Annotated in this window: 63 protein-coding genes (2 of these 63 cut by a window edge); 36 read left to right on the top strand and 27 right to left on the bottom strand. The window is 76.2% G+C overall.

Going from position 1 to position 55,145, the window contains the following annotated elements; genetic code table 11:
• Nucleotides 1–1,922: the end of an ATP-dependent RNA helicase HrpA gene (gene hrpA, locus ACI8AD_RS04690; protein WP_456869367.1), read on the top strand. 2,050 nt of this gene lie to the left of the window's left edge; 1,922 of the gene's 3,972 nt are visible here — the last part of the coding sequence; the start codon falls outside the window, past its left edge; the stop codon is at nt 1,920–1,922.
• A gap of 12 nt (nt 1,923–1,934) precedes the next feature.
• Here the strand turns inward: hrpA and ACI8AD_RS04685 are convergent, their stop codons facing one another.
• Nucleotides 1,935–2,315, bottom strand: a complete 381-nt coding sequence (locus tag ACI8AD_RS04685; protein ID WP_456869366.1) for a hypothetical protein — start codon at nt 2,313–2,315, stop codon at nt 1,935–1,937.
• A 216-nt stretch (nt 2,316–2,531) separates the two neighbouring features.
• Between ACI8AD_RS04685 and ACI8AD_RS04680 the strand changes: the two genes are divergently transcribed.
• From ACI8AD_RS04680 to ACI8AD_RS04670, 3 genes are all read left to right on the top strand, one after another.
• Entirely contained in the window at nt 2,532–2,921 is a 390-nt protein-coding gene (locus ACI8AD_RS04680; RefSeq protein WP_456869365.1) for an ATP-binding protein, read from the top strand.
• Nucleotides 2,922–2,997: 76 nt separating this feature from the next.
• A complete protein-coding gene (locus tag ACI8AD_RS04675; protein WP_456869364.1) occupies nt 2,998–3,177 on the top strand; it encodes a hypothetical protein in 180 nt (59 codons plus the stop codon).
• A gap of 248 nt (nt 3,178–3,425) precedes the next feature.
• Nucleotides 3,426–4,238, top strand: a complete 813-nt coding sequence (locus tag ACI8AD_RS04670) for an NAD-dependent epimerase/dehydratase family protein (RefSeq protein WP_456869429.1) — start codon at nt 3,426–3,428, stop codon at nt 4,236–4,238.
• 68 nt (nt 4,239–4,306) lie between these two features.
• Here ACI8AD_RS04670 and ACI8AD_RS04665 read toward each other — a convergent pair whose 3' ends face one another.
• Entirely contained in the window at nt 4,307–5,617 is a 1,311-nt protein-coding gene (locus ACI8AD_RS04665; RefSeq protein ID WP_456869363.1) for a sulfate adenylyltransferase subunit 1, read from the bottom strand.
• 101 nt (nt 5,618–5,718) lie between these two features.
• Here ACI8AD_RS04665 and ACI8AD_RS04660 point away from each other — a divergent pair, with 101 nt between their 5' ends.
• Entirely contained in the window at nt 5,719–5,949 is a 231-nt protein-coding gene (locus tag ACI8AD_RS04660; protein ID WP_089401987.1) for a hypothetical protein, read from the top strand.
• Here ACI8AD_RS04660 and cysD read toward each other — a convergent pair.
• The 6 genes from cysD to ACI8AD_RS04630 all read right to left on the bottom strand — a co-directional run bounded on the left by cysD (nt 5,903) and on the right by ACI8AD_RS04630 (nt 11,473).
• Nucleotides 5,903–6,814 (bottom strand): sulfate adenylyltransferase subunit CysD, encoded by a 912-nt coding sequence (cysD, locus tag ACI8AD_RS04655; RefSeq protein ID WP_456869362.1) that lies wholly within the window; start codon nt 6,812–6,814, stop codon nt 5,903–5,905. The genes ACI8AD_RS04660 and cysD overlap by 47 nt on opposite strands.
• 23 nt (nt 6,815–6,837) lie before the next feature.
• Complete coding sequence (locus ACI8AD_RS04650) at nt 6,838–7,563, bottom strand: inositol monophosphatase family protein (protein WP_456869361.1); 726 nt, start codon at nt 7,561–7,563, stop codon at nt 6,838–6,840.
• The gene (locus ACI8AD_RS04645; RefSeq protein ID WP_456869360.1) at nt 7,560–8,279 is read right to left on the bottom strand and encodes a PaaI family thioesterase; all 720 of its coding nucleotides are present in this window, start codon (nt 8,277–8,279) and stop codon (nt 7,560–7,562) included. The genes ACI8AD_RS04650 and ACI8AD_RS04645 overlap by 4 nt, the downstream gene beginning before the upstream one ends.
• Nucleotides 8,269–9,858, bottom strand: a complete 1,590-nt coding sequence (locus ACI8AD_RS04640; RefSeq protein WP_456869359.1) for a sensor histidine kinase — start codon at nt 9,856–9,858, stop codon at nt 8,269–8,271. The genes ACI8AD_RS04645 and ACI8AD_RS04640 overlap by 11 nt, the downstream gene beginning before the upstream one ends.
• Nucleotides 9,855–10,583, bottom strand: coding sequence for a response regulator transcription factor (locus tag ACI8AD_RS04635; protein ID WP_089401992.1), 729 nt, complete (start codon nt 10,581–10,583; stop codon nt 9,855–9,857). The genes ACI8AD_RS04640 and ACI8AD_RS04635 overlap by 4 nt, the downstream gene beginning before the upstream one ends.
• Nucleotides 10,584–10,696: 113 nt before the next feature.
• Nucleotides 10,697–11,473 (bottom strand): siderophore-interacting protein, encoded by a 777-nt coding sequence (locus tag ACI8AD_RS04630; RefSeq protein ID WP_456869358.1) that lies wholly within the window; start codon nt 11,471–11,473, stop codon nt 10,697–10,699.
• Nucleotides 11,474–11,805: 332 nt separating this feature from the next.
• Here ACI8AD_RS04630 and ACI8AD_RS04625 point away from each other — a divergent pair, with 332 nt between their 5' ends.
• Together ACI8AD_RS04625 and ACI8AD_RS04620 are read left to right on the top strand one after the other, a co-directional pair.
• Nucleotides 11,806–12,015: a DUF2945 domain-containing protein gene (locus tag ACI8AD_RS04625; protein WP_456869357.1), complete on the top strand. Its 210-nt coding sequence runs from the start codon at nt 11,806–11,808 to the stop codon at nt 12,013–12,015.
• Nucleotides 12,016–12,040: 25 nt separating this feature from the next.
• On the top strand, nt 12,041–12,472 hold the full coding sequence (locus tag ACI8AD_RS04620; RefSeq protein WP_456869356.1) for a DUF2795 domain-containing protein: 432 nt from the start codon (nt 12,041–12,043) through the stop codon (nt 12,470–12,472).
• 25 nt (nt 12,473–12,497) lie between these two features.
• Here the strand turns inward: ACI8AD_RS04620 and ACI8AD_RS04615 are convergent, their stop codons facing one another.
• The gene (locus ACI8AD_RS04615) at nt 12,498–13,565 is read right to left on the bottom strand and encodes a hypothetical protein (protein WP_456869355.1); all 1,068 of its coding nucleotides are present in this window, start codon (nt 13,563–13,565) and stop codon (nt 12,498–12,500) included.
• 484 nt (nt 13,566–14,049) lie between these two features.
• Between ACI8AD_RS04615 and ACI8AD_RS04610 the strand changes: the two genes are divergently transcribed.
• On the top strand, nt 14,050–15,855 hold the full coding sequence (locus ACI8AD_RS04610) for a LytR C-terminal domain-containing protein (protein WP_456869354.1): 1,806 nt from the start codon (nt 14,050–14,052) through the stop codon (nt 15,853–15,855).
• Nucleotides 15,856–15,974: 119 nt separating this feature from the next.
• Here the strand turns inward: ACI8AD_RS04610 and pstB are convergent, their stop codons facing one another.
• The 6 genes from pstB to ACI8AD_RS04580 form a co-directional block, all read right to left on the bottom strand.
• Nucleotides 15,975–16,754, bottom strand: coding sequence for a phosphate ABC transporter ATP-binding protein PstB (gene pstB, locus ACI8AD_RS04605; protein ID WP_456869353.1), 780 nt, complete (start codon nt 16,752–16,754; stop codon nt 15,975–15,977).
• Between the two features lie 26 nt (nt 16,755–16,780).
• Nucleotides 16,781–17,860: a phosphate ABC transporter permease PstA gene (gene pstA / locus ACI8AD_RS04600; protein ID WP_456869352.1), complete on the bottom strand. Its 1,080-nt coding sequence runs from the start codon at nt 17,858–17,860 to the stop codon at nt 16,781–16,783.
• The gene (gene pstC, locus ACI8AD_RS04595; RefSeq protein ID WP_456869351.1) at nt 17,860–18,813 is read right to left on the bottom strand and encodes a phosphate ABC transporter permease subunit PstC; all 954 of its coding nucleotides are present in this window, start codon (nt 18,811–18,813) and stop codon (nt 17,860–17,862) included. Before pstC ends, pstA begins: the two co-directional genes overlap by 1 nt.
• A gap of 101 nt (nt 18,814–18,914) precedes the next feature.
• A complete protein-coding gene (gene pstS / locus ACI8AD_RS04590; protein ID WP_456869350.1) occupies nt 18,915–20,039 on the bottom strand; it encodes a phosphate ABC transporter substrate-binding protein PstS in 1,125 nt (374 codons plus the stop codon).
• Between the two features lie 245 nt (nt 20,040–20,284).
• Nucleotides 20,285–21,229 carry a mycothiol synthase gene (gene mshD, locus ACI8AD_RS04585; RefSeq protein ID WP_456869428.1) on the bottom strand — a complete coding sequence of 315 codons (945 nt, stop codon included), beginning with the start codon at nt 21,227–21,229 and terminating at the stop codon, nt 20,285–20,287.
• Entirely contained in the window at nt 21,226–22,017 is a 792-nt protein-coding gene (locus tag ACI8AD_RS04580) for a winged helix-turn-helix domain-containing protein (protein ID WP_456869349.1), read from the bottom strand. Before ACI8AD_RS04580 ends, mshD begins: the two co-directional genes overlap by 4 nt.
• Nucleotides 22,018–22,242: 225 nt before the next feature.
• On the opposite strand from ACI8AD_RS04580, the gene ACI8AD_RS04575 reads away from it, so the two are divergent.
• From ACI8AD_RS04575 to ACI8AD_RS04550, 6 genes are all read left to right on the top strand, one after another.
• Nucleotides 22,243–23,058, top strand: a complete 816-nt coding sequence (locus tag ACI8AD_RS04575; protein WP_456869348.1) for a hypothetical protein — start codon at nt 22,243–22,245, stop codon at nt 23,056–23,058.
• 5 nt (nt 23,059–23,063) lie between these two features.
• Nucleotides 23,064–23,765 carry an LmeA family phospholipid-binding protein gene (locus tag ACI8AD_RS04570; RefSeq protein WP_456869347.1) on the top strand — a complete coding sequence of 234 codons (702 nt, stop codon included), beginning with the start codon at nt 23,064–23,066 and terminating at the stop codon, nt 23,763–23,765.
• Between the two features lie 36 nt (nt 23,766–23,801).
• Nucleotides 23,802–24,125 carry a thioredoxin family protein gene (locus ACI8AD_RS04565; RefSeq protein ID WP_456869346.1) on the top strand — a complete coding sequence of 108 codons (324 nt, stop codon included), beginning with the start codon at nt 23,802–23,804 and terminating at the stop codon, nt 24,123–24,125.
• 275 nt (nt 24,126–24,400) lie between these two features.
• Nucleotides 24,401–25,234, top strand: a complete 834-nt coding sequence (locus ACI8AD_RS04560; RefSeq protein ID WP_456869345.1) for a sulfurtransferase — start codon at nt 24,401–24,403, stop codon at nt 25,232–25,234.
• A 2-nt stretch (nt 25,235–25,236) separates the two neighbouring features.
• A complete protein-coding gene (locus ACI8AD_RS04555; RefSeq protein ID WP_089402006.1) occupies nt 25,237–25,530 on the top strand; it encodes a DUF1416 domain-containing protein in 294 nt (97 codons plus the stop codon).
• A 198-nt stretch (nt 25,531–25,728) separates the two neighbouring features.
• On the top strand, nt 25,729–26,340 hold the full coding sequence (locus ACI8AD_RS04550) for an NADPH-dependent F420 reductase (protein WP_456869344.1): 612 nt from the start codon (nt 25,729–25,731) through the stop codon (nt 26,338–26,340).
• A 34-nt stretch (nt 26,341–26,374) separates the two neighbouring features.
• Here ACI8AD_RS04550 and ACI8AD_RS04545 read toward each other — a convergent pair whose 3' ends face one another.
• A complete protein-coding gene (locus tag ACI8AD_RS04545; RefSeq protein ID WP_456869343.1) occupies nt 26,375–27,697 on the bottom strand; it encodes a PP2C family protein-serine/threonine phosphatase in 1,323 nt (440 codons plus the stop codon).
• A gap of 32 nt (nt 27,698–27,729) precedes the next feature.
• Nucleotides 27,730–28,470: a DUF4184 family protein gene (locus tag ACI8AD_RS04540; protein ID WP_456869342.1), complete on the bottom strand. Its 741-nt coding sequence runs from the start codon at nt 28,468–28,470 to the stop codon at nt 27,730–27,732.
• A 68-nt stretch (nt 28,471–28,538) separates the two neighbouring features.
• Between ACI8AD_RS04540 and ACI8AD_RS04535 the strand changes: the two genes are divergently transcribed.
• Genes ACI8AD_RS04535 through ACI8AD_RS04520 form a run of 4 tightly spaced genes read left to right on the top strand, consistent with a single transcriptional unit; the run spans nt 28,539 to nt 31,439 of the window.
• Nucleotides 28,539–28,679 carry a hypothetical protein gene (locus ACI8AD_RS04535; RefSeq protein ID WP_456869341.1) on the top strand — a complete coding sequence of 47 codons (141 nt, stop codon included), beginning with the start codon at nt 28,539–28,541 and terminating at the stop codon, nt 28,677–28,679.
• Nucleotides 28,680–28,728: 49 nt separating this feature from the next.
• A complete protein-coding gene (locus tag ACI8AD_RS04530) occupies nt 28,729–29,265 on the top strand; it encodes an FABP family protein (protein WP_456869340.1) in 537 nt (178 codons plus the stop codon).
• Nucleotides 29,262–30,974, top strand: coding sequence for a DUF885 domain-containing protein (locus tag ACI8AD_RS04525; RefSeq protein ID WP_456869339.1), 1,713 nt, complete (start codon nt 29,262–29,264; stop codon nt 30,972–30,974). The genes ACI8AD_RS04530 and ACI8AD_RS04525 overlap by 4 nt, the downstream gene beginning before the upstream one ends.
• A 9-nt stretch (nt 30,975–30,983) precedes the next feature.
• Nucleotides 30,984–31,439 carry a TspO/MBR family protein gene (locus tag ACI8AD_RS04520; RefSeq protein ID WP_456869338.1) on the top strand — a complete coding sequence of 152 codons (456 nt, stop codon included), beginning with the start codon at nt 30,984–30,986 and terminating at the stop codon, nt 31,437–31,439.
• On the opposite strand, the gene ACI8AD_RS04515 is transcribed toward ACI8AD_RS04520, so the two are convergent.
• The gene (locus tag ACI8AD_RS04515) at nt 31,426–32,124 is read right to left on the bottom strand and encodes a TetR/AcrR family transcriptional regulator (RefSeq protein ID WP_456869337.1); all 699 of its coding nucleotides are present in this window, start codon (nt 32,122–32,124) and stop codon (nt 31,426–31,428) included. The genes ACI8AD_RS04520 and ACI8AD_RS04515 overlap by 14 nt on opposite strands.
• A 129-nt stretch (nt 32,125–32,253) precedes the next feature.
• On the opposite strand from ACI8AD_RS04515, the gene ACI8AD_RS04510 reads away from it, so the two are divergent.
• On the top strand, nt 32,254–33,186 hold the full coding sequence (locus tag ACI8AD_RS04510; RefSeq protein ID WP_456869336.1) for an NAD-dependent epimerase/dehydratase family protein: 933 nt from the start codon (nt 32,254–32,256) through the stop codon (nt 33,184–33,186).
• Between the two features lie 9 nt (nt 33,187–33,195).
• Here ACI8AD_RS04510 and ACI8AD_RS04505 read toward each other — a convergent pair whose 3' ends face one another.
• Nucleotides 33,196–33,894 carry a hypothetical protein gene (locus ACI8AD_RS04505; protein WP_456869335.1) on the bottom strand — a complete coding sequence of 233 codons (699 nt, stop codon included), beginning with the start codon at nt 33,892–33,894 and terminating at the stop codon, nt 33,196–33,198.
• Nucleotides 33,895–34,215: 321 nt separating this feature from the next.
• On the bottom strand, nt 34,216–35,574 hold the full coding sequence (gene nhaA, locus ACI8AD_RS04500; RefSeq protein WP_456869334.1) for a Na+/H+ antiporter NhaA: 1,359 nt from the start codon (nt 35,572–35,574) through the stop codon (nt 34,216–34,218).
• A 130-nt stretch (nt 35,575–35,704) separates the two neighbouring features.
• Here nhaA and murD point away from each other — a divergent pair, with 130 nt between their 5' ends.
• The 9 genes from murD (at nt 35,705) to ACI8AD_RS04455 (ending at nt 43,318) form a co-directional block, all read left to right on the top strand.
• Nucleotides 35,705–37,063: a UDP-N-acetylmuramoyl-L-alanine--D-glutamate ligase gene (gene murD / locus ACI8AD_RS04495; RefSeq protein ID WP_456869333.1), complete on the top strand. Its 1,359-nt coding sequence runs from the start codon at nt 35,705–35,707 to the stop codon at nt 37,061–37,063.
• A complete protein-coding gene (locus ACI8AD_RS04490; RefSeq protein WP_456869332.1) occupies nt 37,023–38,387 on the top strand; it encodes a hypothetical protein in 1,365 nt (454 codons plus the stop codon). Before murD ends, ACI8AD_RS04490 begins: the two co-directional genes overlap by 41 nt.
• A 25-nt stretch (nt 38,388–38,412) precedes the next feature.
• Complete coding sequence (locus ACI8AD_RS04485) at nt 38,413–38,868, top strand: Fur family transcriptional regulator (RefSeq protein WP_456869331.1); 456 nt, start codon at nt 38,413–38,415, stop codon at nt 38,866–38,868.
• Complete coding sequence (gene ygfZ, locus ACI8AD_RS04480; RefSeq protein ID WP_456869330.1) at nt 38,865–39,986, top strand: CAF17-like 4Fe-4S cluster assembly/insertion protein YgfZ; 1,122 nt, start codon at nt 38,865–38,867, stop codon at nt 39,984–39,986. The genes ACI8AD_RS04485 and ygfZ overlap by 4 nt, the downstream gene beginning before the upstream one ends.
• Entirely contained in the window at nt 39,983–40,549 is a 567-nt protein-coding gene (locus tag ACI8AD_RS04475; RefSeq protein WP_456869329.1) for an RsiG family protein, read from the top strand. Before ygfZ ends, ACI8AD_RS04475 begins: the two co-directional genes overlap by 4 nt.
• Nucleotides 40,546–41,514 (top strand): asparaginase, encoded by a 969-nt coding sequence (locus ACI8AD_RS04470; protein ID WP_456869328.1) that lies wholly within the window; start codon nt 40,546–40,548, stop codon nt 41,512–41,514. The genes ACI8AD_RS04475 and ACI8AD_RS04470 overlap by 4 nt, the downstream gene beginning before the upstream one ends.
• 88 nt (nt 41,515–41,602) lie before the next feature.
• A complete protein-coding gene (locus ACI8AD_RS04465) occupies nt 41,603–42,127 on the top strand; it encodes a helix-turn-helix domain-containing protein (protein WP_456869327.1) in 525 nt (174 codons plus the stop codon).
• A complete protein-coding gene (locus tag ACI8AD_RS04460) occupies nt 42,124–42,849 on the top strand; it encodes a hypothetical protein (RefSeq protein ID WP_456869326.1) in 726 nt (241 codons plus the stop codon). The genes ACI8AD_RS04465 and ACI8AD_RS04460 overlap by 4 nt, the downstream gene beginning before the upstream one ends.
• A 184-nt stretch (nt 42,850–43,033) precedes the next feature.
• Complete coding sequence (locus ACI8AD_RS04455; RefSeq protein ID WP_456869325.1) at nt 43,034–43,318, top strand: DUF2516 family protein; 285 nt, start codon at nt 43,034–43,036, stop codon at nt 43,316–43,318.
• A 13-nt stretch (nt 43,319–43,331) separates the two neighbouring features.
• Here the strand turns inward: ACI8AD_RS04455 and ACI8AD_RS04450 are convergent, their stop codons facing one another.
• The 3 genes from ACI8AD_RS04450 to ACI8AD_RS04440 are packed head-to-tail and all read right to left on the bottom strand — an operon-like array spanning nt 43,332 to nt 45,307.
• Entirely contained in the window at nt 43,332–43,541 is a 210-nt protein-coding gene (locus tag ACI8AD_RS04450; protein ID WP_456869324.1) for a PspC domain-containing protein, read from the bottom strand.
• Between the two features lie 51 nt (nt 43,542–43,592).
• A complete protein-coding gene (locus tag ACI8AD_RS04445) occupies nt 43,593–44,453 on the bottom strand; it encodes a spermidine synthase (protein WP_456869323.1) in 861 nt (286 codons plus the stop codon).
• Nucleotides 44,450–45,307, bottom strand: a complete 858-nt coding sequence (locus tag ACI8AD_RS04440; protein WP_456869322.1) for a class I SAM-dependent methyltransferase — start codon at nt 45,305–45,307, stop codon at nt 44,450–44,452. Before ACI8AD_RS04440 ends, ACI8AD_RS04445 begins: the two co-directional genes overlap by 4 nt.
• Nucleotides 45,308–45,366: 59 nt before the next feature.
• Here ACI8AD_RS04440 and ACI8AD_RS04435 point away from each other — a divergent pair, with 59 nt between their 5' ends.
• Nucleotides 45,367–46,368: a UDP-N-acetylmuramate dehydrogenase gene (locus ACI8AD_RS04435; RefSeq protein WP_456869321.1), complete on the top strand. Its 1,002-nt coding sequence runs from the start codon at nt 45,367–45,369 to the stop codon at nt 46,366–46,368.
• Nucleotides 46,369–46,443: 75 nt separating this feature from the next.
• Here the strand turns inward: ACI8AD_RS04435 and ACI8AD_RS04430 are convergent, their stop codons facing one another.
• Complete coding sequence (locus ACI8AD_RS04430) at nt 46,444–47,232, bottom strand: SDR family oxidoreductase (protein ID WP_456869320.1); 789 nt, start codon at nt 47,230–47,232, stop codon at nt 46,444–46,446.
• Nucleotides 47,233–47,361: 129 nt separating this feature from the next.
• Here ACI8AD_RS04430 and mshA point away from each other — a divergent pair, with 129 nt between their 5' ends.
• From mshA to ACI8AD_RS04405, 5 genes are read left to right on the top strand one after another with little or no spacing between them, the layout of a single operon-like run.
• Nucleotides 47,362–48,645, top strand: coding sequence for a D-inositol-3-phosphate glycosyltransferase (mshA, locus tag ACI8AD_RS04425; RefSeq protein ID WP_456869319.1), 1,284 nt, complete (start codon nt 47,362–47,364; stop codon nt 48,643–48,645).
• Nucleotides 48,642–49,229, top strand: a complete 588-nt coding sequence (locus ACI8AD_RS04420; protein WP_456869318.1) for a YbjN domain-containing protein — start codon at nt 48,642–48,644, stop codon at nt 49,227–49,229. Before mshA ends, ACI8AD_RS04420 begins: the two co-directional genes overlap by 4 nt.
• Nucleotides 49,226–50,824, top strand: coding sequence for an MFS transporter (locus tag ACI8AD_RS04415; protein WP_456869317.1), 1,599 nt, complete (start codon nt 49,226–49,228; stop codon nt 50,822–50,824). Before ACI8AD_RS04420 ends, ACI8AD_RS04415 begins: the two co-directional genes overlap by 4 nt.
• Before the next feature lie 10 nt (nt 50,825–50,834).
• Nucleotides 50,835–51,137, top strand: coding sequence for a hypothetical protein (locus ACI8AD_RS04410; RefSeq protein ID WP_456869316.1), 303 nt, complete (start codon nt 50,835–50,837; stop codon nt 51,135–51,137).
• A 25-nt stretch (nt 51,138–51,162) separates the two neighbouring features.
• Entirely contained in the window at nt 51,163–51,933 is a 771-nt protein-coding gene (locus ACI8AD_RS04405) for a phosphoglyceromutase (protein WP_456869315.1), read from the top strand.
• Nucleotides 51,934–51,990: 57 nt separating this feature from the next.
• On the opposite strand, the gene phoU is transcribed toward ACI8AD_RS04405, so the two are convergent.
• Nucleotides 51,991–52,650 (bottom strand): phosphate signaling complex protein PhoU, encoded by a 660-nt coding sequence (phoU, locus tag ACI8AD_RS04400; protein WP_456869314.1) that lies wholly within the window; start codon nt 52,648–52,650, stop codon nt 51,991–51,993.
• Nucleotides 52,651–52,877: 227 nt separating this feature from the next.
• Here phoU and ACI8AD_RS04395 point away from each other — a divergent pair, with 227 nt between their 5' ends.
• Nucleotides 52,878–54,089, top strand: a complete 1,212-nt coding sequence (locus ACI8AD_RS04395; protein WP_456869427.1) for a sensor histidine kinase — start codon at nt 52,878–52,880, stop codon at nt 54,087–54,089.
• Nucleotides 54,086–54,766: a winged helix-turn-helix domain-containing protein gene (locus ACI8AD_RS04390; protein ID WP_456869313.1), complete on the top strand. Its 681-nt coding sequence runs from the start codon at nt 54,086–54,088 to the stop codon at nt 54,764–54,766. Before ACI8AD_RS04395 ends, ACI8AD_RS04390 begins: the two co-directional genes overlap by 4 nt.
• An 85-nt stretch (nt 54,767–54,851) precedes the next feature.
• Here the strand turns inward: ACI8AD_RS04390 and ACI8AD_RS04385 are convergent, their stop codons facing one another.
• Nucleotides 54,852–55,073 carry a DUF3072 domain-containing protein gene (locus ACI8AD_RS04385; RefSeq protein WP_089402033.1) on the bottom strand — a complete coding sequence of 74 codons (222 nt, stop codon included), beginning with the start codon at nt 55,071–55,073 and terminating at the stop codon, nt 54,852–54,854.
• 10 nt (nt 55,074–55,083) lie between these two features.
• Nucleotides 55,084–55,145, bottom strand: partial view of a hypothetical protein gene (locus tag ACI8AD_RS04380; protein WP_456869312.1) — the end only. 145 nt of this gene lie beyond the right edge of the window; 62 of the gene's 207 nt are visible here — the last part of the coding sequence; its start codon lies beyond the right edge, outside the window; the stop codon is at nt 55,084–55,086.

The raw sequence follows: 55,145 nt of genomic DNA, 5'->3' as shown, positions 1-55,145 counted from the left end.
GGTGGGTGGTCGCCGCCGAGCTGGTGGAGACCAGCCGGCTGTTCGCCCGCACCGTGGCCCGCGTCGACCCCGACGACGTCGAGCGGCTGGCCGGCCACCTGGTGACGCGCGAGTACTCCGAGCCGCGGTGGGACGCCAAGCGGGGCTCGGTCGTGGCCAGCGAGCGGGTCACGCTCTACGGCATCCCGCTCGTCGTCGGCCGGCGGGTGCAGTACGGCTCCATCGACCCGGTCGTGTCCCGCGAGCTGTTCATCCGGCACGCGCTGGTGCAGGGCGAGTGGACGACGCACCACCGCTTCTGGGCCGAGAACCAGCGCGCGCTGGAGCGGGTGGCCGAGCTGGAGGAGCGGGCCCGCCGCCGGGACATCCGCGTCGACGACGAGACGCTGTTCGAGCTCTACGACGCGCGGGTCCCGGCCGACGTCGTCTCCACCCGGCACTTCGACCGCTGGTGGAAGCGGGCGCGGCACGAGACGCCGGACCTGCTCACCCTCACGCCGGAGGTGCTCACCAACGCGGCCGCGGCCGGGCAGCTGCGGGTCGAGGACTTCCCCGACGAGGTGCCCCTGACCCAGGGCCTCACCCTGCCCCTGTCCTACGCCTTCGCCCCCGGGACGCCGCAGGACGGCGTGACCGTCGACGTCCCCCTGGCCGTGCTCGACACCGTCACGGAGCAGACGTCGGGGGAGTCGCTGGCCTTCACCGTGCCCGGCCTGCGCGAGGAGCTGGTGACGGCGCTGCTGCGGACGCTGCCCAAGCAACTGCGCCGCGCGCTGGTGCCCATCCCCGACCGGGTCCGCGAGGTGCTGCCGCGCATCGCGCCGACCGAGCCGCTGCTGCCGGCGCTCGAGCGGGAGCTGCGGCGGTCGGCGGGCGTCGTCGTCCCGCCGGACGCCTGGCAGCCGGCCCAGGTGCCCGACCACCTGCGGGCGACCTTCCGGGTGCTGGACGACGCCGGCCGCGCGTTGGCGACGGGCAAGGAGCTGCCGCGGCTGCGCGCCCAGGTGGCGCCGCAGGCCCGGGCCAGCCTGGCCCGCGCGGCCTCCGACCTGGAGCGCACCGGGCTGACCGCCTGGACGATCGGGGAGCTGCCCCGCACCGTCGAGGTCCGGCGCGGCGGGCACGTGGTCACCGCCTTCCCGGCGCTGGTCGACGAGGGCGCCACCGCCGGCGTCCGGGTGGTGGCCACCGAGGCCGAGGCCACCCGGCTGACCTGGCGGGGCGCACGCCGGCTGCTGGTGCTGGTGGCCGGCTCGCCGACCCGGCAGGTGGTCAAGGGCATGTCGCCGAGCACCCGGCTCTCGCTGCAGTTCAACCCCGACGGCGAGATCCCCGCGCTGGTCGGCGACTGCGTCGACGCCGCGGCCGACGAGCTGGTCGCCGCCGCCGGCGGGCCGCCGCGCGACGAGGCCACCTTCACCGCGCTGGTCGCCACGGCCCGCCAGCAGCTGCTGCCGCTCACGCAGGACGCCGTCCGGCGCGTGGAGGCGGTGCTGACCCAGGCCCGCGAGGTCGCCGTCGCGATCGGCGCCGCGCCGGGACGCCGGGTGCCCGACGCGGCGATCGCCGACCTGCGCCGCCAGATGGGCGGCCTGCTGCACCGCGGCTTCGTGGCCGACGCCGGCCGCCGCCGGCTGCCCGACCTGGTGCGCTACCTGCGGGCGATGGCCCACCGGCTGGAGAAGCTGCCGGCCAACGCCGCGCGCGACGCGCTGTGGATGGACCAGGTCGCCGCGGTCACGGCCGAGTACGAGCAGCTGCGCCGGCAGGTGCCGCCCACCGGGGCTCCCGACGACCCGGTCGCGCGGATCCGCTGGATGCTCGAGGAGCTGCGGGTGGGGCTGTTCGCGCAGCAGATCGGCACGCCGCGCCCGGTGTCCGAGCAGCGGCTCTACAAGGCCATCGACGCCCTGATCGCCTGAGGCCCCGGCGGGTCACTCGCGCAGCAGGGCGGAGATGCGCTGGCGGGTCACGCCGTAGAGGGCGGCGATCCGGTTGATGCTCACCCGCTCGTCCTGCAGCGCGCGGGCCTGCGCCCGACGCCACGCCGAGCCGGCGCCGGCCAGCCCGGACAGCACCGTGCTGACCCGCTCGACGACGAGCGGGCGGGTCTCGGCCGTGACGATGTCGAGCCACGACCGGCCCGCCCGCCGCTCGGAGAGCAGCAGCTCGGCGCGCGTGCGCGCCTCCTGCAGCTCGGCGGCGCAGCGGTCGATCGCGCGCACGAGGTCCTCGAGGGCCCGCAGGGCGGTGTCCTCCGCGGCCCCGGGATCACCGACCGGCTCGTCCGGTGCCGGCTGCGGTCCTGCCGTCACGGGTCGTCCTCCCCGTCTCCGCCGGCGGTCGGCTCCCGCCGGGTCGGTTGCACGCTATCTTGTTGAACCCCTCGTTGCACGCAGTGCCCGTGGCACGCAACGTCCCCTTCCGGCGCAAGCGGTCGTTGCGACCCGTCCGCCGACCTGTCAGGCTCGGGCCGCTTCAGTCGTGCACAACGCATCAGGGCCCCCGGTGCCCGGCCCAGGGAGACCTCGATGTCGACACTCACCGCGCGGGTGGACCTCCCACCCTCGGCGCGCAGCGTCCCGGTGGCCCGGCACCTCGCCCGCGAGGTGCTGCTCGCCTGGGACGCACCCCAGGACAGCGCGGACGTGGAGCTGCTCGTCACCGAGCTGGTGGCCAACGTCGTCGACCACGTGGGCGGGGAGAGCGTGCTGTCCCTGGAGCTCGAGTACTCCGACGGCTGGCTGCGCATCGCCGTCGCCGACGGCAGCGCCGTGCGCCCGGTCGTCGGCGAGCTGCGCGGCGACCAGCCCCGCGGCCGGGGCATGCAGATCGTCGACGCCATCGCCGACGACTGGGGCGTCGAGGACGTCGACGGCGGCAAGCGGGTGTGGTTCTCCCTGCAGCCCGGGCAGGGCTGAGACCGGCGCCGCGTTTCGCGCGCGGGCGCACCGGGGAGGGCCCGGGGGACCGATGCCGCCCGACGGAGGAGACGCGATGAGCGAGCCCAGCAGCCACACCGAGGCCGCCGGCGAGGGCCTGTCCGACGAGGAGATGGCGCAGACCGTCGCCGACCAGACCGACAGCGCCTCGGGGCACGCCTACCAGGCCGGCAAGGACTGGGACGGCGACGCGAGCCAGGCCCCGGCGCCGCCGGACGCCGACAGCCAGCAGTAGAACGGGCGGCCCCGGCCCTCCGGCCGGGGTCCCCACCGCCGCCCGGCGCGCGCCGGGCACCCGACGGCCGGAGCCGGCGGTCGGGACCGACGCTCGGATCGGAACGCCATCAACCCCCACAGCAGCACCTCCTCCGCCGGGGAGCCTCCCCGGTGACCGGGACCCCCGACCCGCGGGCCGGCCGTCCCCGGCACGTCCTGGTGACCGGCGGCAGCGGCAAGCTCGGCCGCGCGGTCGTCGAGCTGCTCGTGCAGCGCGGTCACCGGGTGTCGGTCGTGGACCTCGTGCACCCCGGCCGCTCCGACGTCGCCTGGACCCGGGCCGACCTCACCGACTACGGCCAGGCCGTCGGCGTGCTGACCGGGGTCGACGACCGGTGGCCGGCCCCGGACGCGGTCGTCCACCTGGCGGCGCTCCCCGCCCCGGGCCTGCGACCCGACGCGACGCTGTTCGCCGCGAACGTGACGACGACGTACAACGTCTTCGCCGCCGCCCGCGTCGCCGGCATCGACACCGTGGTGTGGGCCTCCAGCGAGACGGTGCTGGGACTGCCGTTCGACACCCCGCCGCCCTACCTGCCCCTCGACGAGGGCTGCGGGCCGACCCCCAACTCGTCCTACTCGCTGTCGAAGACGCTGGAGGAGGAGATGGCGCGGCAGTTCGCCCGGTGGCGGCCGGAGCTGTCGATCATCGGGTTGCGCTTCTCCAACGTCATGGACCCCGCCGACTACGCGGAGTTCCCCTCCTTCGACGCCGACCCGGCGCTGCGGCGGTGGAACGCGTGGTCCTACATCGACGCGCGGGACGGCGCCGGTGCGGTGCTGGCCGCGCTGGACCACCCCGGCCGCGGCGCGGAGGTCTTCGTCATCGCCAACGCCGACACCGTCATGAGCCGGCCCAGCGCCGAGCTCGCCGCCGAGCAGTTCCCCGGCGTCCCGGTGCGCGGCCCGGTGGAGGGCACCCAGGCCCTGATGAGCAGCGAGCGCGCCCGGCGGGTGCTCGGCTGGACGCCGGTGCACAGCTGGCGCGACGAGGTGGACGGCCCCCCAGCCGGCACGTGAGGTGCTGGATCGGCCCCCGTGCAGGGCCCCGCCGCGAGCGTGCGAGCGGCGGGGGCGCGGGGGTCCCTCTAGTGGGGGACGAGCATCCCGGCGCCGACGGTGGCGTTGGTGGCCTCGTCGACCAGGATGAACCGGCCGGTGGCCCGGTTGTGCGTGTAGTCGTCGACGAACAGCGGCTGGGTGGTGCGCAGCCGCACCCGGCCGATGTCGTTGAGGCCGAGCTCGCCGGCCTCCTCCTCGTGCTCGAGGGTGTTGACGTCGAGCCGGTGGACGACCTCCTTGACCACCGCTCGCACGCCGCGGGTGGTGTGCTTGACCGCCAGCCGCTGCCGCGGCCGCAGCGGCGCGTCGGCCATCCAGCAGACCAGTGCGTCGAGGTCCTGGGTCACCTCGGGTGCGCCCTGCGGCGCGCAGAGCAGGTCGCCGCGGGAGACGTCGAGGTCGTCGGCCAGCCGCACGGTGACCGCCATGGGCGGGAAGGCGGCGTCCACCGGGCCGCGGGGGCCGTCGATGGCCGCGACCGTCGTCGTCCGGCCGCCGGGCAGCACCTGCACCTCGTCGCCGGGGCGCAGCACGCCGCTGGCCACCGTGCCGGCGTAGCCGCGGTAGTCGTGGAAGGCGTCCGACTGCGGCCGGATCACGTACTGGACGGGGAAGCGGACGTCGGTGAGGTTGCGGTCGCCGGCCACCTCCACCGACTCCAGGTGCTCCAGCAGCGCCGGGCCGCCGTACCAGGGCGCGGCGTCGGAGCGGGTGACGACGTTGTCCCCGCGCAGCGCCGAGATCGGGACGACGGTCAGGTCGGGGACGTCGAGCCGAGCGGCGAAGGCGCGGAACTCGTCGCGGATCGCCTCGAAGGCCTCCTGCGACCACCCGACCAGGTCCATCTTGTTGACGGCGACCACCAGGTGCGGCACCCGCAGCAGCGCCGCGAGGTAGGCGTGCCGCCGGCTCTGCTCCTGGATGCCCTTGCGGGCGTCGACCAGCACGATCGCCAGGTCCGCCGTCGAGGCGCCGGTGACCGTGTTGCGGGTGTACTGCACGTGCCCGGGGGTGTCGGCGAGGATGAACGTGCGCCGCGGGGTGCTGAAGTAGCGGTAGGCGACGTCGATGGTGATGCCCTGCTCCCGCTCGGCGCGCAGGCCGTCGGTGAGCAGCGCGAGGTCGACGTAGTCGCCGCGGCTGGCCCGCTCGATCGCCGCGTACTGGTCCTCGAAGACGGCCTTGCTGTCGTAGAGCAGCCGGCCGATCAGGGTGCTCTTGCCGTCGTCGACCGAGCCGGCGGTGGCGATGCGGAGGATGTCCCGGCGCGCCGTCGCGATCTCGGCCGCCTGCTCGGCGGCGGCGGAGTGGACGTCGACGACGGACTGCTCGGACATGGACTCCATCTTCCCCAGCGGTCCGCGGTCGGCGGCGCGCGGGGCCGTCGTCGGGGACGCTGGTGGCGGCGGGGTCACCGACCCCCCGGGGAGGAGCGGCGGTGGGCGGGCTCGTGTTCCTCGTGCCGGTGCTGCTGGTCGTGGTGGCCGGGTACTCGGTCGGTTACGTCGTGGCCGAGGCGCTCGGCGTCGGTGCGCCGGAGGCGGTGGGCTGGCCGGCGGGGCTGCTGCTGCTCGCGGTCACCGTCGTCGTCCTGCTGCGCTACCGGCGCCGGCGCCGGCGGCTCAGAAGTAGCCCTCCTTCTTCCGGTCCTCCATCGCCGCGTCGCTGACTCGGTCGTCGCCGCGGGTGGCGCCGCGCTCGGTCATGCGGGTCACGGCGATCTCGGCGATGACCTCCTCGACCGTCGTGGCCTCCGAGCGCACCGCGGCGGTGAGGTTGGCGTCGCCCACGGTCCGGTAGCGGACGGTGGCCCGGGAGACCGGCTCGCCCTCGCGGGGGCGGACGAACTCGTTGACGGCGTAGAGCATCCCCTGCCGCTCGACGACCTCCCGCTCCCGCGCGAGGTACAGCGGCGGGATGGCGATGGACTCGCGCGCGATGTACTGCCAGACGTCGAGCTCGGTCCAGTTCGACAGCGGGAAGACGCGGATCGACTCGCCGAGGTGGATCCGTCCGTTGTAGAGGTCCCACAGCTCCGGCCGCTGGTTCTTCGGGTCCCACTGGCCGAACTCGTCGCGGAAGGAGAACACCCGCTCCTTGGCGCGGGCCTTGTCCTCGTCGCGGCGGGCCCCGCCGAACAGCGCGGTGAAGCCGTGCTCCTCGACCGCCTCGAGCAGCACCGGCGTCTGGATCCGGTTGCGCGAGCCGTTGGGCTCCTCGCGCACCAGGCCGCGGGTCATCGCGTCGGGCACCGAGGCGACGACGAGCTCGACACCCAGCTCGGCCACCCGCCGGTCGCGGAACTCGAGGACCTCGGGGAAGTTCAGGCCGGTGTCGACGTGCATCACCGGGAACGGGATGCGGGCCGGCGCGAACGCCTTGCGGGCCAGCTCGAGCATGACGATCGAGTCCTTGCCGCCGGAGAACAGCAGCACCGGGCGCTCGAGCTCGGCGGCCACCTCGCGGATGACGTGGATGGACTCGGCCTCGAGCGTCTCCAGCTGGGTCAGCCGGTGGTCGGTCGTCAGCGTCACCCCGCCAGTGTCCGCCACGCGGGTCAGCCCACCGCGGCCAGGAGGTCGGCGGCCAGCTCCGGCCGGCAGACCAGCAGGTCGGGCAGGGAGGGGTCGGGCTCGTTGTAGCGCAGCGGCGACCCGTCGAGCCGGACGGCGGTCAACCCCGCGGCCTGCGCGACGGCGACCGGGGCGGCGGAGTCCCACTGGTACATGCCCCCGGCGTGCACGTAGGCGTCGACCTCGCCGCGCACCACCGCCGTCGTCTTCCACCCGGCCGAGCCCAGCGGCACCAACTCGCCGCCGACCGCCCGCGCCGCGGCCGCGGCCTGCGCCGGCGGGCGCGTCCGGCTGACCGCGATCCGCGGCCGGCGGGGCGCCGCCGGGGGCGGCGGGGGAGCGGGGTCGGTGAGGAGCACCTCGTCGACGGCGGGCAGCGCGACGGCGGCCGCGCTCAGCCGACCCGACGCCCACAGCGCCACGTGGACGGCGAAGTCGGACCGGTCCGTCTCGCCGTACTCGCGCGTGCCGTCGAGCGGGTCGACGATCCAGACGCGCCCGGCCCCGAGGCGGCTGCGGTCGTCGGCGGCCTCCTCGCTGAAGACGACGTCGTCGGGCCGGTGCCGCGCCAGCACGGCGGTGATCGCCTCCTGCGCCGCGGCGTCCCCGGCGTCGCCGAGCGCCCGGCCGGTCAGCCCGCCGGCGCGCAGCTCCACCAGCACGCCGGCGGCCGCCCGCGCCGCGGCCGCGGCGACCTCGACGTCCCTCACCGGTCGCCGCCCGGGGCGGGCGCGGTCGCGTCGGTGGGCCGCTGCGGCGGGGCGTGCCGGCCGGAGGCGTCGGTGACCTCGGAGAAGTAGGCGGCGCGCAGCTCCTCGCGGGGCAGCACGAACACCGCCCGCGCCTCCACCAGCGGCAGGTCCGGCTCGGCGGCCAGCGCCATCGAGCCGGTGACGACGGACGTGCGGCCGCCGGACCCGGTGACCCGGCCGCGGCACACGACCGGGGTGCCCAGCGGGACCGGACGGCGGTAGTCGAGCTCGAGCCGCGCGGTCATGCCCCACAGGCCCGCGCGGATGGTGGCCGCACCGAGCACCTGGTCCATGACCAGGCCGCTCATCCCGCCGTGCAGGTAGCCCGGCGGGCCCTCGTGGGTCAGGCCGAAGGAGACCTCGCCGACGACACCGCCGGGCTCCTCACGCAGCACCAGCGGGGGCGCCAGCGCGCTGCCGACGCCGGTGACCGGGTTGTAGACCCGGCGGAACCGCACCGGGTCGTCCAGCGCCGGCAGCTGGGTGGCCGGCCGGGTCGAGGCGGCCAGCCGGGCGCCGGCCGCGCGCGCCGTGGCCGCGACCGCGCGCAGCTCCGCGGCCGGGACGGTGGTGCGCACCGAGGCCTCCACCAGGCCGCGCAGCGCGTCGCCCAGCTCGGTGACGGCCGCCATCAGGTCGATCTCGTAGGGGGCGCCGTCGTCGTCAGTGGTCACCCGCGGACGGTACGTCCGCGGGCGCGGGGCCCTCGGCGGGGACCCCGGAGGTCCCGAGGTCGGGCCCCGAGCGGGGCAGCCGGACGGTGAAGACCGCGCCCCGGCCGGGGGCGGTGTCCAGGGAGACGTCCCCGCCGTGCGCGGCGACCAGCGCCGCGACGATGGACAGCCCCAGGCCGGTGCCGCCGGCGGCGCGGCTGCGGGAGGCGTCGGCCCGGTAGAAGCGCTCGAACACCCGCGCGGCGTCCTCCGGCGCCATGCCCGGGCCCTCGTCGGCGACCCGCAGCACCACCCGGTCCCCGCCGCCGCTGGTGTCCTCGCTGATCGAGACGGTGACCGGCACCGTCTCCGGCGTGTGGGCCAGCGCGTTGGTCACCAGGTTGCCCAGCACCTGGCGCAGCCGCGCCTCGTCGCCGAGCACCACCGGCACCTCGGTCATCGCGTCGTCGACGTGCAGCGCCAGCGGCCGGTCCGGCTGCAGCACCCGGCCGTCGTGGACGGCGTCGCCGGCGAGCTCGGCGAGGTCGACCGGGGTGAGCGACAGCGGCCGCTGCTGGTCCAGGCGGGCGAGCTGCAGCAGGTCCTCGACGAGCAGGCCCATCCGCGCGCCCTCGCTCTCGATCCGCTGCATCAGCCGCGCCACCTCCTCGGGGCTGCCCGCGGCGCCCTGCCGGTAGAGCTCGGCGAAGCCGCGGATCGACGTCAGCGGGGTGCGCAGCTCGTGGCTGGCGTCGGCGACGAAGCGGCGCATCCGCTCCTCGGAGGCGCGCGCCTGCTCCTCCGAGGCCTGCTGGGAGCGGAAGGCGCTCTCGATGCGGGCGAGCATGCCGTTGAGGGCCTGCAGCAGCCGGCCCACCTCGGTGCGGCCGTCCCCGGAGGGGACCCGCTGGGACAGGTCGCCGGCGGCGATGGCCTGCGCTGTCCGCTCCACGGCGGCCAGCGGGCGCAGGCTGCTGCGCACCAGCCAGTAGCCGGCCAAGCCGAGGGCGGCCAGCACCACCAGGCCGACGACGACCTCGATGGTCACCAGCCGGCCGATCACCCGGTCGTCGCGGTCGAGGTCCCCGCCGACGACGACGGTCAGCCCGTTGGGCAGCGTCTCGGCGGTGACCCGCCAGAGGGTGTCCCCGTCGACCGAGCGGACCGAGTACGCCGCCGGGCCGCCCGGGCTGTCGCGGGGCGCGTGGTGGGCCGCGTCGGCGAGCGCCATCACCTGCGCGACGTCGAGGTCGGGCAGGGCGCCGTCGGCGAGCGGGCCGTAGATGACGACCGGCTCCGCGTCGCCGGGAACCCCGCAGGCCACGTAGCTGCCGAAGGTGACCAGCCGCTGCTGCCCACCGAGCAGGCAGGCGACGACGACGTCGTCGGACTCGCGCGCCTGGCGCAGCGCACTCTGCAGCTCCTGGTCCTGCTGGTCGACGAGGTAGCGCTTGAGCAGCGAGGTCGCCGTCAGGCCGGTGGCGACCAGGGCGAGGGTGACCAGCGCCAGGAGCAGCACCACCAGCGTGATGCGCAGCGGGACCCGCGGCAGCCGGAGGCCGCCGCGGGTCCAGGGTGTCGCGCCGGGGGGTCGGCTCACGAACCGCGCGGCAGCCGCAGCGTGTAGCCGACCCCGCGGATGGTGTGCAGCAGCCGGGGCTCGGTCGTGTCGATCTTGCGCCGCAGGTAGGAGATGTAGGACTCGACGACGTTGGCCTCGCCGTTGAAGTCGTAGTTCCACACGTGGTCGAGGATCTGCGCCTTCGACAGCACCCGCCCGGCGTTGGCCATCAGGTAGCGCAGCAGCTTGAACTCGGTGGGCGACAGGCTCACCACCTCGCCGGCCTTGACGACCTCGTGCGACTCCTCGTCGAGCTCGATGTCGGCGAAGGACAGCCGGGGGCTCTCGGCGGCGCGCTGCTGGCCGGTGCTGCGGCGCAGCACCGCCCGGATGCGGGCGAGCACCTCGTCGAGGCTGAAGGGCTTGGTGACGTAGTCGTCACCGCCGAGGGTCAGGCCGGAGACCTTGTCCTCGGCCGCGTCCCGGGCGGTGAGGAACAGCACCGGGGTGTGCCGGCCGCTCTCGCGCAGCCGCCGCACCACCCCGAAGCCGTCGAGCCCCGGCATCATCACGTCGAGGACGAGCAGGTCGGGACGGAACGACGCGGCCAGCGCCAGCGCCTGCTGGCCGTCGGACGCCGTGGCCACCTCGAACCCGGCGTAGCGCAGGCTCGCCGACAGCAGCTCGCGGATGTTGGGCTCGTCGTCGACCACCAGGAGGCGCGCCTCCGGGGCCGAGGATCGAGCGCTGCGCGTCCCCGTCACGACATCTCCCGTCGGACGCCTGGTCACCGTCGTCATGGTGCCCACCGTGCGTGGTGCTGCTGCGGCCGCCCTGGAGGGTACCTGTGAGGTCGCTGGACGTCGTCCGTCCCGCGTCAGCCGGCCGGCGCCATGGCCCGGCCGCGCCGCCAGTAGCCGATCGCGTGGTGCTGCGCCCGGGACAGCCCCCACCGGCCGCGCAGGTCCGCGCGCACCGCCCGGACGGCGGCCGACTCGGCGGCGACCCACGCGAACAGGCCGTCCCCGGCGGGGCGTCCGAGCGCGGCGACGGCGTCGGCCAGCAGCGTGCCCTCCCCCGGCGGGGTGCCGCCGCGGTGCAGCCAGCGCACCTCGACGCCGGCCGGCGCGGCCAGCGGCTGCTCCTCCTCGGCCCCGGCCACCTCGAGCAGTGCGGTGCCGACGGCGTCCGGAGCGGCCGCGGCGAGGATCCGGCTGATCGCCGGCAGCGCCGTCTCGTCCCCGGCCAGCAGGAGCGTGCCGGCCGGCCGGTCGCCGAGCGGGCCGCTGCCGGCCACCCCCAGCACCGCGCCCGGAGCCGCGGCGGCGGCCCAGGCGGCGGCGGGGCCGTCGCCGTGCAGGACGAAGTCGATCTCGACCTCGCCGCGCCGCGGGTCCTGCCGCCGTGCGGTGTAGCTGCGCAGGCTCACCCCGTGGGCGCCGACCGGCCACACGACCCGCCCGTCGCGCGCCACGGCCGGCCAGCGGGGGTCCGGGTCGCCCACGCGTGGCACCAGCAGGTTGACGGTGGGCCCGGCGGCGGCCACGGCCTCGGCGGTGCCCGAGAGGACGACCCGGCGGACCGAGGGCGTGGGGTCGGCGACGGAGACGACGGTGAGGACGTCGGCCGCGCGGGCGTCCCCGGGTGCAGTCACGACGGGAGCGTAGGCACCGGCTGCCGGTGGGGGCCGACCCGGCCGACCCCGGGGGAATGGGGTCGACCGGGCCGGCGATCGAGGACGGAGGGATGTCACTGAGCGTCACCACTGCTCGACGCTCAGCAGCAGGTTCGCCCGGACGCCCCCGTCGACGGCAACGCTACGTGATCGGACGCCGGTTGGCACTGCCCGATCGGGTGGCGCTCCTCCGCCGAGGGGTGATCGGGATCCCGGTCCGGATCCGCGGCGGGCGTGCGGGTGCCCATGTGTGCCCCCCGGACGGGAGGGGCACCGGGGAGGGACCCACCCGACGCCGACGGAGGACGGACATGGCCGACGACTTCACGAAGGGTGACCACGTCACCTGGAACAGCCACGGGAGCACGACCGAGGGCACGGTGACGAAGAAGATCACCGAGGAGACCGAGGCCGGCGGCCGGAAGGTGAAGGCCAGCGCCGACGACCCGCAGTACGAGGTGGAGAGCGACAAGAGCGGCAAGACGGCGGTGCACAAGCCGTCGGCCCTGCACGAGAAGTGAGCCGCACCGGAAGAGGAGAGACACCGTGAGCGAGACCGACGACCGCTTCGCCGGGGCGTCATCGCGCAGCAACAAGCACAACCCGCGGCTCGACGAGGAGATCGAGCACGAGATCCAGGGGATGCTCAAGGGCAACCACGCGACGCGCGCGGAGGAGTTCCGCGAGGTCGAGCCGGTGGCCGAGGGTGAGCCGGACATGAACGGCGACCCCGAGGGGACGCTGATCGGCGGGGTCCCGGTGGGCATGACCGAGGACGCCGTGGTCGCCCGCGCCGAGCTGGCGCGGTGGCTCGTGCGCGCCGACTTCCCGAACGACGGGCCGGGCCTGGTCGAGGCGGCGCTCGACCACCGGGCGCCCGACGTGGTGGTGACCGAGCTGCAGCGGCTGCCCGAGGGGGAGAGCTACGAGCGCATCGGCGACGTCGTCCGCGCGCTCGGGTACCCGACCGAGACCTGACCGGCAGGTCCGCCGAGGAGGAGGCTCAGGAGCTCAGCCGCTCCTGGGCCTCCTCGTCGTTCTCCTCGTTCTCCGCGATCTCCTCGGCGCCGCGCCGGCGGAACAGCTTCGAGCCGGGGAAGCCCTTCACCACCTGACGCAGGTCCTGCATGGTGTCGACCAGGTCGTGCACGTCGGTCCCGACGCTCTCCAGCGAGGACAGGACGGGGATCACCGTCTGGTCCAGCGAGTCGACGAGGGTCGGCAGCCGGTCGACGAGCGCGACCAGCGCCTCGACCTCGTGCGGCTCCACCGTCTCGGCCAGCCGGCGCACCGCCGGCGTCAGCCGGGCCAGCGGCTCCTCGTAACCGGCCAGCAGCGGGTCGATCCGGCCGACCAGGCCCTCGGTCCGCTCGACGGCGTCGCCCGCGCGGTCGGTGGTCGAGCGGGCCGCCTCCACCGCCTCGTCGGCGCGCTGCTGGATCTGCCGCACGGAGGAGATGGCGTCGTCGGCGCGCTCCTGCGTGCCCTGGACGGCGGTGATCGCGTCGTCGGCGCGCTGTTGGATCTGCCGCACGGTCGTGATGGCGTCGTCGGCTCGCTGCTGGGTGCCGGCCACCGCGGTGATCGCGTCGTCGGCCCGCTGCTGGGTGGTGCCGACGGCGGTGATCGCGTCGTCCGCGCGCTTCTGCGTGCTCTCCACGGCGGTGATGGCCTCGTCGGCGCGGCGCTGGGTGGTGCCGACCGCGGTGATCGCGTCGTCCGCCCGCTGCCGGGTGGCGCCGACGGCATCGATCGCGCCGTCGGCGCGCTGCCGCGTCCCGTCCACGGCGGCGATCTCCGCGTCCGCCCGTCGCCGCGTGGCGTCCACGGCCGCGATCTCGGCGTCGGCCCGCTCCCGGGTGGCGCCCACGGCCGCGATGGCGCGGTCGGCGTGCTCGGCGAGGTCCTCGACGCGGCCGACGGCCCGGTCGACGCGGTCGAGCAGGCCCTCCAGGCGGCCCACCGCCGCGGTCACCCGCGGCAGCAGGGCCAGCGCCTCGCCGACGCCGTCGCGCAGGCTCTCGACGGCGGAGAGGACGTCGGACGGACCGGGGATCGAGGGCAGCCGCACGCGCCGACGCTACGTCCGCGCAGGTCGCGCCGCCCTGCCGCGGCGTGAGGCGCCACCCGCCCGGGTGCGCGCCGGGGGGATCCGGCCCGCGGTCCTCCCGCGCGTCGGCTCCCGCAGGAGCCCGTGGGCCGTATCGTGGAGTGCTGGCGCGAGCACGGGGCGCAATGATCGGCCGCCGTTGCGCGGGCGACGTGACACGGACGACGACGATGGGATGTCGACACCGGTGGGCGACGAGCGGGGGCGGGACGACCGGGCCGGGAGCAGCGGGCCCGACGCGTCCGGACCGATCACGGTCGAGCAGCTCCTCGCGCGGTCCGGCAGCGCCACGGGCCGGCGCGCGGCCCGCCGCACCGGCGAGGTGCCGATCCCACTCGAGCCCGGCCAGTCCCTGCCGCCGCACCGCGGACCGAAGCCGCCGGTGCCCCCGCCCGCCGCGCAATCGGCCTCGCAACCGGTCCCGCAGCCCGACCTCCGCCCCGCCGTGGACGACACCCCGGGCCCCCGCCGCGGCCTGCCGCCGGTCCCCGCCGCCCCCGCCGGGGTCCAGCGGTCCCAGCCGGTGCCGCCCCTGCCTCCGGCCGGCGACGGCGTGCAGCCGTCCCAGCCGGTGCCGCCGCTGCCCGGCGCGGTCCACCGCTCGGGCCCGGTGCCGCCGCTGCCCGGTGCCGTGCACCGCTCGGGTCCCGTGCCGCCGCTGCCCGGCGGTGTGCACCGCTCCGCGCCCGTCCCGCCGATCCCGGGCCTGGACGCCCCGGCGGTGTCCGGCGCCGGCAGCACCCGCCGGGGCGCGGCGCCCCGGCCGCCGCGCAGCCCGTTCCGTCGTCGGCTGGTCCGCGCGGGCCTGGCGCTGGCCGCGGTCGTCGGCCTCGCGCTGACCTACCACCTGGGCCTCTACGTCTACGTCGACCAGGGCATCGCTCGTGTCGCCGCGCTGACCCCCGACGGGCCCGAGGTGATCGCCCCGCAGCTGCAGGAGGGGTCGACCACCTACCTCGTCGTCGGCACCGGCCTGCCCGGCACCGAGGGGCCGGCGTCGGTGACCACCCTGCTCGTGCACGCCTCGGCCGGCGGGGACAGCGCCGTCCTCGTCAGCGTGCCGCCGACCGCCCTGGTCGACACCCCCGCGTGCCGGACCGGCGACGGCACCGTCCGCGAGCCGGTCACCGAGGCCTTCGCCACCGCGCTGCTCGACGGCGGGCCGGCGTGCCTGGTCCGCGCCGTCCAGCAGGTGTCGGGCCTGCGCGTCGACCACTACCTCGCCGTCGACCTCGGCCGGCTGCCGGCCCTGGTCGACGCCGTCGGCGGGGTGAGCGTGTGCCTGCCCGCCGTCGGCCCGGCCGACGCCGCCTCCGCCGCGCCGCTGCCGGCCGGCTCCTCGCGGCTGACCGGGGACACCGCGACCCGCTACCTGACCCCCGGTGACGCCGGGTCCGACGTCACCGGCGCCGCGGCGGCCGAGCGCACCCAGCTGCTGCTGACGGCGACGCTGCGCGCGGCCCTGAGCGCCGGCACGCTGGCCGACACCGTCGAGCTGACCCGGTTCCTCACCCGGGCCGCCGACGCGCTCACCGTCGACGAGCAGACGACGCTGGGCGACCTGCGCACCCTGGCCACGGCGCTGGGCGGTCTCGACGCCGACGCCGTGCAGCGCGCCGGCCTGCCGGTCGCCCAGGTGGGCCACGTCCCCGCGGGCAGCGAGGAGGCGTACGTCGTGCTCGACGGTCCCGGTGTCCGCTCGCTGTTCGACAGCGTCATCGAGGACAGCCGGGTGCCCGAGGAGCTCGCCGCTCCGGCGATCGCCGCCGCCACCGCCGCGGCCCCCGAGCCCACGCCGGCGCCCGCGCCCGAGCCGCCGGCCGAGACCCCCGGCCCGCAGGGTCCCACCGTCGAGCCGGCCGCGGTGACCGTCGACGTCCTCAACGGCACCGCCACCCGCGGGCTCGCCTCCACCGTCGCCGACCAGCTGCGCCAGCAGGGCTTCACCGTCGGCCAGGTGGGCAACGAGACCGGCACGGTGAACGAGACCGTGGTGCGTCACGGCCCGGCGGCACTGGAGCCGGCGCGCACGGTGGCCGCCGCCGTCCCCGGTGCGGTGCTGCAGCAGAGCGACGCCGTCGGCGACTCCGTGCAGCTGGTCATCGGCCCGGGCTACGACCGCGTCGTCCCCGTCCAGGTGGTCGCCCCGGCGCCCGCCCCGGCCGCCGAGTCTCCCGCCGCGGAGGCCGCGGCGACGACGGCCCCGCCCGCCGACCCGGCGACCACCACGGGCCCCGCCTCCTGCAGCTGACGCCCGCGTCCTGTGCACGCAGCGGGGTGCGCGGGGTGTCCCGGGCGCGGTGTGTGCACACACGGCGGGGCCGCCGCGAGCGCACTCGCGACGGCCCCGGGGGCGAGGGGGTCCTTCGCTCAGCCGAAGCGGCCGGAGATGTAGTCCTCGGTCGCCTTCTGGTCGGGGTTGCTGAAGATCTTCTCGGTCGGGTTGAACTCGATGAGCCGGCCCGGCTGGCCCACGCCGTTGAGGTTGAAGAAGCCGGTGGACTCGCTCACCCGCGCCGCCTGCTGCATGTTGTGCGTGACGATCACGATCGTGTAGCGGTCCTTGAGCTCGGCCATGAGGTCCTCGATGGCCAGCGTGGAGATCGGGTCCAGCGCGGAGCACGGCTCGTCCATGAGCAGCACGTCGGGCTCGACGGCGATCGCGCGGGCGATGCACAGCCGCTGCTGCTGGCCGCCGGACAGGCTCGAGCCGGGCCGGTCGAGGCGGTCCTTGACCTCGTTCCAGAGGTTGGCGCCGCGCAGCGAGCGCTCGACGAGCTCGTCGGCCTCGGGCTTCTTCATCTTCCGGTTGTTGAGCCGGTTGCCCGCGATGACGTTGTCGTAGATCGACATCGTCGGGAACGGGTTGGGCCGCTGGAAGACCATGCCGATCTGGCGGCGCACGTCGACCGGGTCGGCGTCGGGGCTGTAGAGGTCCTGGCCGTCCATGACGACCTTGCCCTCGACACGGGCGCCGGGGATGACCTCGTGCATCCGGTTGAGCGAGCGCAGGAAGGTGGACTTGCCGCAGCCCGAGGGCCCGATCAGTGCGGTGATGCTGCGCGGCTCGATCGAGACGTTGACACCCTCCACGGCGAGGAAGTTGCCGTAGTAGATGTTGAGGTCGGAGACCTCGATGCGCTTGGCCACGTGTTGATCCTCCGGGATCGATCCGGTCAGCGACCGGTCTTGGGGGCGAAGAAGCGGCTGATCAGGCGGGCCACGACGTTGAGGGCCATGACCAGGATGATGAGCAGGAGAGCCGCCGTCCAGGCCCGGTCCAGGAAGGCCTGGGTGGCGGTCCCGGGCTGGGTCAGCTGGTAGTAGGCGAACACCGGCAGCGTCGCCATGCGCCCGTCGAACGGGTTGAGGTTGGTGGAGGTGACCAGGCCCACCGTCACCAGCAGCGGCGCGGTCTCGCCCACGACCCGGGCGACGGCCAGCGTGATGCCGGTGCCCAGCCCCGCGACGGCGGTCGGCAGGACCACCTTCACGACCGTCCGCCACTTGGGGACGCCGAGGGCGTAGCTCGCCTCCCGCAGCTCGTTGGGGACGAGCTTGAGGACCTCCTCGCACGAGCGGACGACGACCGGGATCATCAGCACCGACAGGGCGACCGCGCCCATGACGCCCAGCCGGACGTCGTTGCCGAACAGCAGGGTGAACAGGGCGAAGGCGAACAGGCCGGCCACGATCGACGGGATGCCGGTCATGACGTCGACGAAGAACGTGATGGCCCGCGCGAGCCGGCCCCGGCCGTACTCGACGAGGTAGACGGCCGTCAGCAGCCCAATCGGCACCGAGATGACGGCGGTCAGCCCGGTGATGATCAGCGTGCCGAGGATGGCGTGGTAGGCGCCGCCACCCTCGCCGACCACCCGGTACATCGAGTTGGTGAAGAAGGTGGCGTCGAACCGCGCCAGCCCCTTCTCGAGAACGGTGTAGACCAGCGACACCAGCGGGATCATCGCGATGGCGAACGCGGTGGTGACCAGGGCGGTGACCAGCCGGTCGGTGGCCTTGCGGGTGCCCTCGACGGCCCGGGACCCGGCGTAGACGGCCACCGTGCCGAGGACCGCGCCGTAGACGACGGTCAGGGCGACGCTGAAGCCGGTGAGGGCCGACAGGGCGGCGCCGAGCGCGACCCCGGCGGCGTAGAGGCCCAGGGGCGCGGAGCGGGGCAGCCGGCGCCGCGCGCGGATGGGCGCCCCGGGCTCACCGGTGACCCGGACGGGGGACTGGGTCTCGGTGCTCATCAGTTGGCTCCGGAGAAGTCGGCGCGCCGGTTGACGATCCAGCGGGCGAGCATGTTGACCGCGAGCGTGATCACGAACAGCACGAGGCCGCTGGCGACCAGCGTGTTGACGTCGATCCCGGTCGCCTCGGGGAACCGCAGGGCGATGTTCGACGCGATCGTCGACGGGTTGGAGCTGCCGATCAGGTTCAGCGTGGCGCCGGCGCCGCCCGACAGCACGATGGCGACCGCCATCGTCTCGCCGAGGGCGCGGCCCAGGCCGAGCATCGCGCCGGCGATGACACCGGACCGGCCGTAGGGCAGCACGGCCATCTTGATCATCTCCCAGCGGGTCGCGCCGAGGGCGAGGGCGGCCTCGCGGTGCAGCGCCGGCGCCTGGCTGAACACCTCGCGGGCGATGGCCGAGATGATCGGCAGGATCATGACGGCCAGCACCAGGCCCACGGTGAGCATCGTGCGGCCGCTGGCGGAGGCGGGCCCGGCGAAGAACGGCAGCCAGCCCAGGTCGTCGGCGGCCCACCGGTGGAAGGGGACGAGGGCGGGCGCGAGGACCGCGAGCCCCCAGAACCCGTAGACGACGCTCGGGATCGCCGCCAGCAGGTCGATGACGTAACCCATGGTGGCGGCGATCCGCCGCGGCGCGTAGTAGGTGACGTAGAGCGCGATGCCCACCGCCAGCGGTGTGGCGACCAGCAGCGCGAGGACGGCGCCGAGCAGGGTCCCGACGATCAGCGGGGCGACGTAGCCGGTCAGACCCTCCCCGCCGGGGATCTCCTCCGCCGGGGCCGTGAGCGCCGGGATCGCCTCGCTGATGAGGAAGGCGGCCACGCCGGCGAGCACGAGCAGGATGAAGACGCCCGAGCCCTTGGCGCTGCCGGCGAAGACGCGGTCACCCAGCCGGCGGACGGCGCGCTGCGGCGACGGGGATGGGGCGGGGGCCTTCGTGGCGGTCACCGTTGCTCCGGGGTCGATCGGGAGTGCGGGGGAGCCCGTCTCCGGGCGGGGCGGTGGCCCGGGGCGTCACCGACGCCCCGGGCCACCGGGGAGTGCTCCGGTCAGCCGGCGTTGATCGCGTCGACCGCGGTCTGCGCCTGCTCACGCAGTGTGTCGGAGATCGGGGCGTTGCCGGCGTTCTCCGCCGCGGTCTGCTGGCCGTCCTCGCTGATCACGTAGGACATGAAGGCCTGCACGTTGTCGGCGGTCGACTGGTCGTCGTACCGGACGCACCCGATGTGGTAGCTGACCAGGACGATCGGGTACTCGCCGGACCCCTCGGTCTGCCGGTTGACCTCGATGGCGAAGTCGTACTCGCCGCGGCCCTCGACGGCCGGGGAGTTCTCGACCACGGCGGCGGCGGCCTCGGCGGACGGGGCGACGAACTCGCTGCCGACGCCGACGTTGACGACACCGAGCTCGCCGGCGCGGCTGGCGTCGGCGTAGGTGACCGCGCCGGCGGTGCTGGTCACGACCTCGACCACGCCGGAGGTGCCGTTGGCCGCCTCGCCGCCGGGCAGCGGCCACACGCCGTCGGGCTCGGAGGTCCACACGTCACCGGCGGTCTGGAACAGGTAGTCGGTGAAGTTGTCGGTCGTGCCGGAGTCGTCGCCGCGGTGCACCGGGGTGATCGCCGTGTCCGGCAGCTGGACGTCGGGGTTCTCCTGCGCGATGGCCGGGTCGTTCCAGGTGGTGATCTGGCCGGCGAAGATGCGCGCGATCGTGGCCGGCGAGAGGTCCAGCTCGTCGACGCCCTCGAGGTTGAAGACCACCGCGATCGGCGAGATGTAGTTGGGCAGCTCGAAGACCTCACCGCCGCCGCAGCGCTCCTGCGCGCCGGCCAGCTCCTCGTCGTCGAGGGCGGCGTCGGAGCCGGCGAAGTCGGTGGACCCGGCGATGAACTGCTCGCGGCCACCGCCGGAGCCGACCGGGTCGTAGCTGAACTGCACCCCGGGGTGCTCGCCCTCGAAGCCGGCCTGCCAGGCCTCCATGGCCGCCTGCTGGCTGCTGGCGCCGGCGCCGACGAGGTCACCGCTGAGCTCGGCGGCGCTGGAGTCGCTGCTGCCGCCGCCACTGCCGCCCGACGCGCCCTCGGACTCGTTGGCCGCGCCGCACGCGGCGAGCGCGAGGGTGCCGGCCAGCGTCGTCGAGAGGACGGCGGCGCGCGACCTGCTGCTGAGCTTCAACTCGGTGCCTTTCGCAAGGGGGGACCGGACCGGTCGCCGGGCACGGGAGGACCCGACGGGCAGCGACGGTAGGCAGCCGAGGTGGCCGGTCCCGGGTGGATCGGTGAACGGCCGGTGAACGCCGCCCGAGCCTTTCCCGACCGGGTGAGGGCGACGCCACGTCCGGGAGGTGAACGCGTGCGGTTCGGGTGGCGCCGGGCACGTCCGGTGCGGGAGGAAGGGCCGGTTGCCCACCGGCCCGCGGCTCAGGGGACGCGCCGCCAGGAGACGTCGACGGCGTGCCGCGTGAAGCCGGTGCGCTCGTAGAGCGCGACCGCGGGGACGTTGTCCTCCTCCACGTACAGCAGCACCTGCTCCAGCCCGAGGCCGCGCAGGTGGGCCAGCCCCAGGTCGGTCAGCGCGCGGCCGAGGCCCAGGCCCTGGGCGTCCGGGTCGATGCCGAGCACGTAGACCTCGCCGACCGGGTCGGGGCCGGCGTCGCCGGGCGGGTGCACCTTGGTCCAGTGCGAGCCGAGCAGCGTGCCGCCCGCGTCGCGGTCGCCCCGCCAGGCCAGGAGGAAGCCCGCCGGGTCGAACCAGGGCTCGGCCTCGCGCAGCCGCAGGTCATCGGCCGTCCAGGAGCCCTGCTCGGGGTGGGTGGCGAAGGCCCGGGCGTTGACGTGCAGCCACGCCTGCTCGTCGCGGCCAGGGCGGAAGGCGGTGACGTCGACGCCGTCGGGCAGCGCCGGGCGCGGGTCCGAGTCGGCGTCGGTGAGCGGCCGGCGCATCTGCAGCAGCACCCGCGCGCGGGTGTAGCCACGGGCGGTGGCCAGGGCGGTCGCGGCGGGCAGGTCGCCGTGCGCCCACACCCGCAGCGGCCGGTCCCCGGCGAGCTCCTCGAGCCGGGCCAGCAGCGCCCGCCCGGTACCCCGGCGGCGGGCGACGGGGGCGACGACGACCTCGGCCTCGGCGTCGCCCTCGCCGTCCGGTCCCCCCAGCTCGAGGCGGGCGTAGCCGACGGGGGCGCCGTCGGCGCCGGTGGCCAGCACGTCCCGGCCACCGGCCGGGCCGCCGTGCTGCAGCCGGAGCTCGGCCTCCTCCGACAGCGGGCGGACGCCGTCGGCGGCGGCCGCGGCCCGCAGCAGCGCGAGGACCGCCGCGGTCTCGGCGGGGGCGAGCCGCTCGGTGTCGCGGACGGCGGCGGTGCTCAGCGCAGGGGGGCGGTGCGGCGGGAGCCCTCGGCGAGGGGCTCGACGAGGGGCTCGGCGAGGGGCTCGGCGGGCTCGGCCGAGGCGCGCGCCGCGGCGGCGGTGGCGTCGGCGACCTGCTGGTCGAGCTTGTAGCCCACGTTGCGGACGGTGCCGATCAGCGCCTCGTGCTCGGTGCCGAGCTTGGCACGCAGCCGCCGGACGTGGACGTCGACGGTGCGGGTGCCGCCGAAGTAGTCGTAGCCCCAGATCTCCTGCAGCAGCTGGGCGCGGGAGAACACCCGGCCCGGGTGCTGGGCGAGGTACTTGAGGAGCTCGAACTCCTTGTAGGTGAGGTCCAGCGGCCGGCCGCGCAGCCTGGCGGAGTAGCTGTGCTCGTCGATGACCAGCTCGCCGGCCTGGGTCACGCCGCCGTCGGGGCCGTCGACCGGGGTGGCCGCGGCCAGCCGGCGGGCGGTCGCCCACCGGAGCCGGGCGTCGACCTCGGCGGGGCCGGCGGTGTCGAGCAGGACGTCGTCGACGCCCCAGTCGGCCGACAGCGCGACCAGCCCGCCCTCGGAGAGGACGGCGACCAGCGCGGAGGCCACGCCGGTGGAGGACAGCAGCCCGCACAGCGCGCGGGCGCGGACCAGGTCGTGGCGGGCGTCGACGAGCACGACGTCACCGGAGTCGCCGTCGAGCAGGCTGGACAGCTCCGGCGCCACCACGCGCACCTGGTGGCCGAGCAGCCCCAGGGCGGGCAGCACCTCGGTGGTCGCCTGGCGCGCCGCCGTCATGAGCACGAGTCGCATGTCGTCTCCTCGGGGAGGGTGTCGACGGCGCTGTCGGACCGAGTGCGCAGGATAACCGACGCGCGCGGGCCGGACCCCGAGGTCACCCGAGCGCGTCGACCCGCGCGGGGGACGGACACGCCGCGCCACCCGGCTCGTGCGGCGCGGCGCGCCGAGGGCGTCTGCGACGATCGGGGACGAGCGGGGGCCGGTGCGCGGACCCGCCGTCGGCGGGCAGGAGGCGACGTGACCACCGCGCTGGACAGCGGCACCGCCACGCGCGGACGGCACGTCGTCGCGGCCGTCCTCGTGGCGGCCGCCGCCGTGGCCGTCGTCTGGGCGCCGGAGGTGGCCGGCGACGACGGCCGGCTCGGCGCGGTGCTGCTGCTGCAGGTCGTGCTGGCCCTGGGATGGGCGCTCGCGCTGGCCCCGGCGGGGGCGCGGGGCGCGGTGGCGCTGGCCGTCGCGGCGGCTGTCGCCGCCGACCTGCTCGTCGTCGGCGTCGAGGACCCCGGCCCGGGCGTGCTGCTGGCGGTGGCCGGGCCGGCCCTGCTGGCCGCCGTCGTGCACCAGATGCTGCGCCGCCCGCCGCGCACCGACGTCGTCGGCTCGCTCGGCTCGGTGGCGCTGCTCGTCGCGTCGGCGTGCGCGCTGGCGCTGCTCCTGCTGCCCGACGTGGCCGGGGACGCCGACACCCCCGCCACCGCGCCGCTGCTCGTCGTGGCGGCCGGCCTCGCCGCCGGCCTGCTGGTCGACGCCGTGCTGCCGCACCCCGCCCTCGCCGAGGAGGCCTCCCGCGGTGTGCCGGGGCTGCTCGCCGCGGTGGGCGCCGCGGTCGCGGTGGCCCTGCTGGGCAGCGGCGCCGGCACGCTCGTCGACGCCCTCTCCGGGATCACCACCGGCGTGGTCCTCGGCCTGGTCGCCGCGCTCGCCGGCACGGCGGCCTCCTTCCTGCTCGCCGACGCCGGCCGCCGGGTGCCCGCGGTCGCGGGGGCGGCGGTCGAGGGGCTGCTGCCGCTGGCCGTCTGCGCGCCGGCGCTGCTGGCGCTGGCCGTCGTCTGATCGGCGTGCGCACCCTCCTCGTCCTGCTGGCGCTGCTGGTCGCGCTGCTGCTCGTCGTCGGGCTGGTCGCCGACCCGATCGCCGAGGGCGTCGCCGAGGAGCGGGTCGCGGCCGCGCTGCGCGACGGCGGCGACCTCGCCGGGACGCCCGACGTCGACGTCGCCGGCTGGCCCTTCCTCACCCAGGCGGTGTCGGGCACCTACGACGACGTCCGCATCTCCCTGACCGCCGAGGACCTCGGCCGGCCCGCGGGGACGCACGCCGACGTCACGCTGCGCGGGGTGCACGTACCGCTGTCGGACGTGCTCTCCGGCTCGGTGCAGGAGGTCCCCGTCGACCGGATCGACGGGACCGCGACGCTGTCCTACGCCCTCCTCTCCGAGCGGCTCGGCGCCGGCACCGTCCTGCAGCGCGAGGGCGACGGGCTGCGCGTCACCCGCACCGTCGAGGTGCTCGGGTACACGGTGCCGCTCACCGCCGTCGGCCGGGTGTCGCTCGACGGGCAGGACCTCGTCGTCGACGTCGAGGAGGCCGCGGCGGCCGGCGTCGACGTGCCCGACGCCGTCGTCGACCGGGCCGACGACGCGCTCGACCTGCGCTACCCCGTCGCGCTGCCCTTCGGTCTGCGGCTGACCGGCGTCCGCCCCGCCGACGACGGGGTCGACGTCGCCGTCGAGGCCACCGACACGGTGCTGCGCGTGTCCTGAGGAATGCCCACCGGACCGGCCGGGTTGGCCAGGGGGATGACTCCCGCCGTGCTCGAGGGGCTGGGCTTCCGACCCGGCCAGGCCGACCTGACCGTGGTCCAGTTCTCGACGGCGTTCTGCGGGCCCTGCCGGACCACCCGCGCCCGGCTGCAGCACCTGGCGGCCACCCGCCCGGGACTGGCCCACCTCGACGTCGACGCCGAGAGCGCCCTCGGCGCCGTCCGCGCGCTCGACGTCCGGCGCACGCCGACGCTGCTCTACCTGGACCGGGAGGGCCGCCTGCTGGGCCGCCGCAGCGGCGCCCCGCACCCCCGGGAGCTCGCCGCCCTCGTCGACGCCCACACGGGCACGCGGTCCTGATCGGTTACCCTCGTCACGTGGGCACCCTGCTGACCTCGCGCCGCACAGTGGACCTGTGCCGCGTCGGCAGCTGCCTGTGTCGCGCCTCCTGAGGGCGGCCCTGCTCCGCCCAGACGTGCCCTGACCGCCGTCCGGAGAGCCATCCCCATGCTCCTGAGCCCCGCACGCACCGTCGTCGTGCGCGCGGGCTGCGAGCCGTTCCCGACCGTCCGCCGGCTCCGCCCGGCGCGCACCGCCTGACCGCCGCACACCCACCACAGGGAGGAACACCCCCCATGAGCCGCAACGACGTGCTCGTCACCGCCGACTGGGCCCAGGAGCACCTCGGCCAGCCCGGGATCGTCTTCGTCGAGGTCGACGAGGACACCAGCGCCTACGACAAGGGCCACATCGAGGGCGCGGTCAAGCTGGACTGGAAGAAGGACCTGCAGGACCCGCTGCGCCGCGACTTCGTCGACCGCGAGCAGTTCGAGCAGCTGCTGAGCGCCAAGGGCATCGGCAACGACGACACCGTGGTGCTCTACGGCGGCAACAACAACTGGTTCGCCGCCTACGCGTACTGGTACTTCAAGCTCTACGGCCACGACCAGGTCAAGCTCCTCGACGGCGGCCGCAAGAAGTGGGAGCTCGACAGCCGCCCGCTGTCCTCCGACGCCGTCGAGCGCCCCGCCACCCAGTACCGGGCGCAGGAGGCCGACGCCTCCATCCGCGCCTTCCGCGACGAGGTGATCGCCGCGATCGGCCAGCAGAACCTGGTCGACGTGCGCTCGCCCGACGAGTTCGCCGGCAAGCTGGTCGCCCCCGCGCACCTGCCGCAGGAGGGCGCGCAGCGCCCCGGCCACATCCCCACCGCGGTGAACGTGCCCTGGAGCAAGGCGGCCAACGAGGACGGCACCTTCAAGAGCGACGAGGAGCTGCGCGAGCTCTACGCCGCCGCCGGCCTCGACGAGTCCAAGGACACCATCGCCTACTGCCGGATCGGCGAGCGCTCGAGCCACACCTGGTTCGTGCTGCGCGAGCTGCTCGGCCAGCAGAACGTCAAGAACTACGACGGCTCGTGGACCGAGTACGGCTCGCTGGTCGGCGTCCCGATCGAGAAGGGGGCCTGAGCGTGTGCGGCGCCCCGAAGCAGGGCGGCGCTCTCGCCGGCATCGACCTGGACACCCAGACGGTGATCCAGGGCCAGGTCTGGTTCGACGGCGCCCCGGTGCCCGGCGCCTACGTCCGGCTGCTCGACGCCACCGACGAGTTCACCGCCGAGGTGGTCACCAGCCCGGAGGGCGAGTTCCGCTTCTTCGCCGCTCCGGGCAAGTGGAAGCTGCGCTCGCTGGCCCCGGTCGGCCGCGGTGAGCGCGTCGTCTCCGCCGAGGTCGGCCTGACCGAGACCACGGTCGTCCTCGACTGAGGGCCCGCGCCACGATCAGGTGACCTGATCGTGGCGCGTCCTCCCTCACGGTCTGCGGTGAGGGAGGACGCCCGGCGGTGCGGGAGGACGACGGAGCCGCCCGTTCCGCGACCGCGCCCGCCCTGGCAGCCGCCGGGGCGGGCGCGGTCGTGTCCGGGTGGCTTGCCCGCGCGGTGTGCGAGGAGTGCACTGCGCGGCATGCGCATCGGCATCCTGGGCAGCGGTCAGGTCGGGCAGGCGCTGGCGCGCGGGTACGGCAGGCACGGGCACGACGTGGTCGTCGGCACGCGGCAGGCGGCGGTCGGCGACCTGCCCGTCGCCCGGCCCGAGGACGCGGTGCGGGGTGCCGACCTCGTCGTCCTGGCCGTGCGGGGGGACGCCGCCGTCGACCTGGTCGGCTCCCTGGCCGACGCGCTCGACGGCGCGGTGCTCGTCGACGCCACCAACCCGCTGGACGCCTCCGGGGGCGCCCCGCGGCTGTTCGTCGGGCACACCGACTCCCTCGGCGAGCAGGTGCAGCGCGCGGCTCCCGGAGCCCGGGTGGTCAAGGCCTACAACACCGTCGGCAACGCGCTGATGGTCGACCCGCAGCTGCCGGGCGGGCCGCCGACGATGTTCATCGGCGGCGACGACGAGGCGGCCAAGGCCACGGTCACCGGCCTGCTGCGCGACACCGGCTGGGACGTCGTCGACCTCGGGGGCATCGAGGCGAGCCGGTGGCTGGAGCCGATGTGCATGGCCTGGGTCGCCCACGGGGTGCGCACCGGCACCTGGGGCCACGCCTTCCGGCTGCTGCGCCCGGAGGCCTGAGGGCGGCTGCGCGCCGGGACCTGAGGGCCGCCGGTCAGGGCACGCCGGGCGGCAGCCGGTTCGGGCCGGCCTCGGGCGGCCGCGGGCGGTCCTCCGGGTACGCACGGACGGCGACCAGCGCGACGTCGTCGGCGCCGGGCGCGGGCACCATCCGGGCCAGCAGCGTGTCGCACAGCTCCTCCAGCGGCACCCGCCCGAGGTCGCGCAGCGCCTCCTGCAGCGCGGCCAGCCCGGCGTCGAGGTCGCTGTCGCGGCGCTCGACGAGGCCGTCGGTGTAGAGCAGCAGCGTCTGGCCGTCGCGGATGTCGGCCGTCGCGTCCGTGCGCCGCGCGTGCGGGTCGACGCCGAGCACCAGCTCCGGCCGGGTGGCCAGCAGCCGGCTCGTGCCGTCGGGGTCGAGCAGCAGGGGCGGCAGGTGCCCGGCGTTGCTCCACCGCAGCACCCGGGTGCCGGCGACGGGGACGTCGGGGTGCCGCTCGATGCGCGCGAGCACCACGGTGGCCAGGGTGCTCACCGCCAGGCCGAGGGCGGTCCGCTCGGCCCGCGCCAGCGTCACCGAGGGCGGCCGCTCCTCGTCGTAGGCCAGTGCCCGCAGCAGCCCGCGCAGCTGCCCCATCGCGGCGGCCGCGTCGCTGCCGTGCCCGACGACGTCGCCGATGACGAGCACCGTGGCGCCGTCGGGCTGCAGGAAGGCGTCGTACCAGTCGCCGCCGACCTGGGCGCCGTCGGCGGCCGGGCGGTAGCGCACGGCGACGTGCAGGTGGTCGGGCTCGGGCGGCGGGGTGAGCAGCGCCTGCTGCAGCCGGTCGGACAGCGCCCGCTGGGCGGCGTTCTGCTCGGCCAGCCGTCGGAGCTCCTCGGCCTGCCGGAGGGCGGCCAGCCGGTCGGTGAGATCGCGGAAGGAGACGACGACGCCGGTCACCCCGTCGTCCTCCACCGTGGGGACGGCGATCAGCTCGACCGGCACCGCCGTGCCGTCGGCGCGCCAGAACACCTCCGCGTCGGCCGACACCGTCCGGCCGGTGGCCAGCGCCTGCCAGACCGGGCACTCCTCGCGGGGGTACGGGGAGCCGTCCGCGCGGGCGCCGTGCAGCAGGTCGTGCTGGTCGCGCCCCAGCTGATCGGCGGCGGGCCGGCCGGTGATGCGCTCGGCGGCCGGGTTGACGAACTCCACCCGCCCGGCGCGGTCGAGGCCGTAGATGCCGTCGGCGACGTTGGCCAGGACCCGCTCGTAGCGGGCCGCCGTCCGGGCCAGCTCGGCCTCGACCGCGTGCAGGTCCGGCGGAGCGCCTGGGCTGTCGATGGTGCCGTCCTCCTCCGCTGGTCCGGCGGGTGCCTGCGCCCCAGCGTGCCTCACGGCCCCGGCGGGTGCCGGACCCTCCCCGGGCGTCAGCCGCGGTGTCGGGCGGCGTGCCAGGCGGCGGCGCCCAGCACCGCCGCGACGGCCATCGCCGCCCCGCCCGCCGTCGCCCCCGCGAAGCCGGCCCGCAGCACGTCGGGCGCCCGGACGGCGGCGCCGACGCCCACCGCGGCCCCCAGCGCGAGCAGCCCGGCCCACACCGCCCAGGCGGTGCCGCTCAGGTCGCCGGGCCGCGACGGCGTCCGGCGCCACCACAGGACCAGCCAGCCGGCGAGGACCGCCGCGCCCAGCACCGTGCTGACGTGCTGGGCGACGTCGTAGCCGAACCAGTCCTCACCGGCGAAGGTCCCCACCGGTGCGCCCAGTGCGGGCACGTGCCGGGTGCCCCACCCCCACCAGTGCGTGAACTGGTCCCAGCCGACGTGGGTGGCCGCGCCGAGCGCCAGCGCGGCGAGCACCGCGGCGCCCGCCCGCGGCGACCCGAGCCGGGCGCGCAGGCCCGGGCGCGCGGTCAGCCGGCGGCGCAGCCCGGCGGGGGCGGCGGCCAGTGCCGGCGCGGCCAGCAGGCCGTGCCACACCAGCCACAGCGCGGCACCGAGGGCGACGTCGAGGGTGACCACCGCGAGCGGGGTGTGCGTCGGCCAGCCGGGCCGGCCGGGCAGGTAGAAGGGCAGGTCGGGCGCGAGGCTCCCGGCGACGAGCGCGGACGCCGGCAGCCCGGTCGGCAGGAAGGGCAGCACCGCGGCGGGGTGGCTCCCGGTGAACGGCACCGGCCCATCGTGCCCGCCCCGGCGGGTCCGGCGGCCGGGAGCACGCGGGCGCGCCTACCGTGGCCGCCGTGGTCGCCGCGTGGGTCCTCGTCGCGCTCGCCGCGCTGGCCGGCCTCGCCTGCCTCGCGGCCGCCCGGCGGCTGGCCCGGCCGGGCGGGCGCCCCCGCCGCGAGCGCTCCCGTCCGGGTCGCAGCGCGCGGGGCCGCTGACTGGGCGCCCGGCTACGGTGGCGGGCATGCCTCCCCGGGACGCCGGCCGGTGACCGGCCCGACCGACCTGCCCGTCGCCGACACCGTCGACGTCCGCTCCGGGCCGGAGGTGGCCCACGACCTGCTGGCGGTGCTGCCGCTGCTGGGGGAGTGGCACGGCGAGGGCGTGCTGGCCGGCGGGGACGACGGCGACCGGCGCTTCGGCCAGTGGATCCGCTTCGCCCACGACGGCCGCGACTTCCTCGCCTACGAGTCCCGCACCTGGCTCATCGGCGACGACGGCCGGGTCGAGGGTCCCGCCGTCCGGGAATCCGGCTTCTGGCGGCCCCGCGGCGAGGACGACGTCGAGCTGCTGGTGACCAGCCCCGACGGCCTGGTCGAGCTCTACGTCGGGCGGGCGCGGACCACCACGAGCTGGGAGCTGACCAGCGACGTCGTGGCCCGCACGCCCGACGCCCCGGACGCCGCCCGCGCGGTGCGGCTCTACGGCATCGTCGAGGGAGCGCTCATGTACGCGATCGACCGGGCCGGCTCGCAGACCCCGCTGCGGCCGACGATGTCGGCCCGGCTGGAGCGGCTGCGGTGAGCGTCCCGGTGGGCGGGTCGGTCGACACGCCCCGCCGCGTCGCCGACGGCTACGTCGACGCCGTCTGCGACCTCGACCCGATCGTCGCGACGTCGCTGGGCACCCGGCCCGGCGACGACCGGCTGCCCGACCTGAGCCCCGAGGGGCTGGCGGCCGAGGCCGACCTCACCCGGCGGACCCTCGCCGGGCTCGACGCCGTCCTGGCCGCCGACCTCTCGCTCGACGACGACCCGGTGGAGCGCCGCTGCGCCCGCCTGCTGCGCGAGCGGCTGGGCGCCGAGCTCGCCGCGCACGAGGCCGGGGAGGGCTTCCGCGCGCTGTCGAACCTGTTCAGCCCGGTGCACTCGGTCCGTCAGGTGTTCCTGCTCATGCCGACGGCCACCGACGACGACTGGGCGGTGGTCGCCCGCCGCATGGCCCGCATCCCCGAGGCCTACCGCGGCTACCTCGACACGCTGCGCGAGGGCGCCCGGCGCGGGCTGCTGGTCGCCCCGCGCCAGGTGTCCACCGTCGTCGGGCAGCTCGACGAGTGGCTGACCGGCCCGTTCTTCGGCGGGCTCGCCGCCGGCGGCCCCGACGCGCTGCGCGGCGAGCTCGACGCCGCGGCCCGCTCGGCCGACGCGGCGGTGGCCGAGGTCCGCGACTTCCTCCGCGACACCTACCTGCCGCAGGCCGAGGGCACCCCCGACGCGGTGGGCCGCGACCGCTACGCGCTGGCCGCACGGCGCTGGAACGGCTCCGACCTCGGCGCCGGCCAGGGGCTGGAGGAGGCCTACGCCTGGGGCTGGGCCGAGCACCGGCGGATCCTGGCCGAGCAGCGCGCGGAGGCCGAGGCGCTGCGCCCCGGGTCGACCCCGCGCGAGGCCATGGCCTGGCTCGACGAGCACGGTCCGGCCGTCGAGGGCGTCGAGGCGATCCGGCAGCGGCTGCAGGCGATGATGGACGAGGCGATCGCCGCGCTCGACGGCACGCACTTCGACCTCGCCGAGCCGGTGCGCCGGGTGGAGGCGATGATCGCGCCGCCGGGCAGCGCCGCGGCGCCGTACTACACCCGCCCCGCGCTGGACTTCTCCCGGCCCGGCCGCACCTGGCTGCCGACGCTGGGCCGCGAGCGCTTCCCGCTGTGGGACCTGGTCTCGATCTGGTACCACGAGGGCGTCCCCGGCCACCACCTGCAGCTGGCCCAGTGGGTCTACGTCGCCGGCGACCTGTCCACCTACCAGACGTCGCTGGGGTCGGTCAGCGCGAACGTCGAGGGCTGGGCGCTCTACGCCGAGCGGCTCATGGACGAGCTCGGGTACCTCACCGAGCCGGGCGCGCGGATGGGCTACCTCGACGCCCAGCAGCTGCGCGCGATCCGGGTGGTCATCGACATCGGCATGCACCTCGGGCTGCCCGTCCCCGACGACGCCGAGGGTGCGCTGGCCGCGCACCGCGGCCGGCCGTGGACGCCGGAGCTCGCGCGGGCCTTCGCCGGCGACCACCTGGGCAGCGACCCGGCGTTCCTCGACAGCGAGCTGATCCGCTACCTCGGGCTGCCCGGGCAGGCGATCAGCTACAAGCTCGGGGAGCGGGCCTGGCTGGCCGGGCGGGCCGCCGCCCAGCGCGCCCGCGGGGCGGACTTCGACCTCAGGGCGTGGCACATGGCCGCGCTGTCGCAGGGCTCGCTCGGCCTCGACGACCTCGAGGCCGAGCTGGCGCGGCTCTAGGGTCGCGGCGTGCACGGGCCCGGGAAGGAGACGCTGCTCCCCGTCGTCGGGGCGGCCGTGGCCGGCAACGCCCTCGTCGGCCGCGAGTCGCTCCGGTGGTTCCGCGGGCTCCGGCACCCGGCCTCCCAGCTCCCGATGCCCGGGTTCTACGCGGTCGGGGGCGCGTACTACCTGGTGATGGGCGTCGTCGTGCACCGGGCCGCGCGGCGCGGGGACCGGCGTTCGTACCGCCTGGCGATGGCCGTCCTGGCCGGCAACGAGCTGTGGAACGCGGCCTTCTTCGGCCGGCGGAGCACCCGCAACGGCTTCCTGGGGGTCCTGGCGTTCCTCGTGCCGCTGGGCCTGCTGCAGGCCTCCGTCGCGGGGGACCGGACGTCGGCGCTGGTGCTGGCCCCGTACACCGCCTACGTGCTCGGCTACGACGTCCCGTGGACCCACCGCCTCTGGCGGCTCAACCCGTCCTGACCGGCCGCGGGCCGATCCCGACCAGGTGGGCCAGCTCGGCCGTCGCGCGGGCGAAGAACCGGTCGGCGTCCTCGACCGACCCGACCAGCTGGCCGAACAGCTCGAAACCGACCGTGCCGAACAACGCGCAGTAGGCCAGCAGGGCGCGCACCCGGACGGCGTCGTCGATGCCGGGGGCGTCCTGCCCCAGGACCTCCACGGCGGCGTCGCCGAGCAGGCCGGGCTCGCGGCCGCCGTCGCCGGTGAGCAGCCCGGCGCGGGCGGCGTCCCCGAGGACGCGGCCGAGGACGACGCCGACCCGCGACGCCGCGGGCACGGTGTCGCGGGGGGCGTGGTAGCCGGGCACCGGCGAGCCGTAGAGCAGCGCGTACTCGTGCGGGTGGGTGCGCGCCCAGTCGCGCACCGCGGCGCACACGGCCGACCACCGCTGCTCCGGGGCGGCGGCGGGGTCGTCGGCGGCCTCGGCCGCGGCGCCCACGGCGTCGTACCCGTCGATGATCAGCCGGGTCAGCAGGTCGTCGCGGCTGGGGAAGTAGCGGTACACCGCCGAGGAGGCCATCCCCACCTCCCGGGCGACGGCGCGCAGCGACAGCGCCGCGGCGCCCACCTCGGCCAGCTGCCGGCGCGCGGCCTCGGTGATCTCGGCGGTGATCTCGGCGCGGACGCGCTCGCGGGCGGTGGGCACGTCCCGATGATGACGCTTCGCGAGCGGTGCACGCAAGTGTGAGCACTGCTCTTGACAGCACGCGGGCGGAGCGGGATCGTCGTTCTCGAACGAGAGCACCGCTCTCGTCGGACCGGACGAGGAGCCGTCATGGCACTGCACGTGATCGTGGGCAAGGGCCCGGTGGGCACGACGACGGCGGAGCTGCTGGCCGCCCGGGGGCACCGGGTGCGGGTGCTCTCCCGCAGCGGCGGCACCTCCACCGACGCCGTCGAGCACCGCCGGGTCGACGCCGCCGACGCCGGGGCGCTGACCGAGGCCGCCGCCGGCGCGGCCGCCCTCTACAACGCCGTCAACCCGCCCTACCACCGCTGGGCCACCGACTGGCCGCCGGTCGCCGCCGCCCTGCTGAGCGCCGCCGAGCGCACCGGCGCGGTGCTGGTGACGATGTCCAACCTCTACGGCTACGGCCGCCCCACCGGGCCCATGACGCCGGAGAGCCCGCTGGCCGCCACCGACACCAAGGGTCGGGTGCGGGTGGCCATGTGGCGGGAGGCGCTGGCCGCGCACGAGGCCGGCCGCGCCCGGGTGACCGAGGCCCGCGCCGCCGACTTCGTGGGACCGCAGGTCCCGCCCGCGCAGTCCCACCTGGTGCGCCAGCTGGCGACGCTGCGCCGCGGCCGTCGCGCCTGGGTGGTGGGCGACCCCGACGTGCCGCGCAGCTGGAGCTACCTGCCCGACGTCGCCGCCACGCTGGCCGTCCTCGGCACCGACGAGCGCGCGCTGGGCCGGGCGTGGCACGTGCCGAGCAGCCCGCCGCGCTCGCAGCGCCAGGCGCTCGCCGACCTGGCCGGCGCGATGGGCGTCCCGCCGGTGCCGGTCAGCGGCATCCCGTGGCCGGTGCTGTCGGCCGTGGGCGTCTTCTCGCCGATGATGCGCGAGGTCGTCGACGTCCGGCACCAGTTCGACCAGGAGTACGTCCTGGACGCGACCGCGACGACCGAGACCTTCGGCCTGACCGCCACCCCCTGGCCACAGGTGCTCGCGGCGACCGCCGGTGCGCCGGTGGCGTCCCGGGCCTGAGCGCGCGGCTCAGGCCTCGCGGTCGACGACGTTGACGGGGTCGCTGTCGGGGGTGACCGGGTCGCCGGGCAGGGCGGGGGCGACCTCGAGCCGGCTGGCCAGCAGCGCGTCGACGGCGGCCACGCTGCCGCCGACGTAGGTGCTGGTCAGCGCCGGGTCGGTGACGACGCACCAGGCGCGGTCGGCCGGCCACCACAACGCGGCGCTCTGCTCGCGCGGCTCCGGGGCGAAGTTCGCCGCGGCGCGCTCCACCGGGCCGGGCACGAGCAGCAGGTCGGCGCGGGGCAGCAGGAGTCGCGGCAGGTCGGCGGCGCCGCCGTCGTCCCACCCGAACCAGCACTCGCCGGGGGTGGTGGTCCGGTCGGCCAGCACGGCGGCGATCTCGCGGGCGACGTGCGCGGGCAGGTGCCCCTCGGCGGGGGCGTCGTTCCACAGCCCGGGCTGGTCGGCCTCGGCGAGGTACTCCCAGGAGCCGGTGATGCCGGGCCACTGCATCAGCCGGTGCGGGGTGGTGCCGTTGGCCGCGGCGACCTCGTCCCACCGGACGTGGACGTCGTCGTCGCCCTCGTAGCGGACGGCGGGGTGGAACACCCGGGCGTGCGCGGCGAAGCCGGCCGGCAGCAGCGCGGCGACGGTGTCGGGGGGAGCCCGGCGCACGGCCTCGGCGATCCAGCGGCCGGCCGGCGCGGTGCGCCCGACGATGGACACGGGGCGCTGCTCCCTCCCCGGGGAACGGACAACCCCCGGGCTGTTCCGCGGCGCCTGTCCCCGAGGGGAGGCTGCTCGCGGGCCGACTGGACAAGTGTCGGCGGCCCGGGGGTCGGGTGACTGTCCGGTTCTCGCTCGCCGCCGTACGACGGACGGGCGATCATGCCGTCGTTCGGATTCCACTCCGAACGGGCGGCCCATCTGGACGGCGGCTAGCGGACAGCCACCTCACGAGTCCGATAAGCATGCAAAGTACGGACCACCTCCTCTCTCGTGTACCTCGACGGTACGACGCGGTTCCGGGGTCGGCAACGACGTTTCTCAGCCGTCGGCGAAACCGCCGCGTGCCGCCGGTCCGCCGGGCGTGTCGGGCCCGCGCTGGTAGACGTCCGGGATGTCGTCGTGGTCGGCGTCCACCTGCTCCAGCTCCCAGATCTGCCGGTAGCGGCGGTTGCGCAGCCGCAGCACGACCGTAGCCAGCAGGGCCGACAACAGGGTGCCGATGAGCACGCCGACCTTGACGTGCTCGTCGCGCTCGCTGCCGACGCCGAAGGCCAGCTCGCCGATGAGCAGGGACACCGTGAAGCCGATCCCGCCGAGCAGCGCCAGGCCCACCACGTCGGGCCAGCCGAGGTCGTCGGCGAACTCGGCCCGGGTGAACCGGGTGACCAGCCAGCTGGCCCCGAGGATGCCGACCAGCTTGCCGACGACGAGGCCGGCGACGATCCCGAGCGTCACCCGGTCACCGAGCGACTCGACCAGGCCCGACAATCCGCCGACGGTGACCCCGGCGGCGAAGAAGGCGAACACCGGGACGGCGACGCCGGCCGAGATCGGGCGGAACCGGTGCTCGAGGTGCTCGGCCAGGCCGGGGCCCGCGCCGGGCCCGCCGGCCGCCTCGCTGCGGACCACCGGCACGGTGAACGCGAGCAGGACGCCGGCCACCGTGGCGTGCACGCCGGACTCGTGCACGAACACCCAGGTGAGCACCGCCAGCGGCAGCAGCAGCCACCACGAGCGGACCCGCTTCTGCACGAGGAAGCCGAAGACCCCCAGCGGCAGCAGGGCCAGCGCCAGCCAGCCCGCGGCCAGCGACGTCGTGTAGAAGACCGCGATGATCGTGATGGCCAGCAGGTCGTCGACGACCGCGAGGGTGAGCAGGAACGTGCGCAGCGCGCTGGGCAGGTGGGTGCTGATCACGGCCAGGACGGCGAGGGCGAAGGCGATGTCGGTGGCCGTCGGGATGGCCCAGCCGCGCAGGGCGTCCCCGCCCCCCAGGTTGACGAGCACGAAGATCACCGCGGGCACGGCCATCCCGCCGACGGCGGCGGCCACCGGCAGCGCCGCCCGCCGCGGGTCGCGCAGGTCACCGGCCACGAACTCGCGCTTGAGCTCCAGCCCCGCGACGAAGAAGAAGACCGCCAGCAGCCCGTCGGCCGCCCACGTGCCCAGGGTCAGGTCCAGGTGCAGCGAGGCCGGCCCGACACGCGTGTCGCGCAGCGCCTCGTAGGCCGCCGACCACGGCGAGTTCGCCCACACGAGGGCGATGACGGTGCCGATCAGCAGCAGGACGCCGCCGACGGTCTCCTTGCGCAGGATGTCCGCGATCCGGCTGGTCTCGGCCCACGAGCCGCGGGCGAGGACGCGGGTGGATCCGTGCGGGCGGGAGGGGACGGTCACGGGGCGGCTCCGGGGCGGTGGGTCGGGTACGACACCGCCGACCAGACTTCCCGGCACACCCGGGGACAGCCTAGCGGCGGCCTCCCGTCGTCGCCGTCCGTGCACGGGGCCGGTCCGTAGAGTGGTCGCCGTGGACCCCCGCCCGGCACCGCCCCCGCGGGAGCGTTCCCTCCGCCCGGCGGAGCTGGCCGGCCGGCGCGTCGGGGTCTGGGGCCACGGTCGCGAGGGCCGCGCCGCCGTGCGGGCCGCGCTGGCCGCCGGCGCCTCCGACGTCCTCGTCGCCGACAGCCGCCCGGTCGACCCCGCGTCCCTGCCCGAGGGCGTCACCGCCACCGCCGACGTCGCCGACCTCGCCGGCTGCGACGTCGTCGTCCGCTCGCCGGGGATCAGCCCCTACCGGGAGGACGCCCGGCTGCTCGCCGACCGCACCGTGGTGACGACCGGCACCGGGATGGCGCTGGCCGAGGCCGCGGCGCGGGGGGTGCCGGTGCTCTGCGTCACCGGCACCAAGGGCAAGAGCACCACCAGCGCCCTGGCCGCCGCCGTCCTCACCGCCGCCGACCGCCCGGCCGTGCACGCCGGCAACATCGGCACCCCGCTGCTCGACGTCCTGGCCGACGTGGGCGACCGCACCCTCGTCGTCGAGATCTCCAGCTACCAGGCCGCCGCCGTGCCGGACTTCTCCGGCCGCGGCGCGCTCACCTCGCTGGCGCCCGAGCACCTGGACTGGCACGGCGGGGAGGTCACCTACTTCCGCGACAAGCTGCGCGTCTTCACCGCCTGCCCCGAGCGGTCGGTGGTGGTCAGCGCGCAGGCCCGGCCGGTGGCGCTGCGGTACCTCGACCCCGCGCAGCTGGTCGACCCCGCCGAGGTGCTGCCGCCGGGGCTGGCCGAGCGCGCGCAGCCGGTGCACCTGCCCGGCGCCCACAACCGCAGCAACGTCGCCGTCGCGCTGGCCGCCTGCGCGCTGCTCGGCCTCGACCTCGCCGCAGCCGCCGACGCGGTCACCGCCGCGGTCGCCGCCTTCCGGGCGCTGCCGCACCGGCTCTCACCGGTGGCCACCCTGGGCGGGGTCACCTTCGTCGACGACACGCTCTCCACCACCCCGGTGTCGGTGCTGGCCGCGCTCGACGCGCTGGCCGGCCGGCCGGTCACGCTCATCGCCGGCGGCCAGGACCGCGGCCTGGACTACACCGGCCTGGCCGCGACGTTGGTGGCCCGTCGGGAGGAGGTCGCCGTGGTGACCGTCCCCGACACCGGGGCCCGGCTGGCCGACGACGTCCGCCGGGAGGCCGCCGGGGCGGCGGTGCGCCTCACCGAGGCGCAGTCGCTGGCCGAGGCGGTGGCCGCGGCGATCGCCGGCACCCCGCCGGGCGGGGTCGTGCTGCTCTCGCCCGGCGCCCCCAGCTACAACCGCTACCGCGACTTCGAGGAGTTGGCAGCCACCTATGAGCACGTCCTCGCCGACGCCGGCGCCGAGCGTCTCTGACCGGCCCGGCGGCGGCGCCTTCGTCGTCGCCGGCCGGACCCTGGACCCCGCCACCGGCGAGGCCGCCTTCACCTACCGGCTCGGCGACGACGAGTTCACCGAACGGCTGACCCTCGACCCGGCGCTGCTCGGCGGTGAGGTCGACGCCGACCGGCTCGACGGCGCCCTCGACCTGGTGCACCTGGTCATGGGCACCAGCTACTACAAGCTCGCCGCCCCCGGCCGGGTCGTCGTCGAGCGGCCGGTCACCGCCGCGCAGGCCGCCGTCGCGCAGGCCGCCTACACCGACGGCCTCGGCGAGTTCGCCGCGGTCAACCGGCTGCCCGTGCCGCACCGCGTGGCCTTCGACGTCGAGGTCCGCCCGGCCGGCCCGGCGCCGTCCCCCGGCACCCGGGGCGCGCTGCTGCCCGTCGGTGGTGGCAAGGACTCCGCGCTGGCCCTCGTCGTCATCCCCGACGGGACGGCGCTGGCGGTCAACCCCACCGGCGCGCAGCGCGACGTCGCCCGCGCCGCCGGCGTGCCGCTGCTCGAGGTCCGCCGCCGGCTCGACCCCCTGCTGGCCGAGCGCACCGCCCAGGGCGGCCTCAACGGGCACGTCCCGGTCACCGCGATCAACTCCGCGATCGCCACGCTGGTCGCCGTCCTCGGCGGCCACGACCCCGTCGTGTTCGCCAACGAGCGCTCCGCCGACGAGGAGACGCTCACCGTCGACGGCGTCAGCGTGAACCACCAGTACTCGAAGTCCTTCGCCTTCGAGCGGCTGTTCACCGCGGCCGCCGCCGAGCTCGGCACCGGATACTTCAGCCTGACCCGGCAGCTGTCGGAGCTGGCGACGGTCGCCGCCGTCGCCGCGCTGCCGCTGCGCGCGGACATCCTCAGCTGCAACCGCTCCTACACCCAGCGGCACCTGGGTGGGCAGGCCGAGCAGCGCTGGTGCCTGCACTGCGACAAGTGCCTGTTCACCTTCCTCTGCTTCGCCGTGTTCCTGACCCCGGCGGAGGCGGAGGAGGTGTTCGGGGGCAACCCGCTGGCCGACGTGTCCCTGGCCGACGGGTTCCGGAGGCTGTGGGCCACGGAGAAGCCGTTCGACTGCGTCGGGGAGCGCGCCGAGAGCGCCGCGGCGATGGCGCACCTGGCCGCCAGCCGGTCCTGGGGCGACGCGCCGGTGGTGCGGCTGCTGGGCGCCGAGGCCGCCGCGGCCGCGGAGGTCACCGGCGCGACGGTGGCGCGGTTCCTGCCCCCGCGCGGCGAGCACGGCATCCCGCCGCGGTACCTGGAGTCGCTGCAGCGCGTGCTGGCCGGCTCCCGCAGCGCCGTGGCGTAGCCGGGCCGGAACTACGCTCCTCACCGTGGGATCCGAGCACGGGACGGCGCCGCTGGCCGAGCGGCTGAGGGCGCGCGGACTGCGGCTGACGCCGCAGCGCCAGCAGGTGCTGGCCGCTGTCTCCCAGCTCGACCACGCCACCCCCGAGGCCATCGGCGTGCGGCTGCGCGAGCAGGCCGGGCCCGGCGGCGCGGCGCCGGACACCTCGACGGTCTACCGCACGCTGGAGCTGCTCGAGCGGCTCGGACTGGTCTGGCACACCCACCTGGGCAAGGGGGCGCCGGTCTACCACTCCTCGGAGCACCCGCACCTGCACGTCGTCTGCGCCTCGTGCGGAGAGATCTCCTCCGCCGACCCCGGCCTGCTCGACGCCGCGGCGGAACGTCTGGCGGCCGACCTGGGTTTCACCGTGGACGTGGGGCACGTCGCGCTGTCGGGGACGTGCCGTCGGTGCAGGGAAGCCGGGACGGAGAACTCATGACCACCTCACCACTGGCCGCGCGAGCGGGCGCGGTCGTCGCCGAGGGCGCGACCGTGGCCGCACACTCCGTCGCCGTCCACTACGGGGACCCGCTGCGCGAGCAGCGGCTGCTCGCCGAGGGCGCCGGCTGGGTCGACCGCAGCGACCGCGACGTGCTCACCGTCCCCGGCGCCGACCGGCTGACCTGGCTGCACAGCCTGACCAGCCAGCACCTCGAGCGGCTGGCCGACGGCACCGGCACCGAGGCGCTCGTCCTCTCCCCGCACGGCCACGTCGAGCACCACCTGGTCCTCGCCGAGCTCGGCGGCACCACCTGGGCCGACGTCGAGGCCGGCACCGGCGCCGCCCTGCTGGCCTTCCTGCAGCGGATGGTCTTCATGCTGCGCGTGGAGCCCGCGCTGGTCACCGACGCCTGGGCGCTGCTGTCCCTCGTCGGCCCGCGGGCGCCGGAGGTGCTCGGCGCCGCCGCACTGCCCGCGCCCGAGGCGCCGTACGCCGTCGCGGCGCTGCCGGGTGGTGGCTGGGTGCGCCGGATGCCGTCCCTGGGCGACGGCGGCGCGACCGCGTTCGACCTGCTCGTGCCGCGCGCCGGGCTGGTGGAGACCGCCGACGCGCTCACCGCCGCGGGCGCCGGTGCCGCCGGGCTGGACGCGTACGAGGCGCTGCGCGTGGAGGCCCGCCGCCCGCGTCTGGGGGCGGACACCGACCACCGCACCATCCCCAACGAGCTGGAGTGGCTCACCACCGCCGTCCACCTCGAGAAGGGCTGCTACCGCGGGCAGGAGACCGTCGCCCGGGTGCACAACCTCGGCCGCCCGCCGCGGCGGCTGGTGCTGCTGCACCTCGACGGCGTGAGCGAGGAGCTGCCCGCGCCCGGCGCGCCGGTCCGCTCCGGTGCCCGCGACGTGGGCCGGGCCGGCACGGTGGTGCGCCACCACGAGCTCGGCGTGGTCGCGCTGGCGCTGGTCAAGCAGTCGGTGGGTCCCGACGCCGAGCTCACCGTGGGCGGCTCGCGCGCCGTCGTCGACCCCGACGACGTCCCGGCCGCGGTCGACGACACCCGGGCGGCCGCCCGCGACCGGGTCCGGGCCGTCCGGTCTGCCACCATCGGGCGGTGACCTCGCTGAGCCCCGAGCCGACGCCCGCCGGTGGCGCGGCCGTCGACGAGCTGCTCGACCCCGCGTTCCTCCGGGACGTCGAGCGGCGGCCCATGTCCGACGTGCGGCAGCTGCGCCGCCGGGCCGAGCAGGAGGAGGTCAACCTCTCCTACACGCGGCGGCTGCTGCAGGGCCGGCTGGACATCGTCCGCCGCGAGCTGCAGCGCCGCGCCGAGCACGACGGCCGCTCGCTGGTCGACCTGCTGCCGGAGATCCTCGCCGAGAAGGGGCGCGGCCCGGCGCACGGCCTCGGCCGGCACCAGACGCTGCAGCCGGCCTCGCCCGACGTCTACGAGTCGTGGGTGCACGGCCTGACCCCCGACGTCGACCTGTCCGACGTCGCCCGGCTGCCCGACGCCGACCTCGAGCGCGCCGCCCGTGCGCTCGCCGCGGCCGAGGGGTCGCTGTCCGAGCGCCGCCGCGGCGTGCAGCAGGTCATGGACACCCTCGCCGGGGAGCTCGCCCGCCGGTACCGCAACGGCGAGGCCGACGTCGCCGCGCTGCTCGCCGCCGAGGGCCGATGACGGGCTGGCCCGACGCCCCGGTCCTCGTCGAGGTGTGGCGCTCGGGATTCCTCGAGTCGGTGCACCGCGGCGCCGTCGTCGTCGTCGGCCCCGACGGTGCGGTGACCTGGTCGGCCGGCGACGTCGACCGTCCGGTCCTCCCGCGGTCGGCCAACAAGCCCGTGCAGGCCACCACCTACCTGGCCGCCGGCTGGCGCCCCCGCTCCGGCCCGGAACTCGCGATCGCGGCCGGCTCGCACCTCGGTGAGGACGGCCACCGCGACCTCGCCGCGGGCATCCTCGCCGCCGCGGGCCTGGACCCCTCGGCGCTCGGCTGCCCGGCCGCCCTGCCCGGGCACGAGCCCACCCGCGCGGCCTGGCTGGTCGCGGACCGGGCACCCGAGCGGCTGGCGATGAACTGCTCGGGCAAGCACGCGGCGATGCTGGCCGCCTGCGTCGCGGCGGGCTGGCCCACCGACGGCTACCTGCAGCGCGAGCACCCCCTGCAGCAGGCGATCGAGGCCCGGCTGTCGGCCGCGGCCGGGGAGCCGGTGGCCGCCGTCGTCGTCGACGGGTGCGGCGCGCCGCAGCACGGGCTGTCGCTGACCGGGCTGGCCCGCGGCGTCGGCTCGCTGGTCGAGGCCCCGCAGGGCGGCCCCGAGCGCGCGGTGGCCGACGCGGCCCGCGCCCACCCCTGGTACGTCGCCGGCACCGGCCGGGAGGACACCGACCTCATGACCGCCGTCCCCGGCCTGCTGGTGAAGGGCGGTGCCGACGGCGTGCACGTCGCCGCCCTGCCCGGCCGCGGTGCGGTGGCGGTCAAGCTCGACGACGGCGGTGACCGCGGGCGGGCGCCGGTGCTGGCCGCGGCGCTCCGCCGGCTCGGCGTCGGCGAGGAGGTGCTGGCCCCGTGGGCGACCACCCCGGTGACCGGCGGCGACGGCGTCGTCGGGGAGGTCCGGCCGGCCGCCGTCCTGGCCGACTGACGGCGACACGCCGGGTGTGAGGCGACTCACGGCAGGGTGCTAGCAGCTGCGCTTGCAACTGCTAGCACCCCTGGTTACCGTTGAGTACGTGCAGACCCCCGGCGAGTTCGTGAGCGGTCAGGTGAGGTCGGTCCGCGAGAAGGTGGACCAGCTCGCCGGCAGCGTCGCGGAGACCGTCGCGGCCGAGGCCCAGCAGGTCTCGACCGTGCGCTCGCAGGTGGGGGAGTACATCCGGGAGCAGCGCAGCGCCGCCCGGGTGTCCCTGCGCGAGCTCGCCCGCACGGCAGGGGTGAGCAACCCCTACCTGTCGCAGGTGGAACGGGGGCTGCGCAAGCCGTCGGCGGAGATCCTCGCCGCCATCGCCAAGGGTCTGCAGATCTCCGCCGAGACGCTCTACGAGCAGGCGGGCATCCTCGACCGGCGCGCCGGCAACCCCGACACGGTCGCGGCCATCCGGTCCGACGACCAGCTCTCCGAGCGGCACAAGGCGGTGCTGCTCGAGCTGTACGAGACCTACGTCCGCGAGCACGCCGCCGCTTCCCCCGTGCCCGCGGACGCCACCCGGAGCCGCACGCCCGGGGACCACCCGAACCCCTCCAAGGAGACCGCATGACCACCGCCACCGACCTCCTCGAGCAGGTCGCCGAGCGCGGCCGCACCCCGCTGCTGGTCGCCGTCGGCGCCGGTGACCTCGCCGTCACCCAGGCCCGCACCGTCCTCGCCACGCTGCGCTCGCGCGCCGAGGCCCTCCCCGGCGAGGCCCAGGTCCAGGTCGACCTGGCCACCCGCGAGGCCCGCACCCGCGCCGAGCAGGCCGCCGACCGGGCCCGCCAGCTGGTCACCGTCGTCCGTCCCGACGCCGTCGTGACCACCGTGACCGGGCTCGTCGAGCAGGCCCGCACCCAGGCCGCCGGCACCGTCGAGGCGCTGGCCGAGCGCGGCGCCGACGTCCTGCAGGAGCTGCGCCGCCAGCCCGGCATCCGCCGCTTCGTGGTGCGCGCCGAGCAGGCCGTCGACACCGTCGAGGACGCCGTCGAGGAGGTCATCGAGGAGGCCGCCGAGGCCGTCACCGAGGCCTCCGACGAGATCACCTCCCGCGTCCAGAAGGCCGCCGCCCGCACCACCAAGGCCGCCGCCAAGGCCGAGGCCGCCGTCGAGGAGACCGCGGAGCAGGCGAAGGCCACCCTCGAGGAGACCGTCGAGGCCGCCGACGAGGCCACCGCCAAGGCCGCCCGCAAGCCGGCCAAGCGCACCCCTGCGGCCCGCTCGTCGGCCGCCAAGGGCACCTCGGCGCGCGTGACCCGCACCCGCACCACCAAGAAGACCACCGACTGAGGAAGGACCCTCCTGCCCCCGCCGCTCGCACGCTCGCGGCGGGACCCCGCAGGAGGGCCGCACCCAGGGTCACGACCCAGGGCCCCGGAGCTGCACGTGTGCGCTCCGGGGCCCTGTCGCGTCCCGGGGGTGTCCCCCGGTCGGAGCGAGCCCGCCACCGCCGCGGGCGGGTACCCTCCGGGACATGTCCTTCGACGGGATGCTGCTGTTGGCGCTGTACTACGCCACGCTGGCGCTGACCGTCTGGGCGTTCGTCGACGCCGTGATCCGCCCGGCCGCGGGGTACGTGGCCGCCGGCAAGCTCACCAAGCCGGCCTGGGCGGGCATCACCGCGCTGGCCGGGGTGGTCATCTACCTGCAGGGGCCGATGACGTTCCTCGGCCTGCCCGCGGTCATCGCCGCCGTCGTCTACCTCGTCGACGTGCGCCCGGCCGTCCGCGGCGTGCAGCGGGGCAACAGCAGCTGGTGACGCGCCGGCCGGGTCAGTACCGGTCGTCGCGCGGCATGAACGCCCACAGCACCAGGTAGGCGATGAACTGCGGCCCGGGCAGGATGCACGAGACCACGAAGGCCAGCCGCAGGGCGCCGGTGGAGATGCCGTAGCGGCGGGCGATGCCCGCGCAGACGCCGGCGATCATCCGGTTGCGGGTGTCCCGGGCGAGCCGGCGGGGAGCAGGTGCGGGGTAGGTCATGTCCCGACCCTAGGCGCGGCCGGGAGCCCGGGGCATCGGGGAACACCCTGGTCAGCGGCTGAAGACACCCGGAGGCGGTTCCGGGGAGGCCACCGCCTGCGCGTCCGGCACCGGCTGCGCGTTGCCCACGAAGCGGGCCAGGTCGTCGTCGGCCACCACCCGGGCGGGCATCGGGTCGCCCGCGCAGCGCCGGGTCAGGGCCGCCACCGGCAGCGGCGCGTCGGAGGCCACGGTGACCAGGTTGCCGAAGCGCCGGCCGCGCAGCGTCCCCGGCTCGGCGAGGACGCAGACGTGCGCGAACACCGCCTGCAGGGTGGCCACCTGGCCGCGGGCGAAGCGCAGCGGCGGCCCGTCGGCGACGTTGGCGGTCAGCACGCCGCCCGGCCGCAGCACCCGCCGCGCCTCGGCCGCGTACTCGACGGTGGTGAGGTGCGCCGGCGTCCGGGCCCCGGCGAACACGTCGCTGACGACGACGTCGGCGCTCGCGCTCGGGAGGGCGGCGAGCCCGGCACGGGCGTCGGCGGCGCGCACCCGGACCCGCGCCCCCCGCGGCAGCGGCAGGTGGGCGCGGACCAGGTCGGTGAGCCGCTGGTCGGCCTCGACCACCCGCTGCCGCGAGCCGGGCCGGGTGACCGCGACGTAGCGGGCCAGCGTGAGCGCGCCGCCGCCGAGGTGCACCGCGTCGACCGGCTCGCCCTCGGGCGCGGCCAGGTCGAGCACGTGGCCCATGCGGCGGACGTACTCGAACTCCAGGTGCGCCGGGTCGTCGAGGTCGACGTGGGACTGCGGCGTCCCCTCCACCACCAGCACCCACGAGCCGTCGCGGTCGGCGTCACCGAGCAGCTCCGCGGTGCCGCCGTCGACCTCGGTGGGGCCGGGCGGCACCACCGGCGGGCGGGCGCCGCGGCTCACCGGGGCGCCACCGCCGACCAGCGGACGGTCAGCTCGCCGTGCCGCCAGCGCCGGGTCGTGCCGACCAGCGGCCAGCCCTCGTCGGCGAGCGTCTGGACGGCGGCGACCCACCGCTGGCGCGGCCCGAACGTCGACAGGCCGGCCGCGGCGGCCCAGGCGGCGTCGAGGGCGCGCAGCAGGTCGTGCACGGGCTGCCCCGGGACGTTGTGGTGGATCAGCGCCTTGGGCAGCCGCTCGGCGAGGTCGGAGGGCCGGTCGAGGTCGGCGACCCGTGCGGCGAGGGTGAGCGTCAGCGGCCCGTCGGCGTCGAGCGCGACCCAGCTCGCCCGCCGTCCCCACTCGTCGCAGGTGCCCTCCACCAGCAGGCCGCCGGGACCCAGCGCCGCGCAGGTGGTCTCCCACGCCCGGGCCGCGGAGGCCTCGTCGTACTGGCGCAGCACGTTGAACTCGCGCACCAGCACCGGCCGCAGCCCGGCGAGCTCGAAGCCGCCGACCCGGAAGTCCACCCGCGGCGGGTCGCGGTGCTCGGCGACGGCGGCCACCCGGGCGGGGTCGATCTCCAGCCCGACGACCTCCAGCCCGGGCACCTCCGGCGCGAGGCGGTCGGCCAGCTCGAGGGTGGTCACGGCCGACGAGCCGTAGCCCAGGTCGACCACGAGCGGGCGCGCGGCGTCGCGCAGCCGCGGCACCTGGGTGGCGAGGATCCAGCGGTCGACCCGGCGCAGCCGGTTGGCGTTGGTGGTGCCGCGCGTCGGCAGGCCCAGCGCCCGGGCGCGGCCGGCGGCCAGCCGCGGCCCGGCCCGGCGCGGGGTGAGGCTCGCCCGGCGCTTGTGCTCGCTGCCGTCCTCGCTCACCGGGCCCGAGGGTAGTCCGCCTCCCCGGGCCACCGCCCGGGCCCGTTTACCGTGGGATCGTGCTCGTCCGCTCCGATGCCCGTCTCGCCGACCTGACCACGCTCGGGGTCGGTGGGCCCGTGGCGCGGCTGGTCGAGGTCACCGACGCCGCCGACCTGGTCGCCGCCGTCCGCCAGGCCGACGAGGCGGGCCGGGCGCTGCTCGTCCTCGGCGGCGGCTCCAACGTCGTCGCCCCCGACGCGGGGTGGGACGGCGACGTCGTGGCCGTGCGCAGCCGCGGCGTCGAGCGACGCGGCGACGTCCTCGAGGTGCAGGCCGGCGAGGACTGGGACGACCTGGTCGCGCGCACCGTCGAGGAGCAGCTGGCCGGGATGGAGGCGCTCTCGGGCATCCCCGGCTCCACGGGCGCCACGCCGGTGCAGAACGTCGGCGCCTACGGCCAGGAGGTCGCCCAGACGATCACCGCGGTGCGCGTCTACGACCGTGCCGAGAAGACCGAGCGCACGCTGTCCAACGACGAGTGCGACTTCGGCTACCGCGACAGCCGCTTCAAGCGCGAGCCCGGCCGGTTCGTCGTCCTCACGGTCTCCTTCGCCCTCGACCCCGGACCGCTGTCGCGGCCGGTGGGGTACGCCGAGCTGGCGAAGCGGCTGGGCGTGGACCTCGGCGGCCGGGCACCGCTGGCCGACGTCCGCGCCGCGGTGCTCGACCTGCGCCGCGGCAAGGGGATGGTCGTCGACCCGGCCGATCCCGACACCCGCAGCGCCGGCTCGTTCTTCACCAATCCCGTCGTCCCGGCCGAGCAGGCCGTGCCCGGCTGCCCGAGCTGGCCGGCCGGTGACGGGATGCTCAAGCTCAGCGCCGCGTGGCTGGTGCAGTCGGCGGGCTTCGGCCGCGGGACGCGCGACGGGCGGGTCGGCACGTCGTCGCGGCACAGCCTGGCGCTGACCACCGAGCCCGGGGCGACGGCGGCCGAGCTCATGGCCTTCGCCGACCGGGTCGTGGCCGCCGTCCGCGACCGCTTCGGCGTGACGCTGGTCCCCGAGCCCCAGCGGCTGTAGGCGGCTCCCCGTCGAGATCGCGTGGTCTCGACGCGTCAGCGCCTCCCCGGGGTCGGGATCACGTGATCTCGGCGGTCAGTCGGCCTCGCGGTGGACCTTGTGCTGGGCGGCCTGGGCGCGGGGGCGGACGACGAGCAGGTCGACGTTGACGTGGTGCGGCCGGGTCAGCGCCCAGGCGATGCAGTCGGCCACGTCCTCGGCCACCAGCGGCTCGCGCACGCCCCGGTAGACGGCGTCGGCCTTCTCCTGGCTGCCGGTGCGGATGAGCGAGAACTCCTCGGTCCTGACCATCCCCGGCGCGATCACCACGACGCGCACCGGCTCGGCGACGAGCTCCAGCCGCAGGGTCTCGGCCAGCGTGTGCACGCCGTGCTTGGCCGCCGTGTAGGACGCGCCGCCCTCGTAGCTGACCAGCCCGGCCGTGGAGCCGACGAACAGCACGTCCCCGGCGCCCGAGGCGCGCAGCGCCGGCAGCAGCGCCTTGGTCAGTCGCACCGTGCCGAGCACGTTGACGTCGTAGGTGCGCGCCCACGAGTCGAGGTCGGCCTCGGCCACCGGCCTGGCGTCGAACGCGCCACCGGCGTTGTTGACCAGGACGTCGACCCGCGGCAGCTCGGCGGCGAACGCCTCGACCGAGGCGGGGTCGGTGACGTCGAGCGGCAGCGCGCGGGCGCCGATCCGCTCGGCGAGCGCGGTCAGCCGGTCCAGCCGGCGGGCACCCACCACGACGTCGAAGCCCTCGCCGGCCAGCCTCTCCGCCGTCGCGGCGCCGATGCCGCTGGAGGCGCCGGTGACCACGGCGGTGCGCCCGGCTCCCGGGAAGGGGGTCGGGCCGGAGGGTGAGACGTCGGTGACACCGGGCATGTGGTCATCCTGTCGCTGTTGCAGGATGGGAAGACGACAGGGGTGTCGAGACCGGCGCCCGGGACGGGGACGAGGCGGGAGGTCGGGGTGCCTGCTCGCCGCCTCCTGTCGCACCGTGCGCCGCGCCGGGTGGCGACGGTCTCGGTGCACACCAGCCCGCTCGACCAGCCCGGTGCCGGCGACGCCGGCGGCATGAACGTCTACATCGTCGAGGTCTCCCGCCGGCTGGCCGCCCGCGGCATCGCCGTCGACGTGTTCACCCGGGCCACCTCCAGCGACCTGCCGCCGGTCGTGGAGATGAGCCCCGGCGTCACCGTGCGGCACGTCAGCGCCGGCCCGTTCGAGGGCCTGGGCAAGGAGGAGCTGCCGGCCCAGCTGTGCGCCTTCACCGCCGGCGTGCTGCGCGAGGAGGCCCAGCACGAGCCCGGGCACTACGACGTCGTCCACTCGCACTACTGGCTCTCCGGCCAGGTCGGGTGGCTGGCGCGCGACCGCTGGAGCGTGCCGCTCATCCACACCGCGCACACCCTCGCCAAGGTCAAGAACGCGGCGCTGGCCGCAGGTGACCACCCCGAGCCGCGGCTGCGGGTGATCGGCGAGGAGCAGGTGGTGGCCGAGGCCGACCGGCTGGTGGCCAACACGGAGGAGGAGGCGCGCCAGCTCGTCGAGCACTACGGGGCCGACCCGCGGCGCACCCTCGTCGTCCCGCCCGGGGTCGACCTCGACCGGTTCACCCCCGGCGACCGCGCGGCCGCCCGCCGCGCGCTGGGCGTCCCCGCCGACGCCGTCGTGCTGACCTTCGTCGGCCGCATCCAGCCGCTCAAGGCGCCCGACCTGCTGCTCGCCGCCGCCGCCCGGATGCTGGAGGACGACCCCGACCTGCGCGCCCGGCTGCAGGTGCACGTGGTCGGGGCGCCCAGCGGCTCGGGCCTGGAGGCGCCGCGCCAGCTCGAGGAGCTGGCCGCCTCCCTCGGCATCGCCGACCTGGTGCGCTTCCTCCCGCCGCAGCCCCCGGACCGGCTGGCGATGTACTACCGGGCCGCCGACGTCGCCGTCGTCCCCAGCCACAACGAGTCCTTCGGCCTCGTCGCCCTGGAGGCGCAGGCGTGCGGCACGCCGGTGGTCGCCGCCGCGGTCGGCGGCCTGCCGACGGCGGTGCGCGACGGCGTGTCCGGGGTGCTCGTGGGCAGCCGCGACCCGGCCGCCTACGCCGCCGCCATCCGCGCCGTGCTGGCCCGCCGCCCGCTGCTGGCCGCCGGCGCCCGCCGGCACGCCGCGGACTTCTCCTGGGACCGCACCGCCGACGCCCTCGTCGCGGCCTACGCCTCGGCCGCCGCCGAGATGGCCGGCGCCGCCCGCCGTGCCTTGCGGCCGGTGGTCGGGCTGCCGCTCGGGACGCAGGTGGCCTGGTGAGCGAGGACGGGACGGACGGCGGGGCGCGGCCGGCCCGCGCCGACGTGGTGGCCCGGCTCGACGCCGTCATCGACCGGACGCTGCGCGAGGCCGAGCTGGTGCACGAGCACCCGGCGCCGGGCCGCTGGGTGGTCGAGCTGCCCGGCACGCACAAGCTCAAGACGGTGTGCGGGCTCGTCGTCGGCGAGCACGCGCTGCGGGTCGAGGCGTTCGTCTGCCGCCAGCCCGACGAGAACCGTGAGCAGATGTGGGCCCACCTGCTGCAGCGCAACGCCCGCATGTACGGCGTCGCCTGGTCCATCGACCGGGTCGGCGACGTGTACCTGACCGGCCGGCTGCCGCACGCGGCGGTGACCCCCGAGGAGCTCGACCGGGTGCTCGGCGCGGTGCTCAGCTACGCCGACGACTCGTTCAACACGCTGCTGGAGATCGGGTTCGGCACGTCGATCCGCCGTGAGTGGGAGTGGCGGGTCCGGCGCGGGGAGTCCCTGCGCAACCTCGAGGCGTTCGCCGCCTTCGCGCAGGCCGGCCGTGCCGACCGGCCCGGCGACGGGGGAGGGGACCCCCCGGACGGCGGGGGATGACCGCCACCGAGCGGGACGGGACGGTCGCGGACGCCGAGGAGCGCCCCGGCTACGCCCGCCGCTGGTGGGTGCTGGCCACGATGACCGTCTGCCTGCTCGTGGTGATCACGGGCAACACGACGCTCAACGTGGCCATCCCGACGCTGCAGCGCGAGCTGGGCGCCACGCAGGGCGAACTGCAGTGGGCCGTGGACGCCTACATCGTCGTCTTCGCGGGCCTGCTGTTCTCCTGGGGCGTCATCGGCGACCGGATCGGCCGCCGCCGGGTGCTGCTGATCGGCCTGGGCGTCTTCGCCGCGGGGTCGGTGCTCGCCGCGTCCTCCGACAGCCCGCTGGAGCTCATCGCCTGGCGGGCGGTCATGGGGGTCGGCGGTGCGGCCGTGCAGCCGACCACCCTCGCCGTCATCACCAACGTCTTCCCGGCCGGGGAGCGCGGCCGGGCGATCGGCATCTGGGCGGCCACCGCCGGGCTCGCCGTCGCCGGCGGCCCGCTGGCCAGCGGCGCGGTGCTCACCACGTTCTGGTGGGGCGCGATCTTCCTCATCGGGGTCCCGGTGGCCGTGCTCGGCATCGCCGGGACGCTCGCGTTCGTCCCCGAGTCACGGGACCCGTTCCCCGGCCGGCTCGACGTCCCCGGGGTGCTGCTGTCCATCGCCGCCCTGGCCGGCCTGGTCTACGGGATCATCCACGCCGGCTTTGGGGTCGGCTGGGCGACGCCGGGGGTGCTGGTGCCGCTGGTCGGCGGCGCGCTGCTCCTGGTGCTGTTCGTCTGGCTGCAGCGGCGCTCGTCGCACCCGGCGCTGGACGTCTCGCTGTTCCGGCTGCCGGCGTTCTCGGCCGCGGCGGCCGCGCTGGGCCTGAACTTCTTCGCGCTGATGGGCGCCACGTTCTACCTCGTCTACTACCTGCAGGGCGCCCGCGGCTACGACCCGCTGCAGTCGGGGGCGGCGCTCATCCCGGTCGCGCTCGGGATGGCGCTCATGGCGCCGCGCAGCTCCCGGCTGGCCGAGCGGTTCGGCGCGAAGGCCGTCTGCGCCGGCGGGTTCGTGCTCATCACCCTGTCGTTCCTCGCCTTCCAGCTGCTCGACGAGGCCGCGCCGCTGTGGCTGCTGGTCACCGCGCTGAGCGTGCAGGGCCTGGGCATGGGCGCGGTCATGGCGCCGGCCACCGAGTCGATCATGTCGGTGGTGCCCCGGGAGAAGGCCGGTGCCGGTGCCGCGGTCAACAACACCGTCCGGCAGGTCGGCGGCGCGCTCGGCGTGGCCATCCTCGGTTCGCTGCTGGCCACCGCCTACGCCGCGAACGTCGGGCGGGCCGTCGACGTGCTGCCCGCGCCGGCCCGCGCCGAGGCCAGCACCTCCATCGCGGCGACCCTCGAGGCGGCCCGGACGACGGCGGCGCAGGCCCGGACGGCCGGCGACGAGGCCACCGCCGCCGCGGCCCTGCGGCTGGAGGACACCGCCCGGGAGGCCTTCGTCTCGGCCATGCACCTGACCGCCGTCGGCACCGCGACCGCCTCGGCCGTCGCCGCCGTCGTCGTGCTCGTCTGGCTGCCGGGCCGCCGGACGGGCGCGCGGGCGCCGTCGTCGGCCTAGCGTGGGCGGCGTGCAGGAGTCCCCCGCGCAGCAGGAGCGGCTCGGTCGCGCGCTCATCGGCGTGGTGGCCGCCTCGGGCCTGGTCTACCCGCTGCTGCTGTGCGCGGTGCAGCTGGTGCTCGCCCAGCTCGTCGTCGTCGACGTCGCCGCGACCGCGCTGTGGCTGGGGATCGCGGCGGCCTGCAGCGTGGCGCTGGTGGCGGCGCTGCGCTGGGGTGCGGCCCGGCGGGTGCGCAGTCCCTGGCTGCTGGTCGGACTGCTGCCCGTCGTCCTCTACGAGACCTGGGTGCTCTGGCCGCTGCTGACCGCCTGAGGACGCCGTCGGGCAGGATGGGCGCGTGACCACGTCTGCGGAGACCGCCCCCGGGACCCTCGTGCTGCTGCGCCACGGCGAGAGCGAGTGGAACAAGGCCAACCTGTTCACCGGCTGGGTCGACGTCGAGCTGTCGGAGAAGGGCCGCGCCGAGGCCGCCCGCGGCGGGCAGCTGCTGGCCGAGCACGGCCTGCTGCCCGACGTGCTGCACACCTCGCTGCTGCGGCGCGCCATCACCACCGCCGAGCTGGCGCTGTCCGCCGCCGACCGGCAGTGGATCCCGGTGCGCCGCTCCTGGCGGCTCAACGAGCGGCACTACGGCGCGCTGCAGGGCAAGGACAAGGCCGCCACCCTCGCCGAGTACGGCGAGGAGCAGTTCATGGTGTGGCGGCGCTCCTACAGCACCCCGCCCCCGCCCATCGAGCCCGGCAGCGAGTTCTCCCAGGACGGCGACTCGCGCTACGCCTTCCTCCCGCCGGAGGTGCGCCCGGCCACCGAGTGCCTGGCCGACGTCGTCGTGCGGATGCTGCCGTACTGGTACGACGCGATCGTCCCCGACCTGCGCAGCGGCGCCACCGTGCTGGTGGCCGCGCACGGCAACAGCCTGCGGGCGCTGGTCAAGCACCTCGACGGCATGGGCGAGGACGAGGTGGTCGGGCTCAACATCCCCACCGGCGTCCCGCTGCGCTACGACCTCGACGCCGACCTGCGGCCGGTGAAGCCGGGTGGGGAGTACCTCGACCCCGAGGCCGCCGCGGCCGCGATCGAGGCGGTCCGGAACCAGGGCAAGAAGTAGCCGGACACGACGAGGGCCTCCCCACCGCCGGTGGGGAGGCCCTCGTCGTGTCCGGCGTCAGGTCGATACCGCGGTCATCTCCCGCTCGCCGGTGACCAGGTAGACGACCCGGCGGGCGACGCTGACGGCGTGGTCGGCGAACCGCTCGTAGTAGCGGCCCAGCAGCGTGATGTCGATGGCCGACTCCATGCCGTGCGGCCAGCCGGGGCTCAGCAGCTCGGTGAACAGCTGCCGGTGCAGCGCGTCCATCAGGTCGTCGTCGCTCTCCAGCTCGGTGGCCGCGCGCACGTCGAGCTTGGCGATCACCGCGCCGGTCTTGGTCACCAGGCTCTGCGCGACGTGGCCGGCCTCGAGGAAGATCGGCCGCACCTCGGCCGGCACCGCCGACTCGGGGAACCGCATCCGGGCCAGCTTGGCCACGTGCACCGCGAGGTCGCCCATGCGCTCGAGGTCGGCGACGATCCGCATCGCGGTGGTGATGGTGCGCAGGTCGGTGGCCACCGGCTGCTGGCGGGCGAGCAGGGTGAAGCAGCGCTCCTCGATGCTCTCGCGCACCGCGTCGACGTGCTCGTCGCCGGCGATCACCAGGTCGGCCAGGGCGACGTCGGCGTCGAGCAGGGCGGTGGTCGCCTTGCTCATCGCCGAGCCGACCGAGTTGGCCATGTCGACCAGGCAGGTGTTGATGTCCTCGAGCTCTTCGCGGTAGTGCTCGCGCACGGGTCCTCCTCGTCGGCCGGCCGCACGCCGGGCCCCCGCCGTCCGGACACCGTCTGCTCGGTGCGCCGCCCTGCACCCGAGGGTAGGTCGTGCGCGGGAGGGTGCAGGTCCGGGCCGGTGAACGCGGGGGCACCCGGGCGTGAACAATCGCCCTGAGTGGCTCTGCCGCCACTCAGACGGGGGATGTCCGGCCGGGGGCGCGGCCTAGCATCGGCGGCGTGATCCTGCTGGCCGCCCTCGGCGGCCTCGTCGCCGGCGCGGTCCTCGGGGCCGTCGTCGCCCTGGTGATCCGCCGGCGGTCCGCCGCGGAGCCGGCCGAGGCCGACCCCGGGGACGCCGCGCGCGAGGCCGCGCTCGCCCGCCGGCTGCTGGACCTCATGGACCCCGCCGTGCTCATCCTCGACAAGGACGACGCCGTCGTCGTCGCCAACCCGACCGCGCGGGCGCTGGGGGTCGTGCGCGACCGGCGGCTGCTCGTGCCGGCGCTGCAGGGGCTGGTCCGCGAGGTGCACACCGCCGGCAGCCGCCGGGCCGACGTCGCGCTGCCCGGCGAGATCGTCGGCGGCGGCTCGCGGCTGGTCGGCGCGCACGGGATCTCCCTCGACGCCGCCCCGACCGTCGTGCCGGGCCCGGTCGCGCTCGTGCTGCAGGACGTCACCGAGGCCCGCCGGGTCGAGGCCGTCCGCCGGGACTTCGTCGCCAACGTCGGCCACGAGCTCAAGACGCCGGTGGGCGCGCTGGGCCTGCTCGCCGAGGCCACGCAGGGCGCCGCCGACGACCCCGAGACGGTGCAGCGCTTCGCCGCCCGCATGGCGCACGAGGCCGACCGGCTGGCCAAGCTGGTGCGCGAGCTGATCGACCTGTCCCGGCTGCAGGGCGCCGAGCCGCTGCCCGAGCTCGTGCCGGTCGACGTCGACACCGTGATCGCCGAGGCCGTGGACCGCACCGGCCTGGCCGCCGCCGCGAAGGGCATCACGATCGCCGTCGGCGGGCGGCGCGGGCTGGTGGTGCGCGGCGTCGAGTCACAGCTGACGACGGCGGTCACCAACCTGCTGGCCAACGCCGTCGCCTACAGCCCGGAGAACACCAAGATCGCCGTCGGGGCGCGGGCGCGCGGCGGCTCGGCCGAGATCGCCGTGACCGACAGCGGCATCGGCATCCCGCGGGCCGACCGCGAGCGGGTGTTCGAGCGCTTCTACCGCGTCGACCAGTCCCGGGCGAGCAGCACCGGCGGCACGGGCCTGGGGCTGGCGATCGTCAAGCACGTGGCCAGCAACCACGGCGGCTCGGTCAGCGTGTGGAGCGAGGAGGGCCTCGGCTCCACGTTCACCCTGCGCATCCCCCTGGCGGTCGAGGACCACGCCGACCGCCACGACACCACCGAAGCCGCCGACGCCGACGCCGCTGCCGGGCAACTCCAGGAGGAAGGACACCGATGACCCGCGTGCTGGTGGTGGAGGACGAGGAGTCCTTCTCCGACGCGCTGTCCTACATGCTCGGGCGGGAGGGGTTCGAGGCGGTCGTCGCGGCCACCGGGCCCGAGGCGCTCGCCGAGTTCGACCGCGCGGGGGCCGACATCGTCCTGCTCGACCTCATGCTCCCCGGCCTGCCGGGCACCGAGGTCTGCCGGGCGCTGCGCTCCCGGAGCAACGTCCCGATCATCATGCTCACCGCGAAGGACTCCGAGGTCGACAAGGTCGTCGGCCTGGAACTGGGCGCCGACGACTACGTCACCAAGCCCTACTCCGCGCGCGAGCTGGTCGCCCGCATCCGGGCGGTGCTGCGCCGCCGCGGCGACGTCGAGACCCCGGCCGACGGCGCGCTGGAGGCCGGCCCGGTGCGGATGGACGTCGAGCGGCACGTGGTCGCCGTCGACGGCGAGCCCGTGGCGCTGCCGCTCAAGGAGTTCGACCTGCTCGAGCTGCTGCTGCGCAACGCCGGCCGGGTGCTGACCCGCGGGCAGCTCATCGACCGGGTGTGGGGCTCGGACTACGTCGGCGACACCAAGACCCTCGACGTCCACGTCAAGCGGCTGCGGGCCAAGATCGAGCCCGACCCGGCGAACCCGAAGTACCTGGTGACCGTCCGCGGCCTCGGCTACAAGCTCGAGACCTAGGAGGACCCCTCTGCGCCCCGCCACTCGCAAGCTGGCGGCGGGACCCTGCAGAGGGGCCGTTCCAGCACGTCACCAGGCCGGGGCGTCAGTCGCCCCGGCCGGTCTCGTCCTGCAGCTCGTCGATCTTGCGGGAGGCGTCGGCCTTGGTGAGGTCCTCCGGGACCTCCTCGCCGGCCTGGCGGGCCAGCGTGTGCAGGTAGCTCTTCTGGGCGCCGGTGGCGGGCTCGTCGCCGGTCACCCAGTCCGACGGGTCCTTCTCCGCGGTGGGGTCGCCGGCCTGCCCGGTGTTGACGTTCGATTCGCTCATGTGTTCGATCCTAGGCGGGGGCGAGCTCCGGCGCAGGTCGAGCGGCGGCAGCGGGCCGGGACTCCCAGCGGC

The organism is Geodermatophilus sp. SYSU D00766, assembly GCF_054049915.1.
This window is presented reverse-complemented; position numbering and strand designations above follow the sequence as displayed.

Excerpts from the sequence above, each read along its gene's own strand:
- ACI8AD_RS04385 (WP_089402033.1), bottom strand. The coding sequence starts at position 55,073 with ATGAGCGAATCGAACGTCAACACCGGGCAGGCCGGCGACCCCACCGCG.
- ACI8AD_RS04455 (WP_456869325.1), top strand. The coding sequence starts at position 43,034 with ATGTCCTTCGACGGGATGCTGCTGTTGGCGCTGTACTACGCCACGCTG.
- ACI8AD_RS04415 (WP_456869317.1), top strand. The coding sequence starts at position 49,226 with ATGACCGCCACCGAGCGGGACGGGACGGTCGCGGACGCCGAGGAGCGC.
- ACI8AD_RS04390 (WP_456869313.1), top strand. The coding sequence starts at position 54,086 with ATGACCCGCGTGCTGGTGGTGGAGGACGAGGAGTCCTTCTCCGACGCG.
- ACI8AD_RS04450 (WP_456869324.1), bottom strand. The coding sequence starts at position 43,541 with ATGACCTACCCCGCACCTGCTCCCCGCCGGCTCGCCCGGGACACCCGC.
- ACI8AD_RS04625 (WP_456869357.1), top strand. The coding sequence starts at position 11,806 with ATGGCCGACGACTTCACGAAGGGTGACCACGTCACCTGGAACAGCCAC.
- ACI8AD_RS04665 (WP_456869363.1), bottom strand. The coding sequence starts at position 5,617 with ATGTCCGAGCAGTCCGTCGTCGACGTCCACTCCGCCGCCGCCGAGCAG.
- ACI8AD_RS04560 (WP_456869345.1), top strand. The coding sequence starts at position 24,401 with ATGAGCCGCAACGACGTGCTCGTCACCGCCGACTGGGCCCAGGAGCAC.
- ACI8AD_RS04680 (WP_456869365.1), top strand. The coding sequence starts at position 2,532 with ATGTCGACACTCACCGCGCGGGTGGACCTCCCACCCTCGGCGCGCAGC.
- ACI8AD_RS04490 (WP_456869332.1), top strand. The coding sequence starts at position 37,023 with ATGAGCACGTCCTCGCCGACGCCGGCGCCGAGCGTCTCTGACCGGCCC.
- ACI8AD_RS04675 (WP_456869364.1), top strand. The coding sequence starts at position 2,998 with ATGAGCGAGCCCAGCAGCCACACCGAGGCCGCCGGCGAGGGCCTGTCC.
- ACI8AD_RS04580 (WP_456869349.1), bottom strand. The coding sequence starts at position 22,017 with ATGCGACTCGTGCTCATGACGGCGGCGCGCCAGGCGACCACCGAGGTG.
- ACI8AD_RS04470 (WP_456869328.1), top strand. The coding sequence starts at position 40,546 with ATGACGGGCTGGCCCGACGCCCCGGTCCTCGTCGAGGTGTGGCGCTCG.
- ACI8AD_RS04460 (WP_456869326.1), top strand. The coding sequence starts at position 42,124 with ATGACCACCGCCACCGACCTCCTCGAGCAGGTCGCCGAGCGCGGCCGC.
- ACI8AD_RS04430 (WP_456869320.1), bottom strand. The coding sequence starts at position 47,232 with ATGCCCGGTGTCACCGACGTCTCACCCTCCGGCCCGACCCCCTTCCCG.
- ACI8AD_RS04510 (WP_456869336.1), top strand. The coding sequence starts at position 32,254 with ATGGCACTGCACGTGATCGTGGGCAAGGGCCCGGTGGGCACGACGACG.
- ACI8AD_RS04565 (WP_456869346.1), top strand. The coding sequence starts at position 23,802 with ATGACTCCCGCCGTGCTCGAGGGGCTGGGCTTCCGACCCGGCCAGGCC.
- ygfZ (WP_456869330.1), top strand. The coding sequence starts at position 38,865 with ATGACCACCTCACCACTGGCCGCGCGAGCGGGCGCGGTCGTCGCCGAG.
- ACI8AD_RS04550 (WP_456869344.1), top strand. The coding sequence starts at position 25,729 with ATGCGCATCGGCATCCTGGGCAGCGGTCAGGTCGGGCAGGCGCTGGCG.
- pstA (WP_456869352.1), bottom strand. The coding sequence starts at position 17,860 with ATGAGCACCGAGACCCAGTCCCCCGTCCGGGTCACCGGTGAGCCCGGG.